General features: G+C 51.6%; 51 protein-coding genes, 1 tRNA gene and 1 pseudogene (2 of these 53 cut by a window edge). 23 read left to right on the top strand and 30 right to left on the bottom strand.

Translation table 11 applies throughout. The features are described from left to right. Positions 1–1,116, bottom strand: the 5' portion of a protein-coding gene (locus V9K92_RS14980) for a hypothetical protein (protein ID WP_337354329.1). 528 nt of this gene lie to the left of the window's left edge; only the first 1,116 of its 1,644 coding nucleotides appear in the window; the start codon lies at positions 1,114–1,116; its stop codon lies beyond the left edge, outside the window. A gap of 617 nt (positions 1,117–1,733) precedes the next feature. Here V9K92_RS14980 and V9K92_RS14975 point away from each other — a divergent pair. Both V9K92_RS14975 and V9K92_RS14970 read left to right on the top strand, forming a co-directional pair. After that, complete coding sequence (locus tag V9K92_RS14975) at positions 1,734–2,480, top strand: hypothetical protein (protein ID WP_337354328.1); 747 nt, start codon at positions 1,734–1,736, stop codon at positions 2,478–2,480. A 57-nt stretch (positions 2,481–2,537) separates the two neighbouring features. Continuing rightward, positions 2,538–2,723 carry a hypothetical protein gene (locus V9K92_RS14970; protein ID WP_337354327.1) on the top strand — a complete coding sequence of 62 codons (186 nt, stop codon included), beginning with the start codon at positions 2,538–2,540 and terminating at the stop codon, positions 2,721–2,723. Positions 2,724–2,777: 54 nt separating this feature from the next. On the opposite strand, the gene V9K92_RS14965 is transcribed toward V9K92_RS14970, so the two are convergent. Both V9K92_RS14965 and V9K92_RS14960 read right to left on the bottom strand, forming a co-directional pair. Further along, on the bottom strand, positions 2,778–6,272 hold the full coding sequence (locus V9K92_RS14965) for a P-loop NTPase fold protein (RefSeq protein ID WP_337354326.1): 3,495 nt from the start codon (positions 6,270–6,272) through the stop codon (positions 2,778–2,780). 262 nt (positions 6,273–6,534) lie between these two features. Further along, entirely contained in the window at positions 6,535–6,792 is a 258-nt protein-coding gene (locus V9K92_RS14960) for a hypothetical protein (protein WP_337354325.1), read from the bottom strand. 975 nt (positions 6,793–7,767) lie between these two features. On the opposite strand from V9K92_RS14960, the gene V9K92_RS14955 reads away from it, so the two are divergent. Beyond that, entirely contained in the window at positions 7,768–8,700 is a 933-nt protein-coding gene (locus V9K92_RS14955) for a DUF4238 domain-containing protein (RefSeq protein ID WP_337354386.1), read from the top strand. 7 nt (positions 8,701–8,707) lie between these two features. Continuing rightward, positions 8,708–9,652, top strand: coding sequence for a DUF2971 domain-containing protein (locus V9K92_RS14950; protein ID WP_337354324.1), 945 nt, complete (start codon positions 8,708–8,710; stop codon positions 9,650–9,652). A 42-nt stretch (positions 9,653–9,694) separates the two neighbouring features. On the opposite strand, the pseudogene V9K92_RS14945 reads toward V9K92_RS14950, so the two are convergent. Further along, positions 9,695–9,813, bottom strand: a pseudogene (locus V9K92_RS14945) (agmatinase); the annotation flags it as partial. Between the two features lie 109 nt (positions 9,814–9,922). Between V9K92_RS14945 and V9K92_RS14940 the strand changes: the two are divergent. The 4 genes from V9K92_RS14940 (at position 9,923) to V9K92_RS14925 (ending at position 14,685) form a co-directional block, all read left to right on the top strand. Next, positions 9,923–10,207, top strand: a complete 285-nt coding sequence (locus V9K92_RS14940) for a hypothetical protein (protein ID WP_337354323.1) — start codon at positions 9,923–9,925, stop codon at positions 10,205–10,207. A gap of 1,299 nt (positions 10,208–11,506) precedes the next feature. Beyond that, positions 11,507–11,884, top strand: coding sequence for a hypothetical protein (locus V9K92_RS14935; protein WP_337354322.1), 378 nt, complete (start codon positions 11,507–11,509; stop codon positions 11,882–11,884). Between the two features lie 63 nt (positions 11,885–11,947). Further along, on the top strand, positions 11,948–12,889 hold the full coding sequence (locus V9K92_RS14930) for a GIY-YIG nuclease family protein (protein ID WP_337354321.1): 942 nt from the start codon (positions 11,948–11,950) through the stop codon (positions 12,887–12,889). Between the two features lie 86 nt (positions 12,890–12,975). Continuing rightward, on the top strand, positions 12,976–14,685 hold the full coding sequence (locus V9K92_RS14925) for an RNA-directed DNA polymerase (protein WP_337354320.1): 1,710 nt from the start codon (positions 12,976–12,978) through the stop codon (positions 14,683–14,685). Between the two features lie 177 nt (positions 14,686–14,862). Here V9K92_RS14925 and V9K92_RS14920 read toward each other — a convergent pair whose 3' ends face one another. The 6 genes from V9K92_RS14920 to V9K92_RS14895 form a co-directional block, all read right to left on the bottom strand. Continuing rightward, positions 14,863–16,590: an ATP-binding protein gene (locus V9K92_RS14920; protein ID WP_337354319.1), complete on the bottom strand. Its 1,728-nt coding sequence runs from the start codon at positions 16,588–16,590 to the stop codon at positions 14,863–14,865. Next, positions 16,587–17,870 (bottom strand): SIR2 family protein, encoded by a 1,284-nt coding sequence (locus V9K92_RS14915; RefSeq protein WP_337354318.1) that lies wholly within the window; start codon positions 17,868–17,870, stop codon positions 16,587–16,589. Before V9K92_RS14915 ends, V9K92_RS14920 begins: the two co-directional genes overlap by 4 nt. Before the next feature lie 292 nt (positions 17,871–18,162). Further along, entirely contained in the window at positions 18,163–20,700 is a 2,538-nt protein-coding gene (locus V9K92_RS14910) for an Hsp70 family protein (RefSeq protein WP_337354317.1), read from the bottom strand. 3 nt (positions 20,701–20,703) lie between these two features. Continuing rightward, positions 20,704–21,054 carry a hypothetical protein gene (locus V9K92_RS14905; protein WP_337354316.1) on the bottom strand — a complete coding sequence of 117 codons (351 nt, stop codon included), beginning with the start codon at positions 21,052–21,054 and terminating at the stop codon, positions 20,704–20,706. Between the two features lie 18 nt (positions 21,055–21,072). Further along, entirely contained in the window at positions 21,073–23,610 is a 2,538-nt protein-coding gene (locus V9K92_RS14900) for a peptidoglycan-binding domain-containing protein (protein ID WP_337354315.1), read from the bottom strand. Between the two features lie 832 nt (positions 23,611–24,442). Next, entirely contained in the window at positions 24,443–24,727 is a 285-nt protein-coding gene (locus V9K92_RS14895) for a helix-turn-helix domain-containing protein (RefSeq protein WP_337354314.1), read from the bottom strand. Between the two features lie 161 nt (positions 24,728–24,888). Here V9K92_RS14895 and V9K92_RS14890 point away from each other — a divergent pair, with 161 nt between their 5' ends. The 3 genes from V9K92_RS14890 to V9K92_RS14880 are packed head-to-tail and all read left to right on the top strand — an operon-like array spanning position 24,889 to position 27,813. After that, entirely contained in the window at positions 24,889–25,209 is a 321-nt protein-coding gene (locus tag V9K92_RS14890) for a DUF6634 family protein (RefSeq protein ID WP_337354313.1), read from the top strand. A gap of 1 nt (position 25,210) precedes the next feature. Continuing rightward, positions 25,211–27,067 carry an ATP-binding protein gene (locus tag V9K92_RS14885; RefSeq protein ID WP_337354312.1) on the top strand — a complete coding sequence of 619 codons (1,857 nt, stop codon included), beginning with the start codon at positions 25,211–25,213 and terminating at the stop codon, positions 27,065–27,067. Next, positions 27,067–27,813 carry an ATP-dependent Zn protease gene (locus V9K92_RS14880; protein ID WP_337354311.1) on the top strand — a complete coding sequence of 249 codons (747 nt, stop codon included), beginning with the start codon at positions 27,067–27,069 and terminating at the stop codon, positions 27,811–27,813. The genes V9K92_RS14885 and V9K92_RS14880 overlap by 1 nt, the downstream gene beginning before the upstream one ends. A gap of 83 nt (positions 27,814–27,896) precedes the next feature. Here the strand turns inward: V9K92_RS14880 and V9K92_RS14875 are convergent, their stop codons facing one another. The 3 genes from V9K92_RS14875 to V9K92_RS14865 all read right to left on the bottom strand — a co-directional run bounded on the left by V9K92_RS14875 (position 27,897) and on the right by V9K92_RS14865 (position 31,830). Continuing rightward, complete coding sequence (locus tag V9K92_RS14875) at positions 27,897–28,244, bottom strand: hypothetical protein (RefSeq protein WP_337354310.1); 348 nt, start codon at positions 28,242–28,244, stop codon at positions 27,897–27,899. A 405-nt stretch (positions 28,245–28,649) separates the two neighbouring features. Further along, positions 28,650–30,317 (bottom strand): GGDEF domain-containing protein, encoded by a 1,668-nt coding sequence (locus tag V9K92_RS14870; RefSeq protein WP_337354309.1) that lies wholly within the window; start codon positions 30,315–30,317, stop codon positions 28,650–28,652. 448 nt (positions 30,318–30,765) lie between these two features. Beyond that, positions 30,766–31,830, bottom strand: a complete 1,065-nt coding sequence (locus tag V9K92_RS14865; RefSeq protein WP_337354308.1) for a YeiH family protein — start codon at positions 31,828–31,830, stop codon at positions 30,766–30,768. 111 nt (positions 31,831–31,941) lie between these two features. Here V9K92_RS14865 and V9K92_RS14860 point away from each other — a divergent pair, with 111 nt between their 5' ends. Then, complete coding sequence (locus tag V9K92_RS14860) at positions 31,942–32,820, top strand: LysR substrate-binding domain-containing protein (RefSeq protein ID WP_115054278.1); 879 nt, start codon at positions 31,942–31,944, stop codon at positions 32,818–32,820. A gap of 58 nt (positions 32,821–32,878) precedes the next feature. On the opposite strand, the gene V9K92_RS14855 is transcribed toward V9K92_RS14860, so the two are convergent. Both V9K92_RS14855 and V9K92_RS14850 read right to left on the bottom strand, forming a co-directional pair. Then, positions 32,879–33,307 carry a DUF6314 family protein gene (locus V9K92_RS14855; RefSeq protein ID WP_162802583.1) on the bottom strand — a complete coding sequence of 143 codons (429 nt, stop codon included), beginning with the start codon at positions 33,305–33,307 and terminating at the stop codon, positions 32,879–32,881. Between the two features lie 5 nt (positions 33,308–33,312). After that, positions 33,313–33,819, bottom strand: coding sequence for a GAF domain-containing protein (locus V9K92_RS14850; RefSeq protein WP_115054253.1), 507 nt, complete (start codon positions 33,817–33,819; stop codon positions 33,313–33,315). A 147-nt stretch (positions 33,820–33,966) separates the two neighbouring features. On the opposite strand from V9K92_RS14850, the gene V9K92_RS14845 reads away from it, so the two are divergent. Beyond that, positions 33,967–34,329: a winged helix-turn-helix domain-containing protein gene (locus tag V9K92_RS14845; protein ID WP_337354307.1), complete on the top strand. Its 363-nt coding sequence runs from the start codon at positions 33,967–33,969 to the stop codon at positions 34,327–34,329. On the opposite strand, the gene V9K92_RS14840 is transcribed toward V9K92_RS14845, so the two are convergent. After that, positions 34,326–34,775, bottom strand: a complete 450-nt coding sequence (locus V9K92_RS14840; protein ID WP_337354306.1) for a DUF3592 domain-containing protein — start codon at positions 34,773–34,775, stop codon at positions 34,326–34,328. The two genes, V9K92_RS14845 and V9K92_RS14840, sit on opposite strands and share 4 nt — an antisense overlap. Positions 34,776–34,799: 24 nt before the next feature. Between V9K92_RS14840 and V9K92_RS14835 the strand changes: the two genes are divergently transcribed. After that, complete coding sequence (locus V9K92_RS14835; protein ID WP_307280578.1) at positions 34,800–35,066, top strand: hypothetical protein; 267 nt, start codon at positions 34,800–34,802, stop codon at positions 35,064–35,066. Here the strand turns inward: V9K92_RS14835 and V9K92_RS14830 are convergent. Beyond that, positions 35,063–36,328, bottom strand: a complete 1,266-nt coding sequence (locus tag V9K92_RS14830) for a cation:proton antiporter (RefSeq protein WP_115054249.1) — start codon at positions 36,326–36,328, stop codon at positions 35,063–35,065. The genes V9K92_RS14835 and V9K92_RS14830 overlap by 4 nt on opposite strands. A 133-nt stretch (positions 36,329–36,461) precedes the next feature. Here V9K92_RS14830 and V9K92_RS14825 point away from each other — a divergent pair, with 133 nt between their 5' ends. Next, positions 36,462–37,352, top strand: coding sequence for a DMT family transporter (locus V9K92_RS14825; RefSeq protein ID WP_337354305.1), 891 nt, complete (start codon positions 36,462–36,464; stop codon positions 37,350–37,352). Here the strand turns inward: V9K92_RS14825 and surE are convergent, their stop codons facing one another. The 10 genes from surE to cbiE all read right to left on the bottom strand — a co-directional run bounded on the left by surE (position 37,353) and on the right by cbiE (position 48,678). Next, positions 37,353–38,090, bottom strand: coding sequence for a 5'/3'-nucleotidase SurE (gene surE, locus V9K92_RS14820; RefSeq protein WP_336442098.1), 738 nt, complete (start codon positions 38,088–38,090; stop codon positions 37,353–37,355). A gap of 12 nt (positions 38,091–38,102) precedes the next feature. Then, the gene (locus tag V9K92_RS14815) at positions 38,103–39,254 is read right to left on the bottom strand and encodes an MBL fold metallo-hydrolase (protein WP_337354304.1); all 1,152 of its coding nucleotides are present in this window, start codon (positions 39,252–39,254) and stop codon (positions 38,103–38,105) included. Then, positions 39,254–40,321, bottom strand: a complete 1,068-nt coding sequence (locus V9K92_RS14810) for an ABC transporter ATP-binding protein (protein ID WP_307280589.1) — start codon at positions 40,319–40,321, stop codon at positions 39,254–39,256. Before V9K92_RS14810 ends, V9K92_RS14815 begins: the two co-directional genes overlap by 1 nt. Beyond that, entirely contained in the window at positions 40,309–42,012 is a 1,704-nt protein-coding gene (locus V9K92_RS14805) for an ABC transporter permease (protein ID WP_307280592.1), read from the bottom strand. Before V9K92_RS14805 ends, V9K92_RS14810 begins: the two co-directional genes overlap by 13 nt. A 228-nt stretch (positions 42,013–42,240) precedes the next feature. After that, positions 42,241–43,227, bottom strand: coding sequence for an ABC transporter substrate-binding protein (locus V9K92_RS14800; RefSeq protein ID WP_337354303.1), 987 nt, complete (start codon positions 43,225–43,227; stop codon positions 42,241–42,243). A 349-nt stretch (positions 43,228–43,576) separates the two neighbouring features. After that, positions 43,577–43,942, bottom strand: coding sequence for a hypothetical protein (locus V9K92_RS14795; RefSeq protein ID WP_336442095.1), 366 nt, complete (start codon positions 43,940–43,942; stop codon positions 43,577–43,579). Between the two features lie 271 nt (positions 43,943–44,213). Further along, on the bottom strand, positions 44,214–45,221 hold the full coding sequence (locus V9K92_RS14790; protein ID WP_307280600.1) for an AI-2E family transporter: 1,008 nt from the start codon (positions 45,219–45,221) through the stop codon (positions 44,214–44,216). 185 nt (positions 45,222–45,406) lie between these two features. Then, the gene (locus V9K92_RS14785) at positions 45,407–46,204 is read right to left on the bottom strand and encodes a mechanosensitive ion channel family protein (protein WP_337354302.1); all 798 of its coding nucleotides are present in this window, start codon (positions 46,202–46,204) and stop codon (positions 45,407–45,409) included. Positions 46,205–46,269: 65 nt separating this feature from the next. Beyond that, the gene (locus V9K92_RS14780; protein WP_115054240.1) at positions 46,270–47,316 is read right to left on the bottom strand and encodes a DUF475 domain-containing protein; all 1,047 of its coding nucleotides are present in this window, start codon (positions 47,314–47,316) and stop codon (positions 46,270–46,272) included. 147 nt (positions 47,317–47,463) lie between these two features. Further along, positions 47,464–48,678 carry a precorrin-6y C5,15-methyltransferase (decarboxylating) subunit CbiE gene (gene cbiE, locus V9K92_RS14775; RefSeq protein WP_337354301.1) on the bottom strand — a complete coding sequence of 405 codons (1,215 nt, stop codon included), beginning with the start codon at positions 48,676–48,678 and terminating at the stop codon, positions 47,464–47,466. A 132-nt stretch (positions 48,679–48,810) separates the two neighbouring features. On the opposite strand from cbiE, the gene cobG reads away from it, so the two are divergent. The 5 genes from cobG to purU all read left to right on the top strand — a co-directional run bounded on the left by cobG (position 48,811) and on the right by purU (position 53,964). Beyond that, complete coding sequence (gene cobG, locus V9K92_RS14770; protein ID WP_337354300.1) at positions 48,811–50,181, top strand: precorrin-3B synthase; 1,371 nt, start codon at positions 48,811–48,813, stop codon at positions 50,179–50,181. After that, positions 50,174–50,800, top strand: a complete 627-nt coding sequence (locus tag V9K92_RS14765) for a precorrin-8X methylmutase (RefSeq protein WP_307280616.1) — start codon at positions 50,174–50,176, stop codon at positions 50,798–50,800. The genes cobG and V9K92_RS14765 overlap by 8 nt, the downstream gene beginning before the upstream one ends. After that, on the top strand, positions 50,800–51,540 hold the full coding sequence (locus tag V9K92_RS14760; RefSeq protein ID WP_337354299.1) for a precorrin-2 C(20)-methyltransferase: 741 nt from the start codon (positions 50,800–50,802) through the stop codon (positions 51,538–51,540). Before V9K92_RS14765 ends, V9K92_RS14760 begins: the two co-directional genes overlap by 1 nt. Next, the gene (cobJ, locus tag V9K92_RS14755) at positions 51,537–52,952 is read left to right on the top strand and encodes a precorrin-3B C(17)-methyltransferase (RefSeq protein WP_337354298.1); all 1,416 of its coding nucleotides are present in this window, start codon (positions 51,537–51,539) and stop codon (positions 52,950–52,952) included. Before V9K92_RS14760 ends, cobJ begins: the two co-directional genes overlap by 4 nt. A 157-nt stretch (positions 52,953–53,109) precedes the next feature. Then, complete coding sequence (gene purU / locus V9K92_RS14750) at positions 53,110–53,964, top strand: formyltetrahydrofolate deformylase (RefSeq protein ID WP_115054234.1); 855 nt, start codon at positions 53,110–53,112, stop codon at positions 53,962–53,964. A 33-nt stretch (positions 53,965–53,997) separates the two neighbouring features. Here the strand turns inward: purU and V9K92_RS14745 are convergent, their stop codons facing one another. Further along, positions 53,998–54,921 carry a 2-hydroxyacid dehydrogenase gene (locus tag V9K92_RS14745; protein ID WP_337354297.1) on the bottom strand — a complete coding sequence of 308 codons (924 nt, stop codon included), beginning with the start codon at positions 54,919–54,921 and terminating at the stop codon, positions 53,998–54,000. 173 nt (positions 54,922–55,094) lie between these two features. Here V9K92_RS14745 and V9K92_RS14740 point away from each other — a divergent pair, with 173 nt between their 5' ends. Continuing rightward, a complete protein-coding gene (locus V9K92_RS14740) occupies positions 55,095–56,285 on the top strand; it encodes an alpha-hydroxy acid oxidase (RefSeq protein ID WP_337354296.1) in 1,191 nt (396 codons plus the stop codon). A 4-nt stretch (positions 56,286–56,289) separates the two neighbouring features. Further along, positions 56,290–56,925 carry a glycosyltransferase family 29 protein gene (locus V9K92_RS14735; protein WP_115054231.1) on the top strand — a complete coding sequence of 212 codons (636 nt, stop codon included), beginning with the start codon at positions 56,290–56,292 and terminating at the stop codon, positions 56,923–56,925. 22 nt (positions 56,926–56,947) lie between these two features. Here the strand turns inward: V9K92_RS14735 and V9K92_RS14730 are convergent. Next, positions 56,948–57,022: transfer RNA gene (locus tag V9K92_RS14730), tRNA-Glu, on the bottom strand. 76 nt (positions 57,023–57,098) lie between these two features. After that, complete coding sequence (locus V9K92_RS14725; RefSeq protein WP_115054230.1) at positions 57,099–57,497, bottom strand: fimbrial protein; 399 nt, start codon at positions 57,495–57,497, stop codon at positions 57,099–57,101. 92 nt (positions 57,498–57,589) lie between these two features. Between V9K92_RS14725 and V9K92_RS14720 the strand changes: the two genes are divergently transcribed. After that, on the top strand, positions 57,590–57,671 hold the 5' end (the start) of the coding sequence (locus V9K92_RS14720; RefSeq protein WP_115054229.1) for an RluA family pseudouridine synthase. 920 nt of this gene lie beyond the right edge of the window; 82 of the gene's 1,002 nt are visible here — the first part of the coding sequence; the start codon lies at positions 57,590–57,592; the stop codon falls past the right edge of the window.

Genomic DNA, 57,671 nt, shown 5'->3' with positions numbered 1-57,671 from the left:
CAGCGGCATCCACTGGATTTCAGCAAACTGCTCCTCTCCCAAGGCCAAGCCTTTCCACCCAGCCTGAAATCTGCCGGAACGCATATTCCGCGGTAAGAGACCGTAATCCTCCAACAGGATGGTTTGACGGTTACGACGCTTACCACCGTCCCGAAAAAAAACCGGGTGTCGTAAAAATCCAATTAGTCGGTCGTCTACTATTTGCAAGTCGTTGACCCAAAGATGGAGTGGCTCCGAGCCTCTGAGCCCGCCGGTACCAAGGGCGGCATGCATCCGTCCGGTAGCGTCTTCCCGTTCTGACGGTTTGCCGGGATCAATTACAAATCCTTCAGTTAACATTGGAACTAGAAGGTGCTGAGGAAATCTCTTAACAGGAGTGGCATTGTAGTTACGACTATCTTTGCCGATTATCAGGGAATAGATCCATTTGTTTTGGCGTTGAGGAAGTTCGTCACGGTCGCGCAAATGTTCAAGAATGCTAAACCCGCTATTTGCTCTCGCCATTCTAACTAGACTGATTGTATCAAGGGCGGACTTCGGTAACAACGATTTCACTTCGTCGTACTGGGCTCCAACGGTCCGACTACCAAAGTTGTCGAGAAATCTATCAAGCGCGACAGCATAACCAGCTAAAAGTTCTATCGAGGGGCAGGGTTTCCAATACAGACCAGTTTCATCATGTGGCCCATGAGGTCCTGGAATAACTGTCCCATTCTTCAAATGATTGATAAATTCGTTTATCAAGACTGAAGAGGCATTTTCACCCAGTTCTGCCTGACGTGCTTCAAAATACTCCCTTCTCTGATGCAGGTAGTCCCATAACCAGCCGATCATCTTGGAGGATTTTATGTGGGTTGCATAAGCCTGACTGCTGCGCCCGACGAAATAATCAATGAGTGGAACAAACAACATTGGGGGGCCAGTATCGCTTTCCTTTGGATTTAACAGCCACAACGTTGGGAGTGGAATGGCGTGCACTGGATGATGCATTCTAACGATGCAATGATGTAGCGATCCTGCGAAGCCTTCGTTATTGAGGCGTGGCATTCGCTTAGCCTCCCCCGCCTGATAGGGTTTAAATACAGTGAGGTTAGTCTGAACGTTGGTGGCGGTCATGCGTGCGTTCCAAGGCAACGTTTTAGTCTCATAGTGAGACGTGGGCTCGCGGGATAAACCATTGTAGCCTTCGCGTTTCCCTTGTCCGGAGCGATCGAACGGGCGGGTGTCATGTCATTCTCCTCGCAGCAACTTCGTGCTAAGAATCTTCCTGCAAGTCCGACCAAATTGTCAAATTCAGCTCAACCACCTGTTTTCATTGGATTTTTCGCAGTTGAAAAGGACTCGTTATGCATGCGTCAAATTGTCGCGCTCGATTTAAAGGATTCGTATAAAAAGGAATCCTTGTAGTCTGTCTGTCGCCGAACAAGCCAACCGATGAAAGCGATCTAAAACCCTGCTCCCTCTTGTCCCTTTATGCTTCCGCGCAGTTAAAAAGCCGGCAAAGTCTGAAAGTAGGGAGTGGACAGCTGCGAAATGGGAAGCAAATTCCTCACTTTAGCTCGCTGTACCGATGATATAGACAATCAGACGTGCTGTCTGGATCCTTCGACAGATGCGTCGCATGGTTTGGTAATGTCCCCGGCGAAGCCATGGAGGAAAGTAGTTAATCCGAAGGATTCGACTGCTTAAATCGCCTCACTCAGAAGTAGAGAAAACCGTGAAAGAGAGCACTTGTGAGCGCCCTAGAGTTACAGCCAATTCAAAAAATACAGCGCGCAATCCAACTCGCCGGTTTCCATTACATTGCAAGCCTTAAGTCGCATCCTACGAGGGCTGACCATGAGATCACCTACATTGACAAGACCTACAGCTTCGAGGCAATCAAATCTTCCAATGACCAGCAACTACAAGTTGATTTTCAAAGTTGGGCAGTGGCGTCAGTCGTTAGAGACCTTATTGAAAGTTTTTCCATCTTCCTTTGGGATGTCTATTCTCATGCTGTAGCAAACAATCCAGATGGAGTTTTTTCATCAACCCCTACTAAGTTTGAACAGCGTGGGATCGAAGACCAACTTAAAATCCTCACGGTAGATTTCGGCATCGACAGCGCCTGGACCTCCATATTAAACGGATACAATAAAGCGCGAAACTGTTTGGCCCACCGTAGTGGTATCGTTGCCGCTAAAGACGCTACCGATGGAAATGAATTGGTTATTAGGTGGCTTGTCCTCTCAATTCAGACTCATGACGGCGCTACTACTCAAACTATCCCCTCGCAGGGCCTCATGGAAAATCTCATTCAGGGCAGTCACATTTCGGGAATTGGTAGTCATCTCTTTATAAATGATCGTGAAAAACGAGTGGCCATTGGCAACGAACTACAGTTTTTCCCAGACGAGTTTTTTGGGATCTGCCAGACCTTTCAACTCGCGACGGCGGCGATTGCAGGACTTTCGAAGCCACTATCAGATAAAGTATGAGCCGCTCAAATTGCAGGTAAACCGATCAACACTGCAACCGAAGCGTCGCTATGGCAAATGAAGCTTAAGCGCGGCAAAGTGCATTTTGCCGAGACTGTCGTTCCGTCATCAAATGCCAAAGACTTCATCGAGTTCGAAAAACTCTTTGCGGCCATTGAGCAGTTGATTGCACAATATGCTGTTGTTGATGAAGAAAATATCGGCAAGACAGCAAGTGCAGAAGTTCCCGAGGTCTTTGGTTGAGGAAAATTGTCTTGGAGTTTCTTGGACAGACAATCCCTGTCGCCTCACCTGCTCTCAGCCTGCTTCCTCACCGTCGTCTTTTGTAGGAAACAGAATATCCAGCCAAGTTTTGGCTTTTTTTCCTTGCAATAACTCTGTTACTTTCCGAACGTACTCGTAATCACATGTTTTGCTGAGTAGCCTCAAAGCAGGATCAAGAGTGTCTTTTGTGCTTTGATCAGCAGATCGAATGAAATCTGCGACGGTCTTGCGTCCGAGAGCGAGGAAATGATCAACAACACTGGCCACTCCGCCTTCCAAGGATGGCCGCAGGATAAAGCGTACAAGTTTGTCCTTTTCCTGCCGCGATTTATCTCCGGTCTTAACACAGTTCAAAATCACGACCGGGAATAATCTGGCCGCTAGCGCAATAGTTCCAGCCGTCACTCCATTGATTTCTTCACGTATCTGCTTGAAAAACTCCAGACGATATCCCTTATCAATGGCATCCATCACGATGTCGTAATCTGTGGATTCGAGCGTCGGGGTGATCGATCCATCTAATACTCCCAAGACGAATCGGAGAAACGCACTCTTCAATGCGGTCGACTCGGGGCTGTAGCTTGATGATTTTATCATTTCACACAGTAAGCGTAAGTAGTCATCGCCCATGGAGAGGTGAATGAGCCAGTCGTCTTCAGAAACATTATCTAAAATTTCTCTCGCGCGGTCGTGGACAGCCTTCCATTCACTTTCAGAAAACTCTCTGGTATCCATCAGGATTCCGACTGGATAGGAGGCGGCGTCAAATTCCGCCAAAGTGTCAGCTTCGATCTCTGCTCCTAATTTTGGTAGGACTCCCGCAAAGTCGTCTGCAAGGACAGCCTTCAAATACGAATAATTTTGAAACAGACTTCTATCGCTCATCCACGGGACCTGCTCCCGAGCAAACGCTGCACGTATGACAGAGACGGCCAACTTGTTATCTGGATTGGCCTTACCAAATACGACCCAATCAGGTACGTTTAGGTGTGCCACCGCTTCGTCAGCAATTAAATGATATTGGTGAAGAGAAAGAGGAGCTGAGCCTTCAAGAATCTGACCGAACCAGGCGAACTCCTCTTGTGCGGCGGGTTGCCTAATATTATTGGCAACGACGCGCGTCGGCGAAGATAGATTACCTTCAAGATATGGAATCGACGCCAACGAAACGGCATGGGCTAGCCCGATATCCTCCAAATTATTCGAAAATGCCTTCGAAAGGCTCTCGTAAAACGCCGAGCTACCGAGCAGTTGGGATAAGTCGATTTCCTCCAACTTCTTATATGATAGAAATGACCTCACCGTGCCCAACAACGTCAACCGTTCGGCATAACCCTGATGATTCTCCGAACTACCGTCGACAAGCGACCTTACTAGATGGTTTGAAATTGCGATCCAAGCTGGATCACTGACAAGACGAACGCTCCGAAAACTAGCGAAAGCTGCCAAACAATCCGCAGTTTGGCTCAAAGCAACCGTTTCGAGGAAGGTGACATCCGAGGATAAATCAATTGTCGGTTTGGTCACATCCGTCATTTTTATCGCAGCGGCGACATGAGCTTCGACCGCGAAGCCAAACAGAAAATCTGGATCCTGCGGCAGGATCACCTTTTTCAAAGCCAGACCCGTCGATAAACCATCGTCAATTTCGAGTGATGTTTTTGTAAACTCCGACAAGAATCGGACAAATTCACGCCCCTTCGATTGATTTAGGCCGTCAGACTTTTTCAGACTGGCAGAGGCGGTCAACACCATGTGGTCAAAAACACGTTGGCGGTCCGATGTATGGCATATATGGATTAGCCTCTCATAACGTTCGGCTTCTTGTCCCAAAGTGAATGCTGGAACCTCGCAAAACCCTTCGACAACGGAGGTTTTCAATTGAGCGGCTGCTTCACCTGAATAGGTTTCGAGAAGATCGCAGACGTTCTGAACCGCTAAAGCAAATCTGCCACCACTGGTCCATTCACCAACGTTGACCGAGAACACCTCATTTACGCGAACGTCAAATCCCGGTGCGGCAGACAATTCAGTCAGCCGGTTCGAATTTTCGGCGTTTATCGCACTCTTAATTTCATTATCAAGTAGAATCTGGAAGGCTAGTTCTGGCTCTACATTGAATAGTATCGCCGCCAAGTTTTTCTCTAGATTTCGATCATTGGCCAATGATTTTAGGTGGTCGTCAACAATCTTTTCTTTTGCGAGTGCAGCTGGCCGACTCTCAAGTCTGTCCTTAACGGCCAGATAGACTGCAACGGTGGGCAATCCGATTCTTCCGTCGTGAAGAACGTAAAGTCCCGTTAGCTCGTTCACATATGATATGACCTGACGAGGCGTAGCACGTCCGCCATCGCTGTCTGTGATCCAATTGAACACCAGATACACTCGAAAGAGAGCATCGCCATCCTCAAAAACGGGAAGAGCTTCTTTGATTTTCTCGTGGAAGAAATCACGCGTGTTCGACATTACAGGAGGAGCGACAGTCAAGACTTCATCAAAGGTTTTGGCAAAGAGTCCCCGTGCTCTAAGAGTCGACTTGCCACTGACCTCCGAGGGCTCCAAGGTTTTAGTTTCAATTAGACGGCGATCGTATGGCACGACAGCGGTAATATGGTTGTTATCAGTGGCGATGTTATCAGAATGTGTTCTGGAAAAAATCGAGCGGACAAGCGCCCAATAGCCGCTTATCTCGTCGGCCGGCAGCCGATCAATGTTATCCAAAACAATCACTACCTTGTTGTGCTTATCTTGGATGGTCGCCAAAATTTCTCGGAGAACTGACTGAAATTCAAAATCGTTAGGATCGGTCTCCCGAATGTACTGAGTAACCTTTTGGTGTTCGTATTGTTTTGCACCTATCAGGAGAGTCCTGGACAGCGCAAATTGGAAATGCCGCCAGCGACCAACACCAGCAGAGGATTTACTGATGGCGTCGCCCGTTGAGTATTTCCATAGAGCCACAGCAAATGTGCCGATAAGAAAGCAATAAACAAGCCACATTGGTAACGAGAATAAGAATTCGCTCTCTGAGCCGGCGGTAGCCAATTTATCGAATGTCGATTTGCTCCAGAGAACGTATATCGGCAGGAACGGTACGGCGAGCAAAATTATGATTCCATACCAATCCAGGATAAGGTGATTGTCGGTGTCTACCTCGCGAACCTTGCCTTTTATTTTGTTGTCGATACCAGCGAGTTTTTTGGATTTCTTTGGAAATTGGGTTATCGACCAAGAGACGAGATGTCCCAAAAAGGAGCGCCGGAATGCAGAGCCTTGTGATTTCCAAATATCAAAGGTAAAAAAGTGAAACCTGATGTCGTCGCCCATGGACACTTGAAGTTTACGTTCGGCAATTCCCACGACACTTGACTTCCCGCTACCCCAAGGGCCATCAAGTCCTATTGCCCTATCAGCGTTACTGAAGTTCCGTATGGCGGACGCCAGAGCCGCGGCGGTTCTATCGTGTCCTTTTCCGTGAAATAAGTCTTCTTGGGAGGGTTCATCTAGAAGTATCTTACGACCCAACATTGCACTATCCATTTGAAGAGCTTTACAAATACATTTCTGTCGGAATCTATTGTAACGCCTGTGATGCAACAAGTGGCGAAGAACAAATGAGTTGGTTCTCCACATTATGCATCAGCCCGGGACTTGCAAATGCTCCGTACCATTCCCATCTCGGCTGTCCACCCGTAGAGATTATTGAGCAGCCAGCAATGACGCTCGCTTTTCTCCGGGTAATACGGCGCTCCTCGGAAACGAGTTGAGCGCCGTCTTGTTTTATGTCGATTTATCGGTTCTCCACCCATCGGTAAAACTCGCCTTCACAGTCATCGACGTCGTGTGTGAGAGCGAACGTAAGTCCCATTCCGACGATAGTATCCGCGCACCAAAGTAGTTCCGCCTGATGTCGCACGATAGCTTGACCGGTAGGACGGTGTCCAAGATCCGTATCCGTCATAACCGCCTGACCGGGAGGCGGCGCTTCTACCACCACATCGCCTGCCAGCAGCGTCATAGCTATCGGGAGTAGGACAGTTTCCGGCATACGCTCGCGACGGTGTCGACGGGTAATTAGGTGTTGATGCGGCATAAGCAGGGGAATAAGTCGTCGGATAAGCTGGCGTAGAGCCATAGACTGGTGCAGTCGGGATTGATGAAATCGACGACCCTACGAAAACAGGGCTGGTGGTGTTTGGTTGAGCAACGGAGGGTTGGGTCAGGATTGAGCCCGCACTGTTCCCAAACGCAACAACACCACGTTGCCCATCTGAAGTTGTGACGTATCCGCTGCCGCTCAATCCGTCGCGCGAACGAGTAACAACAGCCGTCCCATACCTTCCGTCGCTACATGAAACAGGAATGGAGATTGTGGGTCTTGTATCGAGTGCGTTGTAGTTACCACTGCATGTAAGTGGACTGTTTGGTGACGATAGTTGGAAAGTCCCGCCCGAAACCGCCGCTGTGGTCGTGCCGATTAAGGCCGTGCCGTCATCAAGCCTAACGGCAGCAGGCGCTGTGTACGTGCCACAACCAGCGAGCGCCGAAAGTGCCAGCAACCAATACGTTTTCAAAGTAGCCCCCAAATTCCCCAATTTATGAAAGCAAATTAACTGTCATGAGTCGAGCGGAGTTTTGGGCTATCCTTCCACCACCAATACATGCATGTTTCTGTGTCGTTCTAAGCCAATCCCTCCTAGATACTGACAGCTAGAGTATATTGCGCTTCGAATATTCTTGGTCTGCTGACCTTCGCAGGCATCAACAAGGCGCGGTCTAGATCTTTAGAGCATCTCTTTCCACAAAGGCGGTTCAAGGGATATTGCCGTTTCCAACGGCAAATCACCGGAACCGCGATAGCGTCCGGAGAACAGGTAACGGTCCATGCACAGCAACTGAAATAGAGACACTCCCAATCCGAATGCGTCGTGATCGGAGCTGCGGATAACGTTGCTTAAGAATTTTACTTGGAGAGCTTGCTTTATGATTATGGCTTCGATCTCATGACAGTTTAGATCGGCGTATTTACGAATCTTGGGAGGCCACTATAGCGATAGACTTCAGCAAGCATCCGAAATTCGAAAAACAAAACCAACACTACGTCCCAAGGTTTTGGCAGAAGCACTTCCGTGATCCCAATGGTCATCTCTTCAAGACTGAACGTGGTCATTATGTACAGGCTTCCGTGGCTGACACCATGACTTCTGACTGGACTTATCTAGATTTCGATGAGGGCTGGCGGCCGACTGATGGAGTAGAAAACCAGCTCTCGCAATGGGAAGGGCATGCCTCAAAGTTAATCAAGCGATCTCTACCCACCAACACTGTTCTAAACGATAGCGACTGGGACTCACTCTGTGCTTGGCTAGGCATTTCGACCAGCCGCCATCCCAACGTCTTGAAGCGACACAGGCTTCTGACTTCGGCTTTCACATTGGAGCTCGCCACAGCTCACGATTATCAAGACCTCAACGCCTTCAACAATCATCTACAGCAAAAGTCCGGAGCTAGAATCGATGAGGAAGAGTTTCGATATCTCCTGACATTAACACAAGAAGCCATTCTCGCCACTGCCGAGCACGTAGAAGCGATGTCACCATACGACCCTCTGATGCCCCAGACAGACGCTCTTCTGGCACGGTTCCCAGTAGCTCAAACCATCCGCAAAATGGATCTTCGTTTGATCGACATTCCTTCTGGCAGCGATTTCGTCCTCGGCTCCAACCCGTTACCAAATAAGGATCTTTCCCACGGGTTCAGCGTACCATTGAGTAAAGACGTTGCGCTTTTATGTACCCCTCCTAAGAACGCAGATGCCCCTGCGCGGCTTAGAAGTAGCGCCACGCCGCAGGAAGTGCAGCAGGTCAACCTGGAACAGATAGCGCGATCAGAAGAGGCCATTGCGTCTTCGATGGCGACCCTGAAATACTGGGTGGAGAAATTTGATTCCTTGTGAGCGGTAGATGCCCGACAAAAAGCCCACCATTCCAGATATGTTCAAGCCAGAAGACTTCACGCTGTCCGAACCTCCGCCACCCGTTCTCTATAAGTATATGGTAGCGGATCGTGTTAAAGACGTGCTCGACGGTGGTATGGTGCGATTTACGCATCTTCTCGACACGAACGACTCTTTTGAAGTTCGCAAGACGTTTAGGCAGTTTGCGGGACCAAGATTCATGGAGATAATGAAGAGTGCGGCTCTGGCAAAAATGACGCCTGACTATATCGAACAGCAGATCCAAAAAAAATTGGCTGAGGCTGGGTTGAATATTCCGAGCACTCTCGTCAGGGAATTGCTGCAGCAAAAACACGGGATGTCCATAGAAGAGTTCATGCGATCACAAATGGGCAGCCTGATTGAAATGTTTTCTGGTGGTCTTAATTTGGCTAAGTCACCGGAAGAGTTCCTGACGGAGATTGGGTCAATACTGTTGTGTTTCTCGCTTTCAGAGCGGTACGACATACCCGCGATGTGGGCGCATTACGGTGGAAATCATACGGGGTTTGTGGTCGCATTCGACACAGACCATGCTTGGTTTGAGAGCGACAAGAATCCCGCCGAGTCAAAACTACAGAAGATCAAGTATCTGGACGACCAAAATGATGAGCTCTTTGATGATTTACAAGCGGCGTTCTCATCAAAAGCAACAGATTGGGCATACGAACGGGAATGGCGCATAAACTGTGCCATGAAACAGGTAGAAAAGACCATTAATCTAGGTGCCAATAAGATCCACTTGCGATCTTTCCCACCTGAAACTGTGACCTCGGTGATCGTGGGAGCTAAGGCATCAAACGAAACGGTCGAGCGTATTCGTGATGTTCTCAAGAGAAAGTACCGTCATGCGCGGCTTCAGCGAACAATACCGCAGCGAATGACAGGTACCTTTGTATTGAAGGATATATAGTTATTCATTAGGTAGCGAAACCCATCAAGTCGATCGTCATGGTCAGGCCTGCCGAACGATCGTGCCAATCGCGTTAACGAGAAGGCGCGCGGCGGGGCCGACAGGCCGTCAATGTCGGCCGGAGGATAAAGCTCGACAAGGTCAAATCCTGCGATCCTGGCCTAATTTCTGCACCGTCGCTTTTCCCCTTGCGCCTTCATGGCGTAGCACGGATACCTGAACAGATAAGAGCTCTTGCTCTTTCCAAGTCTGCATTGCGAGGAAATCGTCATGACTGAATCGGTAGAACGCTTTGCAGATGCAACGCTTGTGTTCGTCAAACGGCTCTGTTCTCATTTATCTACCAGTGTTGAAAACACGAGAGACGCTGATGAGATACTAATCAGTGTAGTATCAATCTTGATGCAATCGCCGCGTGATCTGGCGACGCTTATCACGGCGGATGCCACTGAGATTCATGTTGGAAAGCCCGAGCGGCCTGAAGATGGCGACGAATCTTTCGTGACATTGTATCTCAGAATTATGATGACGCGTGATCGAAGGCGTTGCGATTAGAATGCGGCAGAAAGTCAAACCACAAACTTTCACGCTCGCTCGGCTGGAAGTCTATCTGGACTGGCTTGCGGTTGGAGCGGGAAATTGCCGATCGCAAAAAGTCTGTCGACAATATGACATTGATCCGCGAGCGTGTCAGACAATCGAGGGATCAAAGGACAGCTCCGTAGCTTCGCTACGCGAAGATTTGGCAGGCAACCCCTATGTTCAAGTTTCGTCTGTCTCGATTGTCATCCCTTGGGGCGTATCAGTAGACTTCTCGTTTCCAGCACCTGACAAATGACAAACCTTGATAAGCAGTCGGGGAGAACCGGCTTGAATAAGTATTCAAAGCGCTGCGTGATTTGTGGAGAAGAGCCCACCGTAAAATCCCACATAATGCCCCGCGCTCTATCGTTTGATTTAAAGCAGAATGACAAACACCTAATTCACGCTGCGCCGCGAGAAGGGACGGTAAAGTTCTACCAAAACGGGCGATGGGACAACATACTCTGTCACAACCACGAGCAAGCCTTATCCTTTGTCGATGACTATGGGGTCAGTTTTGTTCGGCGAATAGGATCAACAATTGCAACCCAGGACTTCCTGGTTCCCAATCCAAACCCGAAGCTTCTGAAGCAATTCGCGTTAAGTATCATATGGAGGGCAGACGTTTCCCATCAACTTCGCACTGGATTTTCGCGACTTGGGCCGTACGCTCAGCGTATCCAAAACGTCTTGTTTCTCAATAACGATTTCGATGCGCAGCTTTTTCTGGTTCAACCTAACTTTACTGCGAATGGCAAAGACTATCGATCGCTCTAGAACCCACAATGCTACGACAGCACGGAAAGATTCTATGGAAGTTCGGTTTTGGAAACGTGGATTTTCTGTTGCAGTTCCATCGGCAAATACCTGTTGGTCAACTTGCGGAGTACGACGCTGGAAACTGTGACCCCGTACGCGTGTTGGCAGCTTCAACTATGGAGATTTCATCTGTTCCTGCTTTTCGACCTTTGCTCCAGCAAGTAAAGAGCCGAAAGCTACCACATTCACGATAGCTTAATCAGAAAGACAGAGGCTGAGCCAAAAGATTTGAGAAGCCGAGCCAAAAGTCGTTCCCCTGGCGTCTATCTTCCCTTTACGGTTCCTCCCCAGCAAGGTTAAGTTAAAGCGCGCATAGAATACGACTGCGCTACTCTTGCCCAAAGATTTTTTTAGACATAAGCCGTAGTAATTATTCGACTATTTTAGGATGGAGGTTTGTGTGACATCGCATTGAGATAATATCGAAAACTTGGGAGGGTGATGGTGTCCACAATGTTCTGGTTTATTGGCGCGGTCGTATTAGTCGCTATTCTGTGGTTTTGCCTCAAGCTTTTGGCTGCAGTTGTCTTCAGTCCAGAATATTCTGGACGCGCCCTTCTAAAGCAGAGTTTGAAGAAACACGGAGTGGACATCTCCCGCATACCTGACGCTGCTATCAACGACATTGTTAAAATCTCTATCAACGGTGCGCGCGGGATCGCTAACTATAGCGACCATGCTGACGACAAGAACTGGCGCGCAAATTTCGTCCGGCAGATTGAAGGCCAAGCAATGATTATCGGTACCATCATGAATAGCCAGCCCAGTTCCAGCATTGCTGGCCCCACAAAAGAAATCCTGGCGCGATATGGCGTCATAAATACCCTCTAAGGCCTTATAGAAAGGTTTCCTGCAAATGATCGAGTCCTCAAGCTTACCGCCAAGAAAATTATCATGAGTTCTCATGTAGCAAGATCAGTAAGGCTTCATCTCACGGAAGGTACACCCCAGGGTATCTTGACTGCCGAGGTCGTAAATTGGACGGGGCACGTTTTAAGCGCCCCGCGTTCAAAGTTGGCCGGACTCCTGCAACGACCGGAGGTGGCCAAATCTGGTGTCTATTTCCTTGTCGGTCCTGACGCTGATGGCAGTGGTCGCAACTCAGCCTACATCGGTCAAAGCGAGAACGTTGGCAAGCGACTTGCTCAGCACAGCAGGGATGAACGAAAGGTGTTTTGGGAACAGACCTGCATTGTCACGAGCAAAGATCCCAACCTGACCAGTGGGCACATCAAATATATCGAAAGCCGCCTGATTTCGATTTCGGCGCGATCCGGTTTGGTGGCACTTACGAATGACACCGCACCTGAAGCGTCCAATCTTCCCGAGGCCGATATAGCTGATATGGAATATTTCATCAGCCAACTGAGATTGGTTCTACCCCTTCTCGGATTGGGCTTCTTGCGTGAAGCGGCAACAATTACTTCACCTCCCTCAACGATCTCTGCGGTAAGCGAGGCTCTAGAAAACAGATCGCCTGTCTTTGAGATCAGCAGCAAAACTCATAGCCTTCTCGCCCTTGGTCAGGAGGTCGACGGTCAATTCATTGTCCAAGCAGGCTCAGCATGCCGATCTGCTTGGGAGGGTTCCCCACATCACAATTATCGCAATCTCAGGAACACGCTGGCAGAACAGGGCAAGATCGGTCAGGGACCGACCACCGGGAGAATGGTATTTCTAGAAGATGTCTCGTTCACCAGTCCCAGTGCCGCGGCTGCAATGATCTTCGGTCGGGCATCGAATGGGCGAACAGCTTGGAAAGTGAGAGGCCAACCCACAACGTATCACGACTGGCAGATTAATTCATTGCCTCGAACCGATACATTGGAACAGTAGTCCCTCTCGATGGCATTTTCTGCATATTTCTTAAATTAGGCTCGGGCAATCTGACATGATGCATATGTGTGAAATCGGGGGCAAAAATGGGTGAACCAAGCGTGGAACTCTTCGTGAAGAAGGGGCTTTTACCCGAAAATCTACCACCTGTTTTCAGCTCCAACCAACTTTGGGCGCAATTCGAAAATTATGGCACCACCTACATTGTCTCGAGCAAATGCGTAGGTGAAGCGGCACTGTTCAATGCGAGCAAACGAGGCGGTCAACGGAGAATTTTCTCTATACAGCATCCAGCGTTTGTTAGAGACCAAGCACTGTTTTTTGAAAAAAATTGGGAAAATATCTTGCCTCTTATTGAGTCATCAAAGGGATCGGCATCTAAACCAATATTTTCTCAGACCGGGAATCGTCACGTTAGGATCACACCTCACACGGCCCTTCCTAAAATTCGGCTGAAAGCATTTTCCCGTTTCAAATTTTGTCTTGTAACAGATGTGGCGAGGTTCTTTCCATCAATCTACACGCACAGTATTCCTTGGGCGTTAAACGGAAAAATGTCGTCGAAGGAGGACAACAAAGCAAACTCTGCACAAATCTGGGGAAACAGGCTGGACTTTATACTTCGACAATCTCAATCAAGGCAAACTATTGGTATCGCGGTAGGTCCTGACACATCCAAAATTGTCTCGGAGATTCTACTAGCCTCCGTTGACCAGTCATTCATTAACAGAAGTGGGAAGAACATCCCCATTTTTATTCGCCACGTCGACGATTATTGGGTCGGTGGCAATACGCAAGAGGAGTGCGAGAAACATCTTCAACACTTAAGAATGGCACTTCGAGAATTCGAACTAGACATAAACGAGTCAAAAACAAGGATTATCTCGACGAAGCTGGTGTTCGGCGATGACTGGCCATTCGAACTTACGCGGGAAGTTGTGCGTAGCCTTGCGGAGAAATCGGAACGAAGCGAACCATTATCCATTTTGAGCAGCATCGTTGATAGGGCAACAATCGATAATGACGAAGGCATCATTCGTCACACAATAAGGGCAATCGATCGAAAGAAGCTTTGGTCAAAGGACTGGGAAATGCTCGAACACTTCTTAGCTCAGTGTGCAGTCCAATTCCCCCATTCTATAGATTATGTAGCGAGAGTCATCGCTTGGCGACATCGCGTATGGAGCGACGTCGACCTCTCATTATGGCAAGATGTTGCATTACTCACGATAAATCAAAATGCTGCCACGGGCAGGGATTCGGAAGTCATTTGGTCTTTGTGGTTGATGAAAGAGCTCAATATCAAAGTGTCAAGAAAAGCGACAGACGTCATCCTTGCCAACAGCGGTCCGTTGCCGCTTGCACTACTCAGTCACTTCAGCGCTAACAAACTGACTTTGGATCGGAAGCTCCGGCAAAAGCTGTGGGCTACGGTAGCGGGAAATCCCTATTCTGGTCCGTCATGGCCTTTAACGCTTGAGATGGTACACCTCGGGATCTCCAATCCAGCCTGGGAACAAACGCCGGCGTCAGACAGTCTGATGGGATTGCACAATGCTAAAGTCAGCATCATTAATTGGAACGCGCAGCCGCGAGTTTTTGAAGAAGAAGAACCAGATGGAGACGGTGACGCCCAAGGCGACGACGATCCCGATTATGCCATCGAAGATTACGGCTCCGACTATGGCGACGAGGACGAGGACGAGGACGAAAACTTGCAGATGGAAGAAACGCTAAAGGGAATGGGGTTTTTACCCCCCGTTGTGGCAAGCGATGAGGACGATATCCCAATCTGAAATCGCATTTCTCAATAGTCTGACAAGATTCTCAGTCTTGCCGTAGTTGAGGGTCGAGAAATGTACGGGCGTTCCGGTCAAATTTTTACCGTGGAATCAATGCTCCATGCAGCTATCGTTCTCAGTCTCACGACCCTGAGGATGCACATAAAGTTGTTGCTGATAACTCCAGGACGGTTAAATCGCAGTTTTGGCAAAGACCTTCTCCTTTTTCAAGTTTCGATCTTTCCAGTACTTGTTGTAGTCTGGGCCTTTTGAATTAGGTGCTACTTTTGGCTCATGAATTTGTACGGGCATCGGGGCCGGAAGATCCGGACCTACGATGATGGCCTCACCTGGTGCCAAAGTGGGAATGAACATCGCCGCATTTTTATCCAAGTCGCCACACGCGCGCTCAACTGCTTGACGGTCTTCATCGTTGGTAAGGCGATGAACAATCAATGTTCCAAGCTGGCTAAGAACGTCGTGCGGGATATCCCTGGGCCGTTGGGTTGCCAACAGGGCAGTAAGCCCATATTTGCGGCCCTCTTTGGCAACGATCCCAAAAGCCTCTAATCGAACGCTTGCATATTCATCTCCGATGGTTCGTCCGAGAAATTGATGAGCCTCATCAAGCGCAACTATAATGGGCCGGGTTCGGAACAGGCCATCTCTTGCTTTGCTAAGCAAATATCGACCAATAACATTCAGAAGAATTTCGCGCGTATTGTGCTCGAAATGAACCGAACGAAATGAAATGCGGACTATGTCGTCGTCATTTTTATCATCAAAGAAGTCCGTTAACACCTCAACGAGTGACAGACCAGAGGTCCCGAAAAGGCACGCCAACTGATGAGAATTTACTAGCGTTCTTATTCTAGCAACAAGAGTCTCACAATGTGCAACGGAGCTGTCTGGACCACCCCAGTTCTCTGGAGGGGTCCCGCTTGACCATACGCATTCAGCAATAACCTGATCCGCCAATCCTCCGATCCTGAAATTGCATAATGGAGAGTTGATGGCTTCTTGATGAGCATCCACCGCCTCAAAAAATGGGGCCCGTGGCCTATTCGCCTTTTCGACTGTGCCGCGTTGAGTTATAGAGACGCCATCTGGAGCCTTTCCTTTGCAGGCCCTCACCAGTTTCAAACTTCGGATGGCTTCTCTCAGTTTCGGACCTTGAGATTGTCCGGATGGTCGAAACAGCGCGAATAAGTCTTCCTCGGTTGTCTGGATATACGGAAAATGAACGCGCTCCGTTCCATCTTCGCCTGCGTTGAATGCATAGTGTTTGGAGATCGATGGAAGGCCGGAAAACTCGCCTGTTGGATCAAAAAGAATACATTTTCCCCCACTCAACTTAATCTGGTCAAGTATGGCGGCGATGGTCCAGCTTTTACCGCCTCCGGTTGCTCCGAAAACTCCGCAATGTCTTCCGAAAAGTTTTTCCGGGGGCAGGCGAAGATGTATTCCACCCCCCGTACTCAACAGGCCCAAATCGATCGAAAGTTGATCGTCTTTTGCAAGTGCATTTGCTGCGAGCTCTCCAAATAGTTCCGGCTCCGCCAGATAAACAGCGTCTCCCACACGTGGATGGGCGCGGAGCCCGCGAACCAGCCGTTTCTGGCGTTGATCGACCGACGCCAAAAGTTGAATTTTTCCGATTGGATGGGATACAGGCGGCGTACCCATAGACGGTTCAACCGTGAGCCGCTCGTTATCCGGAAGACTAACCTCGATAATGCGCCCAAGCAATTTTACGCTATCGCAGTCTATGAAGATGAAATCGCCTACAACGCCCCGAGCCAGTGAACGATGTTCTGGCCGTGCAATTGCCTGAGGCAAGTTTGCTTGCGCGGTGGAAGCTCCGACAGCGGTAATCGTTCCAACATATCGAATCGGATCGACAAGACTTTTCATGATCATGGGAACACACTTGCGGGCAGTTCATATAAAACCTTGACGCGCTCAGCGTGACGTTCCCGTTCAGTTTGCGCAACCAGGTCGGGTATCGCATGAGCTAAATCCTCGAAGCGCCCGTTCAAAAGTGAAATCCGCTGATCCCCGATGTCCACGAGTTTCTTGAGCTTTGCGTGAAACAGGCTCGCGTACTCTTGCGTACTACTGTCTTGGGATAGTGTGTGCTCGCCTTTCTCAAGTTCTGCATCGGCAAGGAAGGCAGGATCGCATACGACCACCCGGAGAGTCATGTTCGCTTCAATCGCAGCCATAATCGGCTTGCTGATATGATCGTCATTAAAGCCAAAGCCAGACACAATCAATGCGGTGTCAGGCTCTCGCAGGGCCGTTTGGAATGCGGACATCATATCCAGATAAGGAGACTCAAAAGCCTCCTGATACTTGCTGTCCCGCGGATAGATCAGTGTCGCTGTGCCGTCTTCGTCGCTTCGTGACCGCAATAATTCGGAACCCTTACGCCGCCAATCAACCGAGCCATGCAATTTGTATAGATGGAATACATTTTCTATGTAGTCAGGGCTGTCCTTCCCTCCGTCCCGCCGGACGATATCGTGTGCGAAATGACCCCGGTCATAGATTTGCGGGATCGAATGAGAGAAACCGTCGATAACCGTAAACCGCAAACTCTGTGCGGCATATTCGAAGCAGAGATCGTAGTTGGTCGTAAACATGCGAACGCGCGTCTTACGCACGCCTCGCCTTGCTATTTTCCGAACGATCGCTTGGTGAGCAGTCAGGTCGGTCTTCTCAGTTACAAAATCGACGGATGCTGCGATCGTTTTTTCAGCGAGGATGGTGAATGCCGAAATGTCTTTGGCATTTTCGATTCCAAACAACTCGAGGTAAAGCTTGCAGTGAGTAAGAAATTTTTCGATATTTTTGGCATCGGCGATTGCTTTCGCATTTGGTATTTTTGCAGCTATTGCATTAATGACAGGCTGTGTAGCGGCATTCGCAACGGAATCCCAAAGATCTCGCATTCCAGGAGCTTGCTTTGCGTTGCTAACTTCATTTCTGGCGCAAAAGGAAGATCCCGCTCCCGTTAACAGAACAAGATTTGAAGCGTTGAGTGCCAGAGTTAATACTTCTTCAATTGAACGCGCACTTCCGCGATCTAGAGTTTCGTCCTTGTCGTTCTTTCTATCTTCGCTAGCAAGCCAACCTTCGCCGCGTCGATATTGTCTGATGTTGGCAGGTGTTGCTGCTTTATTGTCCCAATAGCCCATATAATCCCCCCAAAGTACAATGAATATCCTCGAATTCGTGTAGCGCGCCAGGGATAAAATCTTTGACGAAAGTCCGAAGCTGTATCGGCCGATGGATTTCCCAAAGCATCACGATTCCAACCGGGTAACGGCGAAAAAGTGAATTGAGCAACGTTGTGACTAACTCCATTTTCCAAACGAACTTCCGTTGAATTTGCTGGAAGTACTATTTTGCCGTTTTCAATCTCCTGAGTCAGTTGCGCGAATGACATACAGAGCTCCGATGGGCCGCCGATATGGAAAAGCTAGCCCGTCATGTCATTAGGCCCGAAAGGACACTGCTGCCAGTTTTTGCCTCTTTGATAGCGTTATGGCGCATTTCTCCGATGACTGATCGAAGGGTGTCGACATCTTGGTCTGCTATAGCTTTTTGGCCCCTTGTCACCAAGGCATCATGTTTGTTCTTGTCGACTGCGTTGGTTCTGTCTTCAGCGATGTCTTCAAAGAACCCTACCCAGAAACCCGGATGCTTCGTAATAGCACCGTATGCAAGCGCCTGCAGTTCTCGCAATGATTTTCGACTTTCGTCCACTGCCACTGTGACAGTGCTATTTCCATCCAGAACGGTGCGCGCGTGTGCCGCAAGTCGTCCGATCTTCGCGGTCGTCTGCTCATCAAAAATATTGCTGTTGTAACTCGATAGATCAGAAACGAAGTCTTCGATCTCGTTTCTGAGGACCTGCTTTGCGTTCTCTGGACGGTCCTTGATTTTGCTGATTTCCTGACGAAGTGAACGGCAATCCTCCACTACAGACCTCCTGACATCAGGATCGTTGGTCAAGGAAAGCTGTCCCTTATGCCTGTCCAGCCTCTGCCGGAATGAATTTACGTCTTCGGCAACCTTTGATCCAAGGGCTTGATCCAAGGTGTCGATATCGGATTGAGCATGATTCATTGCCGCCTGAGCGTAGGCATTACCCTCGGATCCGTCGAAATTCTTATGGCCCGCGGTGGATAAGTATCCAATTTCATAGACCTGCGATATCGTTGGGAATTCGACACTGCAGTCCATCAATCCACTGCCGTCGATCGTCCAATGCAAAAGAACATCCTCACCACGCCGGATAATTTCGCCTTGTTGAAGACTTTCAGATGTCAGAACGAAAAGTCCTATTGGCAGGCTAAGTTCTGGGTCTTTGATATCATCCACATGTTCGTAGAGTTCGACTTCCAATGTCATGCCGTCCCCGGCGCGCAATGTCTTGGCCGCTCTTAGCTTGTAACTGCCGCGAACGGGGGTCGGCGTTCCCTTTTCCACAAGGGTTTTCACCCTGTTGATTTCCAGGCCCTGACCGCCTTCGGCAATTTTTACACCAATATTGTGCATCAGGGGCATGCCGTCGGATGTTGCCTCAAGCCGAGAGATTACGATCTCCGGAGATGATTCCGGCACTGATCCTCCTGAAGCGTCGAATATGGTGGCCTTGATTACGTTGCGCCCCAACTGAAGAGGAATCCCCTTAACGTCCGTGGTCGCTGTCAGTGCAATCTTCCCCGATGTCCAACCGCCATCTGTGTCGATTTTGACGTTATACCCCTTTACCGAGGACGATCCCTGGCACTTGACGCGAATTCTGGCCTTCTCGTCGGCTGTCCGTTCGACATATTCGTAGCTGATATCGAGCTTAGAGTTTCCGGCCGTATCGGATTTATCCGTTTTGACCGCCTTGGTTGTTGGTGCAATACCCGTCCAGTCCCTGCTCTCGGCATAGATCGCAGCACCCATAGCAACCGCGGTCATTGGGTCCACTGACAAATCGAGTTCAATTCCAAGTTCGAAAGACACCCTGTCTCGAATATAAGGCATTCGGCTTGGACCGCCGATCATGATGACCTTGTCGATATCGGCTGACTCATATCCGTTATCGGCGAGCAGGCTTCTGCAGAGCGCTATGGATTTGTCCACCTGTGTGGAGACCAATGCGACCAAATCGTCGCGAGTGATCTCGACATCGATAAAAATTTCCTGATCGGCGCGATCTTTCAACCCGATCTGGTTCTCGTCGGCAAATATTCGGTCTGTCTGATGGGTGGACAGCGCGATCTTGGCGAGTTCCGAGCGATAGGTCGCAATGCGGATCAATCTTTCATAGCCCGCCGAGGTCTGGAAATCGTCCGGCAAGTCGAAGTTCGCCAGAAGCCAGGGCCTGACGATGTTGTTGACAATTTCCCGATCAAAGTCACTGCCACCGAGCATGTTGATGCCGGCATGTGCAATGACTGTCACGTTGCCCGATATGCTCTGTACGATAGCGGCATCGAATGTCCCGCCTCCAAGATCGTAGATCAGATATTGTGCGGATTTGTTCGTAGAAGCAGCGATGGCGGCCATCGCAGCGGCGATGGGTTCTTGAAGCAGAGCCACCTTATCCAGTCCGGCGAGGCTGGCCGCCCGCATGGTCGCTTCGGATTGCATCTGATTGAATGCGGCGGGGACAGTTACAACGGTTCCGAATACCTCGACATCTCCGGCCGCCATTTTCGCCTGTGAAATGAGTTCTTTCAGAACTTCAGCACTGGCTTCCTCGGGCGTTATGGTTTTATCCAGCGACTTGAACGTAAGCTCGCTCGACGTTCCCATCATGCGTTTGAAACGCATTTTTACGTTTTCAGGCGAGAATGCCGCGTGATCATAGGCTTTGCGTCCGACAAACATGCCTCCCCGGCGATCGAACATGATTGCACTGGGCATGACATCCATGCCTTCAGGGGTTTTGAAATAGCGGAAACGGCCGTCTTCATTGCCGACAATGGCCGAGTTGGATGTTCCAAGATCGATACCGAAATACATGTGTTACCCCTGCTTTTCAGTGTTTTTGACAAGAAACACTTTGCCAATTTTCAAGATATCCATGCCTCTCATAACGGTCGGCTCGATCGTCTTTTCGATGAGCACGATATCGGTGTCCGCGAACCCGTCGTCATTGATTGCGGTTACAGGAAGGTTGGGTTCGAAAACATTTCCTTCATAGGTGACCATTCGCATGTTTTCGGCCTCGAGTATTGCGCTAAGGCGCGCTGCTCCAAAACGGGATTGAGCCGCCAGTCTGGCTTGTGCGCTCTCAGGGACGACCGAGATAAAGCGGTCATAGTTCTGAAGCAGCTTCCAAAATTCAACTGCAAGATCAGCTAAAGGCTGTGACAAGGGCGACGCTCCTTTGTTTTAAGGGTTTCCAGCCAAAAGTAGCTGCTCAACCCGCCAGTCCCATACTGCGTTGTCGGGCAGTCCATTGCTGATTTTGAACTTCGTCAGCGCATCACGCGAAAGTCCACTCCAAACGTCGCGTTGCTTCCCTTTGTAAATGCCAAAGGCTGCAAGTGCGTTGTTGATCCGTATCGCATCGCTTGGGTTTAGCGGATTTAATCTTGCACCCGGCGGTGGTGGGTAGGTGTATGACGAAGTGGTGAAGTCGGAGTAGTCACCTGCTTCTGACCTGATGGCATCTCCGAACAACTTTGCCTCGGTCTCGGCATCAAATCCGTCATTGTCGGCCAATCCATTTGCCCTTTTGAATCGACCGAGAGCGCGGCGGGATTTTTGACCCCACGTACCGTTCGTCGGGCCATCGAAATAGCCAAGATCCGACAAAACGGATTGTACGATTGAGGCATCTTCGAGTTTCAGCAGATCGAGGCTCGCAGGTTCCGAAACCGGGTGGGCGATCTCGGGCTGTGTTGGCTCGAAATAAGGTTCAGCCGGCTTTGAAGGCACGGGTGCAGATGGATTTTTAATTGCCCTCCAAACTGCAAGCCTTTGTTCCGCATCTTTCCGTAGAATAGATCGAATGGCCGGCATTTCTGCCTTCACCTTGTCCATGTCAGCAGGGAGATAGCTGTAATTCGAGCATCTGGAGTTCAGGTCGTTGATGTCGAAATTGAAAGCGTCGACGATTTCGTTCACGGAATTGAGACCAGTCACCATTGAACGGATGATTTCAAGTCTTTCCGACTCTCGCATGCAATACCGGATGTTCTCCACTGTTGCTCGTGAATTAATGCCGACATTGGGTTGGACCTCCCGCCCGCTGTCCCTTGAAGCCTGAGGCAATGGTTTTGAGATCGGATCATTGCTTCTGGTCGTTGGCGCTGACGTTGATGCCGGCCGATAGGAAGAGTTCGGTTTCTCATTGAATACATTTACGGCGATGATGACCGCGACCACTGCGATCACGATGTAAGCGAATTTTCTGCTCTTTGGTCGGTTCTTTTCACTCAGGTTCCGATGAATGATGGCGTATTGCGCCCTCGTCTTTGGGTCCGCGGCGACGCGGCTCAGTCGTTCGGCTGCCTGTTCTGCCTTTTTCAGATCATTTGATTTTATTGCTGTGTTCAGTTCGAGTTCGAGAACGTTTTCTCTAACGGCTACTTCATCGGCAGTTATTCGGTTTCTGGTTTCATTGGATACAGAGGCGAATTTGGGATGATCGACCATCCCTTCGATGATCGCCAAACTCGACACCGGATCATTGTGTTCGTTATTGAAAACAAGGGCCAGATTTCGAAGCATGGTCCAAGGAAGGTCGGACACTTTTGTATCATGGGTCTTGCTTAGAGCCGATTGGAATGCCGCGTAAAGTTGGCCGGAAACACCTTTGGCTGCCGCATCGAAGCCCGATCTTTTGAGTTCGAAAGCAAGGGCGCGGTGATCTTTACCCAGTTTCTCTACTAGGTTTGCAAGTGGGCTGGCTGCCGATTCCAGCACTCTGGAATCAAGGATTTCAAGGTCCCCTTGCACTTGGGCAACTGCACGCGGCAACTCGGCAAAAACCTTCAGGCACAATCGAGAAATTGCCTGTGCCGCCTCAAATGCCTCGCTATTGTTGGCCAGATCAATTGCCGCTCCCCTGACCTGCTCAAACATTCGCCGAGATTCGGGCTCATCCCGGTCAAGACTTTGTTCAAAGAGCTGAAGCGGTTGGCTGAGACGGTCCCAATTTTTAAGTGCCTCCTGCAATTGAGCGAAAGCAGCGGTGTCATCTGGCCTCTTTTTTATCGCGTCGAGGGATGCTTCTATTTCGGCGGCATATTTTGACTGATCAGGAACGACGATGGAGCTATATGCTTTCAACACCCATGCAAGGCTGTCGACGTCCCCACTGGAACGAGTTCGGAGTGAATGCTCCACACATTTCAGAACATCGTCGGCGGCAGTGGCGGCAGAACTGTACCTGCCAAAGATAGATTTACAGTGCCGCTCCACCAGTGTGAGTACCGTTCGTTCAACGGCATCTTCTGCTGGAGGCGACATACCGGCATCTGCTCGAAATTTACCGCATCTCTTGACGACTGCTGCGGTATCGATCCCTGCTTGCGCTTCGACAAAGGCGATCAGCAACTCGCAACTGCTTGAAATCGACCCGATGTGGCCAAGAACGTTCAAACGCGACAGCGGAGGCAACGTCAGCGCCTGTGTCATCAGATCGGTGGTGTCAGCATTCTTACGGATGCGTTCAATCGTGAGCCGCGCAGACTTCACTGGCGTATCGATCAAATAGGACAGTTCGGCAATCAGGCGCTGGTTCGGAATGAGCAACACCCTGCGCGCATCTCGAAGAGCCTGTTCGCTGACCAGCCCGTCCGCAAGACGTTCGTCGAAGGCTTCGGCGACCTGCTCTTTGGAAGCCGATGGTGTTATCGACAGAAGTACGAACGGGTTCGATAGAAGGTCCGAACTCCCTTTCCCGGCGACATCCGACACCACGATTTCTAAAACTCCTGAGCTGGTACGCGGTGAAACCAACTATTCCAAGTTTGGCTCAACTGGGATACCCAATGCGCTCGCATATCGCATCCGGGCTGTCGACTACGCTGAGTTGGGCGTTTATCTAAATTATTGTGACGTCCTGTAGTAACGTGCCAATCGGCTGTAAATACTCGAATTTTTGCTGCCCACACCAAGAGCGCAAGCACAGCAACGACGAGCGCGCTGACAACGGATTTTCTCAAGACTTCCCCCAATCCCCTGCATGATTTTACAGACACACATCCCTTCGTCAATCGTTGCAAAAAATCAATTTGATATTGTCCTTAAAATCGAACTAATTTGCATCTCGATTCGATGGATGGAATTTATTCACGGTGGAACTATTGGCCTTGCACAATTGGCTTTTAAAGTCCTTACCACTGCCTGTGCATCCATCGGCATTTTGGAGAAGTGCGCTTGTACGTCTGGCATCAGTAGGCTCACGAATGCCAAACCTTCCGTTTTGCTGAATTCAAGCAGGTATCAGCAAGTGATATGATTTGTGGCTCAGTCCGGCCGTCGATTACACTTTGCAAGTTTTGGTGCGATCGATATCCACCATGTTTTTCCCCCAATATCTAGAAACATTGTGTTTAGTTCCGTTGCTGATTGTGTGGCACAAAGTGCGCTAGTAGACCCTCTTAGTTGTCGTTTGAGAGCTGCCGAAGACCAGCCCTCAACCCTTATCTCATATGCGAGGCCAGAACACTGCGATGTAACTTGGTGTCGCAAGCAATAGTGAATTCGCGATGTGGAGCCGAGATAGCTTCCGCGAAAGTCACAAAACACGTTACTTTTTAATTATCGGCAACCTGAATCCTGGGCCAAACACATCAGATTCGGTCAGGAACTGAATACCTTCACGCTCAAGGGCGGCTTCAACCTTCTCGATTGATCGCGTCCCAACGTTTGCATCAGAACGCTCAATCGTCGTCAACGTCGGGCGACTTACCCCAGCCAATGCAGCCATCTCTTCATGGTTGATGTCCAGCGCGATTCGAGCTGCGCGAAGAAGGTTTCGTTTTACGTACTTGGCCATTTTTCGCAGTAGTGGTGAGGGTAAAAAAGTTGTCAATTTTTTAGCTTAACGCCAATCTTTTTTAGCATTATGCTAAAATTTCTTAGCTTTTAATCCGGATTATGGTACTCAGCTCTTAAGAAGTGATTCGGTAGGCCTGCGTTTGTCAACATTTTATAACGCAACCAGACAAAACAGCTTTCCTTAGGATTCAAGCCATGACCATAGAATTCGATGTCAACAATTTAACTTGCAAAAACGTGAAGGACGAACTCTTGCGTTTAGAGGCTTTGAAGAGCGATCTTACGTCGGTGTTGATAGGTGTTGAGCCCGCATCTCTTTTAAGCGCACCCAAATTAAACCATTGGCTCTACTCGGAACGTTTTGTTCACACGATAATTGGGTTTGTTGACGAGCATCCTGAGTTTCCAGACGAAAAGATGCACATGACATCCCAAATAATCTGTATCAACCAAGATGCTGGCTGGGCCCGATCCACTTCACGTTTATACCGCCTTGGTGAAAGAATGGACGATTGATATGGCCAAGCCAGATATGACTAATCGCAATAATCCAAGCCCCCTTGTTCATCTTCTATTGAAACGGCTTCGGCGCGAAGCCGTTTCAATAGCCACTGGGAAAGCGATCGCTGTTGACGTGCTTTCGGCAAAAACCAAAAGGATCGGTGAGCATCGTGTCACCGTATATAAGGCTGGCATTATCGCTGTGTTATCGGACGAAGCAGGAATTCGGCATAGGCTGGAGATCGCGCGCCGAACCGTAAGCCATCAATCCATTCGTTACGAACTTGACAGCGACGAGCTTATGACGGTTTTCGAAGACGCTGTTCCGGATATTGGGACTAACGAGAAGACTGTCGGGACGCCAGTTCCCCCAGACCAGGTCTCTAGGTTCGACGTTCTCCGGTTGATCGGCATGGTCAGGGATAGCGCTGATCCGCCCTATGCCGCCGATGTCGCAACGCTGCTCATGCTCGCCGACGCGGTGAACCAGTACCCTCCCAGACTCCAAGGGATTCTAGAAGTTCTTCGCCGCTCTCGACCGATCATCGTAATCATCGGTGAGGTGCCTGGTTTTGTGAACACCTTTCTATCTCTGATGAAACGAGGACTGTTAACGTTCGGCGCAATTACCAAGGCCAACGGATATGCCAACTGGAAAAAAAAAGACCTTCAGTTCGATTATGTCCGAGCGCCACGTAGCAAGGTGATATGTTTTGCCGAACAGGACTATGAGAAATCCCATTTAACCGACCGGGTCGGCTATGCAGCAAACAGCCCGCATCCAATAGTAGCGATTGCGACGACCGACGAGAAAGTACCCTCGACTTTGATTGAGGCGGCACAGCTGCACTTGACCTGCGGCCCGCTGACTGCCGAGATCGTTAGTAAAACAATTGAGACCGTTCTTGGGGCACCCCCGGTACTTGAGCTGAGTGACGCCGACTGTAGCCTGCTCGGTCTCGCGGAACTTGAGCTAGCCATTCGCCCGGGCGTTTCCCCCACCCGGGCTATCGAAATTCTGGCGGAGTTCATCGCTGAAAAAAGAAAAGGGGGGCCAGGCAACGACTCTCAACAAACATCACGCGACAACTCCAACGTCGGTCAAGCAACAACGACTTCTTCCAGCAGAAACAACGTGAAAAGCACTGGCAGCGAGATCATCCAGCCAGTCAAACCCGAACATGGCAAAAGCAGCAAGCTGCTTCCCTTGGTCGAAACGCTGTCCGGATATGGTGATGCCAAAGAATGGGCAGTGGATTTGAAGGACGACCTGGCACTCTGGCGATCCGGCGAGGTGGAATGGTCTGATATGTCGACCAAACTCTTGCTCTCGGGACCGCCGGGGACGGGCAAAACGTTCTTCGCCCGTGCCCTTTGCAACAGCTTAGAAATCCCTCTCGTTGCAACATCGGTCGCAACGTGGCTCGAGGGTGGACATCTTGGCGACGATCTCCGGCGCATGGGGGATACCTTCAAGGAAGCGTCGGCACATCGTCCATGCATCCTCTTTGTCGATGAAATCGATGGCATTGGAACACGAGGCAACGACAGAGGCCGGTACAGCGACTACTGGAACACGCTGGTGAACAGGGCTCTGGAACTTTTCGACGGCGTTTCCAAGACAGACGGGGTCATCATTCTCACGGCAACCAATCTCCCTTCGCTTATTGATCCGGCATTGCTGAGGTCAGGAAGACTCGAGCGCCATATTCCGATCCCGCCGCCCGATATCGATACTCTCTGCGGCATTCTCAAACATCAGGTCGGGGCCGACCTTGCACGCATCGTTCCAAGTGGGTTGGAAGCTTTGAAGATATCGCGCGAGAACAATCGCTCGCCATTTCGCCAAGGAACCTCCGGATTGGATTTGTGATGAGCGACCAAACCAATTCTGTTGATATCGATGCTGTCGTTCGCTCTCTGGCGCTGAAATCCGTTGGCCTTACAGGAGCCGATGTCGAACGAATTGTCCGCGAAGCTCGTCGGACGGCTCGCCGTGAAAAACGGGACCTCGTTTATAACGACATCGCGGCTCGGCTGGAGAGTGGGAAGCCAAAACGATCAGACGCATCCAGATGGCGAAGAGCTGTACATGAAGCTGGACATGCCGTGGCGCGATATCATCTCCGGCAAGGTAGCATCGACACGATAACCATCAACGGGCCCAATGGGCGGTCCTACGTGGACGGACACATGGAACTTGATTCCATTGAATTGGAAGAGCCCTATGCTGCGATGATGATTTCTATTCTTGCCGGTAGAGCTGCTGAAGAAGTCATCCTTGGAACACCAAGTCTCGGCAGCGGCGGTTCCGATCAGTCAGATCTTGCAAAAGCAACCGAAATTGCGCTTGCGTTGGAAACTGTCTTTGGGACGAGCGCTATCAACCCCCTCTTACACGTAGCAACAGTGATTCCACTAGATCGAACGATAACGGCTAACATTGGGGATGCCGTCAATAGAAGGTTGGAAGCTGCTTATGCTACAGCTCTCGAGTTAGTGGAACGCTCACGGCTTCCGTTGTTAGCCATCGCGCGAAGGCTTTTAGAGGCCGAGGCGCTAGCGCCCCACGATTTGAACCAGTATCTTCCTGCGTTGAAAACACACTGCCTCGATTAAGGCCGCCACAATACCATTCATGCACCAAGGGCACGCCGCCAAAACTAGCATCCCGCGGTCTGACACGATGTCTGGCTACAAAACTAATTCAACATAGGATCATGACCAGCAGGCCATTGAGAAACAAGTACATAAATCAGTAAGCTTGAATCTGCCGGATCCTCTATTTGAACAACGAAACCAGGCCAAGCTTTGACTGACTCTATCCCTACAAGCACACCATTCATCCATGCTTCGCCGTGCTCAACTGCACCGAAGTCGCTAACGCGACGGCATATTTCGTTGTATGCACCGTTCAATAGGTTATGACCAAACGCGAGCCTCTCTTCAAAAAGGGAAAAGCTTCTACTCCGAACAGTTATCGCGGTTTCTCCCGCAGCAACTCCGTCCTTTCTGCCCACCTCAAACCAATAATCAAGCGACTGAACCATAGACGTGTTGTCCTCAACAAATCAAAACAGAAAAATTGAATCCGCCTCCGGCGGATAAGTTTATCCTTAGTGCCACTCCCGGCTGACCGCCTCAAGGCACACTGCGCTTACGCTTGTTCTACGGCCTTGACCCGGTCTTCCGCTCGTAGCGTTGGCTTTGGAACAGCAATGCCACTTTGTGGCACTGCTGCCCTGGCCAAAACCCGCGAAACCACAACGCTCCGACAGCGGCATATGGCTGTTTAATCTAGCCCTAAGGAACCGCCTTATGATACTGGTAACCTATGGTAACAATCCGTACACTCCTAAAAGAGCGACAGATTCCTAATCTGTAGGCCACTGGTTCGAATCCAGTCGGGATCACCAAAAAATTTAAAGCTCGCGCAGACAGATAGCGGAACAACGCTAGGAATGCCTCACCGCCTCGATTTCGGCCCCACTATACTGCTCCAAGGCGTCGGCAACCTGATCGGCAAAACGCACGCGATTACGCCCAGCCTTTTTAGCCTGATAAAGCGCCAGATCAGCCTGATTGACTGTTTCACTCCAGGACTGATCTCCGACTTGCGCAACGCCGAAGCTCGCCGTGATTTTCAAAACGCTCCCATCCGAAGTCGTCATGGCAAGGCGCTCGACCGCCAGCCGCAATTTCTGGGCAATGATGGCTGCATCCATGCACGAACTGTCATTCAGCAATATTGCAAATTCCTCCCCGCCAAAACGGGCCACGTAATCGCTGTCGCAAATATTGTTTTGCATCAGCTGTGCGATTTCTCTCAAGACCTCATCCCCCACAACGTGCCCATATTTGTCATTGATGGTTTTGAAATTATCGATATCCACAAGCATCAGGAAAGGTATCGACTCCAGATCGGTGTAGTTTTCTGTTGCTGAATTGCCCAAAATATCCAGCGCCCGCCGGTTGAGAAGCCCCGTGAGCCCATCCGTATGTGCCAGATGTTCAAGCCGGGCGACCAGAAAAGATCGTTCTTTCAGCTTGATGGCAATGACCTCAAGCGCAGAATAAAGCGTCTGGATTTCGGCAACATGCCTCGTCTCCCGGTGCAGATCCGTCGGCAGGTCATCGGCAAGCGACACGATTGCTTCGGCTCCGCGGAAAAGCGGCTTGAATATATAATTCTGCACCACCACCACCAGACCGACGACCAGCCCGAGGATCACAAACGCCATCGCACTTGTATAATAGAGCGCTTGGCGCGCAATCCGTTCGCGCTTTTCAAATTTGGCGACGGATGCAGCAAAATAAATATCCCGCAATTCTGCCAATGGCTTCATTGCAGCGGAATATTGCTTAGTAAACGTAACCGCATCAAGAGCCGGAACTCCATTCTGCTGAGCAGTGCGAATCTGATGATCAATCAGCGCAAGCCCTCCAATCATGTAGCGTGAATTTGCTTCTTCGTGTTTTTGATCATCTGATGAGGCTTCAACGTCGGGTTTTCTGCCGAGTTCCAGCAAATGCCAGATTTCACGGATCCGCCCCCCGATAATCCGCATATGGATCACATTCTCGGCAGGAATTGGTTTTCTTACGGCCATTGGCGCAATCAAATATGATCCCAACCTACCAGCATATTTCCGCAAATTGCTGAGCATCGTCACCCTGAATACAACGGCGGCCAAATCCTCATCATGGCGTAGCAGCTCGGTTCCTTGCTGCTGAACAATTTTGTCGTAACTCTCTCGGGCCTGGAACAGGTGAACAATGGCCTCATGGATCTCGCCATAGCGTAATGTGCCTGGATTTGTGAATTGTGCCGCCTCGACTTTCATGCGTCCAAGCCGCAACTGCTCGCGCACATCCTTGAGGAGATTTCTGGGAACACTGCTTGTGTCCAGTTTGCTGAGCGCAGCGTCAGTCTTTTGCAGGGCGATCTGCCAGTTTTCATAGGCTTGGTCGCGGGAAGCATCGTCCACGCTCATCAAAATATTGGCAGGGCCGCGTTCCGCTGAAATAAAACTTGCAGCCATGAAAACAAAGGAAAAACCCTGTATATCCGCCAGATTAGTCACGGCTCTGTTAAATGCCTGAATAGAATTATAAATAGACATGCCTGCCATTATCAAAGTGAATATCATAACAAGCAGAGCCATGCACCAAAGGTGCACTTTCAAGCGGCCTCTTGTCGATTTTCTTGACCGCAAGCCTGCGTATAGAATATCTGGCTTGTTCACGTTTATGGCTTTCTGAAAAGATATGTACCTATATAATTAAAATACTACTGAAAAACAAAACAATCGTATAAAATACTTATTATTATTACAGAACAATACTTTCGATCAGCTCGACTGCATGATTTGGCTTCGTACAAAATAAGTCTATCAACCCGAAACCGGGGAAGCGTAAATATAGTATAATCTTCGAAGGTTACAACCATACCAATGGATTACAAGGAATGTTATTTCAGGCCTCCTATTACATCCTCACACTACTTAAAGTAGTTTCAATATATTAAATTTCTGCGCCATCATTTAAAAGTAACGAACGTAAAAACCATTGTTACAACTGCAGCAAAGCTATTAGCCCGAAGCTGATTGTAACAAGCGATGCAAGGGAGAGGGTTGCCACCGCCATCACTCGCCCGCCAGCATGAGCAACGGAGCGAATATCAACCGATAATCCAAGCGCGGCCATGGCAATAATCGTCAGCACGCTGGAAAGCTGCCCCATTGGCGCAATTGCCGCCTCAGGTATCAGTCCGGTCGAGCGCAGCATCATCATTATGCCAAATCCGCTGATGAACCACGGCACCAGGGCAATCCGCTTCCCGCTTGGATTGGCGTAAAAGCGGAAATCATCTTGCGGGACTTCGCGCCCTCCAATGGTTTCATGGCGCAAATCGGCCTTCATGATCGCACCAAGTACGAGAAGCACAGGGCCAAGCATAAGCACGCGCACCAGCTTGACCAAAGTTCCGGTTTGTACACCCAGCAATCCTGCGGGAGCCGTCGCAGCAATGACCTGCGGCACGGCATAGACGGTCAGGCCCGCCAGCGTCCCATATTGCGGTACGCTCATTCCGGTGCGGAAATAGAGCAGCGGCAGGAAGAACACGGCTGCTATGCCCAGCACCGCCGTAAAGGTCAGCGCGGCGGCAATTTCCTTGCGGTCTGCCTCTATCACTGGCGCGACCGCAACAATGGCGGAGTTTCCGCAAATTGAATTGCCGCAGGCAATCAAGGTCGCAAGTTTTGGTGGCAATCCGAAGAGCCTGCCAATGCCGTAGCTGATGCTGATCGACAAAATGACAACGCCCGCTATTCCGGCAATCAGTGTGGCGCCTGCTCCTTTCATCGCTGTCAGGCTGATCGATGCGCCAAGCAAAACGATTGCCAATTCCAGCAGGAGTTTCGCGCTGAAATCAATACCAACGAGCAGCGATTGGCCCGGTTGACGCAATGATCGGATGGCAATGCCAATTGCTATGGCCAAAACCAGGCTTTCCACCCATCTCACGCCAAAAACCGCGCTCTGGATATATTCGCCAGCCACCGCTGCAAAAGCAACGGCGCAGCAAAGGGCAAGCCCAGGGAGAACAGGAAGGAGGCGATGAGGAATGGTCATAAGCTTGCCATTTTAGAAATTTCAATCATGGCAGACTTATCTCATGCAATATTATCGACTTCTATCGAATATTCTGTCATATTTTGTTCGGTAAAATCGAATGGTTTTCTGATGACCTTTGAACAACTCTCCATTTTCGTTGCCGTGGCAGAACGCGAGCATCTCACTCAAGCCGCGGCAGCAATTAACCTCACGCCGTCGGCGGTCAGCAGCGCCATTAAAAACCTCGAGGTTTTTTACGGCGTCGAGCTGTTCCACCGTGTTGGACGACGTATCGAACTGACGCAGATTGGCCGCGTTTTTCTTGGTGAGGCCAAGGCAACTTTGGCGCGGGTACGCTCATCTGAGTTGATGCTATCAGAGCTTGGCGGTCTGCGGCGCGGCAAGCTTAGCCTTTATGCCAGCCAGACAATCGCCAGCTATTGGCTGCCGCCTTTCCTGATGCGCTTTAAACAAGATTATCCCGGCATTGAGATTGACCTGACCATCGGCAATACAAGGACGGTGGCCGAAGCGGTCACGGAAGGCGGGGCAGAGCTCGGCTTTGTCGAGGGGGAGATTGATGCACCGCTTCTCGTCTCGAAAGTCGTGGCGGAAGATGCTCTAATTATCGTTGTCGCGCCATGCCATCCTTGGGCGGATAAACGTCCGTTGAAGGCTGGGGATATCGTCGGCGGCACTTCATGGGTCATGCGGGAACAGGGTTCGGGCACGCGTTCGGAGTTTGAACATGCCATCGATAATCTCAAAGTCTCCCATGACGATCTGAAGATCGCGCTGGTTCTCCCCTCCAACGAGGCGGTTCTTTCCGCTGTTTGCGCCGGAAATTGTGCCGCCGTCATTTCCAGCGCTGCTGCCCGCGCCTATTTACGCGAAGGGCTTGTCGTCGAGGCCGCCTTCAAGCTGCCGGTCCGCCGCTTTCGCATGTTGCGGCACAAACAACGGCACAGCAGCAAAGCATCGGAAATATTGGAGGGGCTGTGTGGGTAACTCATTCTCTTTGATTGCCATGTCGTTGTGCGTGGTTCGACGGCATGGCAAAACAACCTCAAACCGCACGCACATACCAGCTCATGCTTGAATATCGCTTTTGCGGGCCATGAACACGCCACGCCTCCACCCAAGCATTGCTATTCTCAAACAAAAACCGTCCATTATAGAGATCACTGCCGCATAGATGCGACACACGTTGTGATGGGCCATATCGCAGGCCGACAAATTCATTGCCGCTCGGGTAGAGCACCCGCACTGCCCCATCTTCAAAGGCAAGCCGATAGGTCCGGACTGCCTGCAGCACATTTGCTCCGACAGACATTTCGCCGCGCTCTTCAAAAAGCTCGGTGGTTATGATGGCGCGCCCGGTAAATCCATATATCGCTCCGGCGCGATGATCGATCACCTTGCGTTTTACCTGCCATGCGCCGCAGATTATTTTTGCGTCAAATTTTTCGATCGCCTGGCTTGATCGATCAAGCATGGAAATCAATCCGCCTGTTCTTCCCAGACGCATGCGGCCGTGTAGATTGCTGCCAATCTTTCCACCCCTGCCTGATCATCCTTGTCAAAACGCGATGGTATAGGACTATCGAGATCAAGCACGCCAAAAACCCGTCCATCATGGATCAAGGGCACCACCAGCTCGGAGCGGGAGGCCGCATCACAGGCAATATGGCCCGGAAAATCGTGCACATCGTCAACGAGGATAGAGGATGCTTGCAGAACTGCGCTTCCACACACGCCGCGCCCCACGGGAATGCGCACGCATGCCGGTTTGCCTTGAAATGGCCCGACCACAAGCTCACTTTGTGAGCGCAGGAAATAGAACCCGGCCCAGTTGATGTCCGGCAGCATCTGGAAGATCAGCGCCGAACTATTGGCCGCATTGGCAGTCGGATCATTCTCGCCCGCAAGCAGCGCTTCCAGTTGATCGCCGAGTTCCCTGTAGAACTGTGGCTTGTCGCCTTCTGTGATCGCTTTTGCAGCAAACATGAAAAATCCTTCCCTTATAGCCTGCGTAACATGGCCACATTTCTGCCGATGCACCTGCCTTGTCAAGCAAACGAAACCCGATCCGGCAATGTACACTCCCTCGCGCCCTGCTATAGATAGGAACCGATTTCCACAGGTGCAATTACAATGAGTTCAAACGCCAAAGGCGACCTGCAAACTTATGTGCGCATCGACTTTCCTGACAAGGAACGGTTGGGGCCGGGGAAAATGCAGCTGCTTGAACATATTCGCGAAACCGGCTCCATTTCTGCGGCAGGCCGCGCCATGGATATGTCCTATCGCCGCGCATGGTTGCTGGTCAGCGCCATGAACACAATGTTCGCAACGCCAGTGGTCGATTCGCAGCGCGGCGGCGCGCAGGGCGGCGGCGCTGTCGTCACGGAATTCGGCGAAGAGCTTTTGCGCCGCTATCGAAACATGCAAGCAAAAGTCGATACGGCCCTTGAGTCTGATTTTGAATGGATCAACCGCAATCGCAGCAGCCACTAAACGTTCGCAGAGTTGTGCTGTTTGCGTGGTTTTGCAAAGCTGACACGGAAGTACATCATATAGGCTATCACAGCGAAAATCATTGTCAGACCGCCAAGGATGGCAGAGCCGCCCCAGAGCGAAAGCCAGTCATTGATAATCGCTGATTGCGGATTGCGCGGATCGTAATACACGCTCACGCTTTCCCCCACGCTAAAGCGCGGCGGCGATGTGCCCAGCCACGAAGTAAACTCGACAGTGGCACCCTCAACTGTTTGAAACTCAACAACCGGCTTATAGACATTGGACTTAGTTGAGTGGCTCTTGACCAGATTTGTCACATGGCCTTTACCTTCCATTGCATTGTTTACGAAGTGACGGACATACAATACGGACCAGCCGAAACTAAAAAACAAAACAAAGCATATGGTGCACAGTAGCACTTTGTGGATGACGCGTTTTTCCATTCCAGCAATCCGGATCAGCGACTCATGCGTAAGCCAGTTTTCGCAATTTTTATCATTTGCACAATTCTCTGCGTTCTCTCTTTTCCGCCGGCCATGATGTCATTGGCCTTCACTGGTGCCTTTCCAAAGAAGTATTTTTACATTCTCAGCGTCTGGCCGGTCAGTGCAGTTCTGGGCCCGATTCTCGCCTGGAATACGCGCCGCCGTTTCGGCACATGGGCTTTGCTCTGGTTTGTCCCATGTCTTGCCTATGCGCTGTTTTTCCTGACAGGACATGACCTGGGGACTTAGTCCGGCATTTTACCCGCTTCCATCTCATCATTCTTCCGCTCCAGCCAACGCATGACTGGCGTAACCGTGATGCCATGCAACACGACAGATATAAGCACGACGAGTGACACTGTTACCCATAGAATATTGGCATTTGAAAACGGCGCGTGACCAAGCGCATAGGCCAAATAATAGAATGAGCCGAGGCCGCGAATACCGAAAACAGCGATAACGGCCTTTTCCCTTTTTTCGATGGGGCTTCCCAGCAGCCCCACCCAACCGGCAATCGGGCGGATAAGAAGAAGGATGATCAGCGATGCCACCACGATCCGCCAGTCCAGCGGATGAAATACGCTGCCTTCCGCAATGGCGGCGCCAAAGCAGACAAGCACGACCATCATCATCAGACGTTCGATCTGTTCGGCAAAACTATGCAGATTTTCGTGATAGCCACTGTTGCGCTCCGCATGGCGAAGCGTCAGCGCAGTGACAAACACTCCGACAAACCCATAGCCATGCGCCATCTCTATAAGCCCATAGCTCAGGCATGTGATCCCCAGCACCACGAAACCGTCGCCCGTATGGGCAAGCCCCGCCCTGTTCGGGAGCCGGAAGGTCAGATAGCCAAGCAGCTTGCCGGTAGCCCAGCCAAGCCCCGTGCCCGCAGCAAGCCGCCATATGACATCGGTCGTTAGCCAGTCGAAAAACCACGGAGCACCCGTTGTATTTGAAGCCGCGAGCGCGATTGCCAGATGCACGAATGGAAAACTCAGCCCGTCATTCAGCCCCGCCTCGGAAGTCAGGGCAAAACGTACCTCGCTCTTCTCCCCCGATTGCGGCGGCCCCACCTGAACATCGCTGGCAAGCACGGGATCTGTGGGCGCCAGCGCTGACCCGAGCAGCAAGGCCGAAGCAACTCCAAGCCCGAGAAAACTCCAGCCGAGCAATGCGATGGCACCGATAGTCAGGGGCATCGATATGGCCAGCAGCCGCCACGTTGTCATCCAGCTACGCCAGCCCAATATCCGGTCGATCTTCAGACCGGCACCCATGAGGGCAATGATGACGACAAACTCGGTTATTTTTTCCGTTAGAAAGCGGCTGTCGAGGGGATTATCGCCGATCATTGCCGACAGCGGCGTCCAGACAAACAGGGTGCCGAAAGCAATGCAGACAATGGGCAGGGAAAGCGGAAATCCCTTCAATAACATGGGCAACCAGGAGGTCATCAAGACGACCAGCCCGAACAAAGCGATCAGAACGAGATAGCTGTTTATTCCCATACTTCACTTCAAACCATCGGCCGGCGCTTTGGTTCCGTGAACATGAAGTTCCCTTCACTGTAAACGTCAATCATTCGAATTTGCTCTATGGGCGATTTCGTATAGACACATCGCAAACACCGGAAATCCTTTCATGACCGCCCAGAGCATACAGACCGTCAACGCCAATCGATTAGCGCTTGCTGCGTTGCTGCTTGGAGGTATTGCCATCGGCGGCTCACCGATTTTCGTGCGCCTGTCCGAGGTCGGTCCCATGACAACCGCTTTCTGGCGCGTTGCGCTGGCTTTCATTCCGCTTCTGGTCTGGTCGAAAGCCATGCCGGATGTCAAACGCAATGCCCGCCCCGAAAGCCTTGCCGATTATTTCTGGCTCTCCATGCCCGGCATCTTTCTGGCCGCTGATCTTGCTGCCTGGCACCTCGCGCTGCATATGACATCCGTTGCCAATGCAACACTTCTGGCCAATCTCGCGCCGATCTTTGTTACGCTCGGCAGTTGGGCAATTTTCCGCGCCCATGTCAGCAGGATTTTTCTCATCGGCCTTGCGACCGCGCTCATCGGCGTTGTGGTGCTGAAAGGTGGTCCGGCAGCGCTGGGCGATGGCAAGCTTGCAGGCGATGCAACGGCGGCTGTCGCGGCCATTTTCTATGCGGGCTATATTCTCGTCATCGGCCGTCTTCGGGTGCGTTTCTCCACCCGCACGATCATGATCTGGAGCACAGCGTCCGCGGCAATCTGCATGCTGCCCGTAGCGCTGATCTTTGAAACAAACCTCATACCGCTGACGCTGTTTGCCTGGGCAGTGCTGGCAGGTCTGGCCTTCATTTCTCATGCGGCGGGCCAGGGGATGATCACCTATGCGCTCGCCTTCCTGCCTCCCGCCTTCTCATCGCTGACCCTGCTCCTGCAGCCGGTCGTTGCCGCAGCATTGGCCTGGTTCCTGCTCAACGAGCCTATAGGTCTGATGCAGGCCATAGGCGGCGTTATCGTGATCCTCGGTATCCTTGTCGCCCGCCGCGGCTGACTACAATTCCCCGAGCAGACCTGCATCAAGCTGCGCCTCGCCGAACCAGTTCAGCCGGTTAATGCAGACATAGCCACGATCGATCAGATCGTTGTCGTCGCCCTCTTCGCTGGTGTGAGCGCGGCCGCGCGGGACAATCAGCGTGGTCAATTCACCCTCCGCGCTCACCACCTCCGAGCGTAGCGCGATCTTGTCGCGGCCTATGCGCGGCTGGCGAATGTCCGCTGGCAACAGGGTCGGCAGATTGACACTCAGCCAATGCCCTTCCAGCACCCATTCATCACGCTCGTTCCAAAGGGTGCGAACAAAATCTGCCAGCCACTTAACGTCATTCTCCGTCTGCTCCGGCTTCTTCACCCGCGAAAAGCCGATTGCGGCAATGCCCCAAAATGAGGCTTCCCGGGCAATGCCCAGTGTACCGGAATAGGCCAGATCCTCGCCTACGTTCCGCCCATCATTAATGCCCGAAAGCACCAGATCGGGCCGGTCCTCATCCTTGAACAGCCAGCTCATCGCGGTGACGACACAATCGGCAGGCGTGCCAGAACAGGAATAGCGTTTGGGTGCGAGCTCCCGCATTATCAAAGGTTTGCCAACGGTGATCGAAGCGCCTGCGGCAGTGCGCTTGCCATCCGGCGCGACTACCCAGACATCATCCGTTATCAGCTTGGCCGCCTCTGCCAGTACTGCCAGTCCCGGCGCGTCAATCCCGTCATCGTTGCAAACCAGAATTCTCATCGTATTCGCCTTCTATACGTCGATATGGTCGCCGGTGCGCACCGTATCGTTTAGCGCAGGCAGATATTGTTTCAATGCACTTAGCGAAGCGAGCGAGCAGGAATGCCCTAGCGTTGCAGGACGCCCTGCCCCTTCCCATATCGCCACATTGCCTTGCCGGGTCGGATGGGTCGGCAGCCTTATCCACTCTGCCCGCTTTGCCTCAAATAAAGCAGAAGCAGGTGTATTGGGTGGAATATGCCCCGTAAGCAGAATAGGATATCCTTGATCTGCCGCGCGTTTGATTGCCTCCACCGATGGGCCGGCGCTTCCCATGCCATCGAAACTCATGAGCGGGCAGTCCGGCAAAGCATCCAATTCCGACCAGTCCAGCGCCTTGGCCAGCCGCTGTGTCAGCTCTGCTCCAATGCCTGGATGGAAAGCATCTCTTGCAGCGATCTGCGCCGCCACAGCATCGCGCATGCTTGCATGAATCGCAAAGCGCTGAGGCAGGATAGCCATCAGTTCCAGCGGCTTACCGGAAAGCGGCACGGGCAGCAGGCAACCATTCGGTTGCATCTCGATCCATTGCCGGATCGCGGAAACGCGCTCATCGCTCGATATGGCATCATCGCCATAGGAGGCATCAAGCACCAGCAGATCGCAGCGCGGAATTGCATCCATTGCGAAAACCGCGCTGTCCGGCACCACATCGGCGGTGTAAACAGCGGACTTGGCTCCATCACTTGCCGCAAACCATACACCGCCTGCCACATGGCCGGACCGTCCGGTCGAAACGCTCAGCTCTCCAAGCTCAATGATATCACCCGCCGTAAAAACTTCAGCAGAATGAGCGGCAATCTCGAAGGCCTGCATGTGACCCTGCTCGCCATATTGCCCGAGCATAGCAGACGCTTCCAATGACGTTTCCGCCGTCATGAAAATTCGGCCACGAAATCCGCGTGAAAGCAGCCATGCGAGCCCGCCAATATGATCCTCATGCGCATGGGAAACAAAGACGGCATCAAGCTTGGCAATCGCTGCATCGTCAATTGCCGGATAATAGTCGCGGCCCGTCGCCCCAACCTTGATGCCAACATCCAGAAGTATGCGCTTGCCGCCGCCCGAAATGCCGACACTGGTCCGGCCTTTTTCGCCAAAACCGCCATGTAGATCAATCCGCATCAGACATTTGCCTCCGGTATGACCCAGCCCGAGGCGATGGCAATGCGTGTCGTTTCTCCTTCGGCAAGCCGCTTCGGATCAGCCAGATCGAAATGCAGTTCCTGTGTTTCATTGCCAGCAACTGCCTCGATGCGGGAGCCTCCCCCGCGATAGATGCTGCGCTTCACGGAAACTTCGATTCCGTCCTTGGCTGCCGGGATGATATCGGCGGCACGAATGCACACCTTTGCATCGCCTGTCACGCCTTGGCCGGGACGGCAGCGGAAAACAGCCTCCTGTCCGAGCACTTCCACCTTGCATTGCCCGTTTTCTTCGACAGTCAGAACTTTGGCCGGAAACACCATACCCTGGGCAATAAACGAAGCCACCATGGGCGTCGCCGGTTGTTCATAAAGTTCGCGCGGCGTTGCAAACTGCACGAGATGCCCCTTGTCCATGACAGCAATACGATCCGCCAGAGCCATGGCTTCGGCCTGATCATGGGTAATGTAAATAATCGTCGTGCCCGTGCGTTTATGGAACGAGGCAAACTCATCTTCCATCGAGGCGCGCAAATGCACATCCAGATTGGCAAGCGGCTCATCAAACAATACCAGCGATGGCGCTGACACAAGGCACCGGGCCAAAGCCACGCGCTGTCTTTGCCCGCCGGAAAGATTGGCCGGGCGGCGATCGCCATATCCTTGCAGATCGACCAGTTCGAGCGCTTCCAAAATGCGCCGGTCCCGCTCTGCCTTGTCGACCTTTGCCACTTTCAGACTATAGCCAACATTTTCTGAAACGCTCATATGCGGCCATAAGGCATAATTCTGGAAAACGATACCGACACGTCTTTGCTCAGGCGGGACGTTCAATTTCGGGTTGGACATCTCCTTCCCGCCAACGGTGATTGTGCCCTGATTGACCTGTTCAAAACCGGCAACAAGGCGCAAGAGCGTCGTCTTCCCGCAGCCGGAAGGTCCGAGCACGGCGACAAATTCGCCATTGGCGACATCCAGCGAGACATTCGACAAGGCGTCATAGTCGCCAAATGTCTTGGTCACATTTTCAATTTTCAATCCCGCCATGGCAGAACTCCGTTTGGAAGGCTGCGTGCAAACAGATTGGTCAACAGCATCAGCGCAAAAATCACGACAATTGTCAGGGTTGATATGGCGGCGGCGTAGTTGGAATCGCCGCCCTGCTCAAAGGAGAAGATCACCACACCGATCGTCTCCGAGCCGGAAGCCCATAGCAGGGCTGAAACGGTCAATTCGCTGAAGGCCGTCATGAAGATCAACACGCCGCCGGCAAGCGTCGCGGGCGCGACGAGCGGAAATACGATGGTTCGCATGCGCCTTATAAGTCCGGCACCGGCGACTTGCGCCGCCTCTTCAAGCGAGCGGTCAATCTGATGCAGGCCGCTGATTGTGGGCCTCAATGCCAATACGAGAAACCGCGCAAGATAGGCGTAGAGAATGATCCAGATTGTATTGTAGATCTGCAAGCCGATGATCGGCAGTGGCTTCAGGAACAAGAGCAGCGAGGCAATAGCCAGAACCACGCCGGGCAGTGCATAGGGCAATTCTGCGGAGAGATTCAGGAACTTCGTCCACCACCTTTTGCGCCAGGTGATGAGATAGCCAAGCGGGACTGCGACGAGCACTGCGAAGGCCGCTGCGGCAAGGGAAAGACCGAAACTGTTGAAAAATGCGCGTTTCGCCGCCGCGTGGTCAAACAGCACAAAAGCGTAATTGGCAAGCGTGACTGTCTTCATGCTTAGCGGCACGCCATATGCCGCGACAAGCGAGGTCAAAAACAATCCGACAATCGGCAGAACCAGCACAATGACAATCAATAGCCACATGGCGAATTCCGCCAAAGCGCGCCAGCGCCCAAGCTCGAAGGGCGCGGCAGGCAGGGAGGTGGAAGCGATACGATAATCGCGGCGGCGGGAGGCATAATCCTGCGCAAGGATTCCGGCCATGGCGATGAGCCCGATGAGCATGGAAAGAACAGCAACTTCGGAAAGAACAGCGGGACCACCGCCAGCCAGCCGCTGATAGATCAATGTCGGCAAGACGAGATAGCCTGCCGGGATGCCAAGAAATGCCGGGATGCCGAAATTGCCCACACAGGAAACAAAAGCCAATGCGGTGGCACCAATGATGGATGGCGTCATCAGTGGCAGGATGATTGTACGAAGTACCGTTAGACGGCTTGCACCACTGCTTAAGGCGGCTTCCACCAGTTCACGCGGCAGCTTGCGCAAACCGGCCCGAACCATCAGGAAAACCAGGGGGCCATATTGCACGCCAAGCAGTGCAATTATGCCGGTCGTCGAATAGAGCGGATTTTTGCTGCCCAGCGCTGGCGCCATGCCAATCAGCTTGAGGAACGGGCTGGCAGGCCCGAACAATTGCAGCCAGGCCAGTGCCGTGACTTGCGGGGCGATGAGAAGTGGAACGACATAGAGCAGAACGAAAGTGCTGCGACCGCGCACATTGGTCAGGCTCACCAGAAGGGCAACGGCAGTGCCAAGAATAACTGCCAGCAATGTGCCGCCTATGCCCACCTGCAATGAGTGCCACGTGGCGGTCCAGGTGGCCGAACCGGAAAGTGCCGTGCGAAGCGGTGCCGCAGAAAGGCTGCCTTGCGGCATGACGATCTCGAAAGCAAGACGCAGCATTGGTACGATGGAAAGCATCGCGACAATGACCGCCACCCCTGCAATCAGGGCTGTATCAGTACCCTGACGCTTTTCAGCAAATATAGTCATTCACAGTCCCATATTGCATTTTTGCCGTGCGTGGTTCGACAAGCTCACCATGAAGAGGGTGGATAGTTGCAAAACCTATCTGCAACGTCTCAGAACAATGCCCTTTGCAAACCACCACTTTCTCATGGTGAGCTATCCTGAGCTAGTCGAAGGACGAACCACGCACAGCGCGATTGCCAAACTGGAAACGGCAAGAGAACTCAATTGAACTCTCTTGCCGGAATAGTTTTAGCCGCCGAACATTCCGGAGAATTTCGCCTTGTCAGCGTCAGTCGCTTCGAGAACCTTCAGAGTCTCGATTGGCATTACCTTGATTTCAACACCTTCAGGCAGCCAGGAAGGACGGCCAATCGATGGTTTGGCAGGCAGATAGCCCTGTGCAAGCGCCAGTTTCTGTCCATCATCCGAAAGGATGAAGTCTACGAATTTCTGCGCGGCAGGAAGGTTCTTCGTGCCAGACATGATCGCGACTGGTTCCGTCACCGCAGGAACACCTTCCGAGGGGAAAACGAATTCAACCGGAGAGCCTTTGGCCTTTGCATTCAGCGCCATGAAATCGACAAGGATGCCATAAGGCTTCTCGCCGCTGGCTACAGATTTCAGCACAGCACCATTGCCGCGTACGGCTACTGTTTCATTGGCCTTGAGCTTGTCGAAATAGTCCCAGCCAAGTTCGGGATTGCCGACGAAACCGCTCAGCAGATAGGCTGCGGCACCAGAATAAAGCGGGCTTGGCATCACGATCATGCCCTTATATTCCGGCTTGGCAAGGTCTGCCCAATGTTCGGGCTTGGCCGTTGCAGCTGAATTATAGGCGATGCCTGTAGTGATCAGCTTACTACCGAAATAGGTCTTGTCCTTATCAAAAGAGTCTTTGCTGAAACCTTCGACATTGGCCTTCTCATAGGCCTGCAATTTACCCTGTTTCTTCAGGCCTTCCATGCTCACCGCATCGGCGATCAGCAATACGTCGGCCTGTGTGGCACCGGCAGAAAACTCGGCCGCGAGCTTGCTCAAAATATCGCTTGTACCGGACCGGTACACCTGCACCTCGATATCTGGATTAACCTTGCGGAAGGCCTCGACGGTTTTCGCTGCATCAGCATCGGGCTGTGATGTGTAAAGGCTAAGCGTTTCAGCATTGGCCGCACCAAAAGCCAGCGACACAGCAAAAAGAGCTGGCACGCCGAGTGTCATTTTAAGAAACTTATTCATTTTTTCTCCTCCCAAAGGGGATTCGGTTTAATCGGGGGGACATGTGCCCACGAAAAATCCTCCTCCGTGCATTCCAGGTTCTTTTCGACCTGTCATGCCGGAGGAGTGTCCATGTTCAATTGTCTTTTGTCAAATACATTTGAACAATGAAACTTATGTGACAAACAAAACTGAATTCATAAAAAATCGCTGGAGACCCGGTGACGGTTAGAAAACTTAGCCGACAGATTTTAGTGTTCGCATCTCATCTTGATCAGGGTCTTAGAACCGAAAGGCCCGGTCCGGAACCCATAACGGGGCTGATCGTCAAGCTTATGACAAGACATTCGATAGATCGGCTCGACTTATTTTAAAGCACACCTCGGCTGCGTAAAAAATCCATCAGGCCGACATGGGTAATGGCTTCAAACTCGGCCGCGGCAGCGGCAAACTTTTTACGCTGATTAAGCAGCATGCCGAAAACCTGTTTCATCTCTGATGATACGCCAAAACGCTCCCAGCGCTCTGCCACATGAGGCGGCAAATCGAGATCACGGCAAAAATCTGAAATCGTGGCATAGCCCAGCAGCGCGAGATTTGTTTTCACCTCGTCAACGGGCATACGCTCTTCAACGGCATGGTCATGCAGACGCTGGGCAACCAGACGAAGGTCAGCCGGAGAAGATCCAATGACTCGATTGAGGATGGAACGAACCTCATTTGGAAATGACGACATGTGCAACTCCAGATTTCAAATTACATGTAACTTATAATGATGGTGCCGGTCGGGCCAGTGGAATTTATAGGACTGCCCCAACGGCCTCTCAAATATGTGAAAAAGTGGCAGAGAAAATCGGGACCCGCCTCTCTTTTCCCGGAAAGATCCGAAGATTTGCTGAAAAACCTTCGATTCTTGCCCAAAATTTACAATCCAAGGATGTGTTTTAGTTGTGCTTGGTTGAATGGGCGCGCTTCGCGACATTGGCCAACAGACATATCGCCGCCATTTAAATCAAGCCGCGCAGCTTCAGCTCGTCCTTGAGATAAGCATAGTAGATAGGCGCAGCGACAAGTCCAGCAATGCCGTACCAGGCTTCAAAAACAATCATTGCAAGCAACAATTCCCAGGCGGCAGCCTTGATGCGCGACCCAATAATCTTCGCATTCATAAAATACTCAAGCTTATGAATAATAATCAGAAATGCGAGAGATCCGACCGCGGCCCCGAAGGAAACGCTGAGCGCAACAATGACGATTACAGTGTTTGATATCAAATTGCCTATGACTGGAAGCAAACCGACAAAAAATGTTACTGCAATCATGGTCTTGACCAATGGCAAGTGAATGCCAAACGCTGGCAATACTACGGCCAGGAAAATTCCGGTAAAAAATGTGTTTAACGCAGAAATACGCAACTGCGAAAAGACGATATTGCGAAATGCATTGCTTAACAATGCTGCGCGCTCTGTCAGGGCTACAGCCAGAGGGCCGGGCTTTTTGGTCGGCGATACAGATGTCAGCGCGATCAATCCACCAATGACCATGCCAAGGATGATCCGTATGAGCAGGACACCAATATCGCGACCGACGAGCTGTAATTGCCCGGCATGATTGCGTAACCATGCGGCGGCAAAGCTTTCCAGCTCTTCAAGGTTGGATGGAAAATAGTCACGCGCCCAAGTCGGCAGATGAAGCTGCGCTGTATCAATGATCTCAGCCATTTTTTGGAACAGTGAAACTATGCCTTCCGACCCATCGGTCAGCAGCACCATGCCCCGCATCACACCAATAACGACGAGAAGTATAAAAATTAGCGCAAGTATCGCCAGCGCTAATGTTCTTGTTAAACCATTGGAAACGCCCATTCTTCCAAGTAAAGGGGCGGCCATATGCACCAGACTATAGACCAGAAGTCCAGCCAGAAGCGCGGAAAGCAATCCAAGTTGAAGGGCGCCTACAAGTGCGACAAGTGCCAATATATACGAAGCTATTTGAGGCTTTGAGATCGTCTGCAAGAGGTCACCAAACAAGGAGAAAATGGATGGAACGTTCCTAGACTTGAAACCTCTTGCTGCGCAAGGCCAATTACAAGAATTGATGCTCCGCTATGGCAATAGTGGCCTGGCACAGATTATTTTTTGGTATTTCATCCATGAAAACCGATCACTTACCGACGCCATGCAAATGATTTGATTATCCGCTATTCTTTGACATTCAACGCTTTTCTTACGCTCTTGTTCAGCTCGATTTTTGCGGACAGAAAATCCGGGACGGTAGTCCAATATCGTAGCGTTACACTCATCGTCGTTTCGCCCAACTCAGCAATGAATGTATCCGGGGCGGGGGTTTCTTTCACATAAGGACTGTTTACGGCAAGAGCGGTCAGCGTTGCTTGTATCTCGTCGAAGTCGTCAGCATTATCAATAGTAACCGTGATGTCATTTCGTCTTGCACCATTGCGCGTGAAATTCTTCACCGGCTGAGTCCAAAGAGTTGAATTTGGCGCAAGCAAATATATACCATCGGCAGAGCGCAAACGTGTTGCGAATAGTCCGATTTCCTCGACCGTGCCGGAAATACTGCCGACCTCTACATATTCGCCAATACGCAGAGGACGAAGCGCAAGCAACATGATCCCCGCAGCAATATTCTGCAAGGTTCCCTGCAGCGCCAAGCCAATGGCCAGACCGACTGCACCAATGGCAGCTATCATCGACGCGGTTTGAATTCCGAACTGACCAAGAACCATAACGATTACAAGGCCTAAGACCATATAGCGCGCAATCTTTGAGAAGAACCGGCGCAGCGTCATGTCAAACCCGCTCACCTGCCCAAGTCCAGCATAGACCCAGCGCTCTACCAAACGAGCGGCAAGAAAGCCGACGACCAGCAACAAGATCGCGCCTATGACAGAGAATGAATAGGTGACGATCAGCACTCTGGCTTGATCAATCGCTGCCTGAATGGCGGAAAGGGAGTTCTGGGGATCAAGTTCCATAGGCGTGGTCTCCTTTTGGCAAGAAGGTTCAACCCCTATGGCGCTCGGATAGTTCCGTCAAACGGCTAAGCTTCGATAGCTTCCGGATTACGGCGACGATAAATGATCGACGAAACCAGCGAGAATACTATCAGCGTTGCACCAATCAGACCGGTGATTACTTCCGGAATGTGGAACAGTGTCTGGCAATACATGATGACTGCTAGAACGAGGATCGCATAAAATGCGCCGTGCTCCAGATATCGATACTGACCGAGCGTTTCCTTTTCGACCAGCATGATGGTGAGCGACCTTACATAGAACGCACCGATACCAAGGCCGATGGCGATGACAAAAAGGTTGGTTGAAAGGGCAAAAGCGCCAATGACACCGTCGAAAGAGAAACTCGCATCCAGCACTTCGAGGTACAGGAATGCGCCCAATCCACCCTTGTGAACAGTATCCATCTGCTCCTGAGTGGCGTCCAGTACGGCACCAATACCTTCGACAACAAGGAATGTAAGCAGCCCGTAAATGGCCGATGTCAGGAACGTTACCGAGTCTTCTCCAACGAGTTGGCGGGAGAAGAAAATGATCAGGACAAGAACAACGCCGACTTCAATGCCCTGAATTGATGCAAAGCGGGATGCACGGCTTTCGATGAGCTTGATCCAATGAACGTCTTTCTCATGATCGAAGAAGAATTTAAGCCCCACCATCAGGAGGAAAGTACCGCCAAAAGCAGCAATTCCGACATGCGCCTCCTTCATTATGCGCGCATATTCTTCAGGATTGGAGATGGCCAGTTTCATCGCGGAAATCGGATCAATCCAGGCGGCAACTGCCACAATGGCAAGCGGGAAAACAATGCGCATGCCGAAAACGGCTATGATGATGCCCCATGTCAGGAAGCGATGCTGCCAGACCGGGTCCATGTCCTTGAGTATTTTGGCATTTACGATGGCGTTGTCGAATGACAGCGATATTTCCAATACACCAAGCACAGCGCAGATAAACAGCACCGACAATGCGCCCTGTATATTTCCGGAGTAGATGAAGCCTATCCAGGCCCCGGCCGCCAATCCGAAAATTGTGAAAAGAATTGGCCAGATGAAATATTTATAAGTTGCCATGCGTGTTTCCTGCTCCTGACTCCCTGATTGCCATCAGGACGGGACTTCAACGTTTTTTATTACGTTAAGAATATGAATTTCCACCCGAATGCAATCTCCCACTACCCTTAGAAAGCATAATCCTGTCTTAATCCTGTCGCGAACTCCTTACACCTGCTTGCGAACGGTATAAATAGTAACGGGCAAGGCTGATCGCCAACTATCAAAGCTTCCAAGCGGCTGCGCATGCGACACGCTTAGCTTGATGAGATCTCCACCATGCACTTCCCGCCAACCGACCAGCGCCATTTCGCTTTGAATGGTAACAGCATTTGCGACAAGCCTGCCACCCGGCTTCAATGCAAGCCAGCATGCATCCAAAACCCCGGGATCAGTCACGCCACCGCCGATGAAAATCGCATCGGGAGTGTTGAGCTCCGCCAGTGCATCCGGCGCTTGCCCCCGCACAAGTTCGAGGCCGGGCACGCCAAGCGTTTTACTATTCTGGATAATCAGAGCCTGCCGCTTCTCGTCGGCCTCGATCGCAATCGTCTTGCATGTCGGGTGCGAGCGCATCCACTCAATGCCGATCGAGCCGCATCCTGCTCCGACATCCCAAAGCAATTCGCGCGGCAAGGGTGCCAGATGCGCCAAGGTTACTGCTCGCACATCCCGCTTCGTCAACTGCCCGTCATGTTGGTAAGCCTCGTCTGACAGACCCGCCATAAGGGGATATGAGAGCGAGAATTGATCAGGCTGCCCACAATCCACTGCAAGAACATTGAGGTCTGCACAACGCAATTGGTTCCAGCTTTGTGCAACACCATCAATGCGCCGTTGATTCTCGCCTCCTAAATGCTCGAGCACAGTCAGACGAGCCGTAGTAAAGCCCGACTCGATCAAAAGCCGTGCCACATGGGTAGGCGTTTCACCATCATTGCTGAGAATAAGTAGCTTTGCATCAGGCACAAAGGACTTCGCCAACGTTTCGAGCGCTCGTCCATGAACACTGAGCAACTCTATGTCTTGTATAGGCCAACCCATGGCAGCAGCAGCAAGCGAGAATGATGAAGGCGAAGGCAAAACCAGCATTTCGTCCGCGCTCAGGTACCGCGTGAGCGTTGCCCCCATGCCGTAATGCATCGGATCGCCGCTTGCCAGAACGACAACTGCGTTTCCACGCAAGGCAAGCAGCATCGCATAGGCGTCTGAAAACGGTGTCGGCCATGCTATACGCTTCGCGCCAAATTCTTCGGGCAGGAGATCAAGGTGACGCTTGCCGCCGAATATGGTGCCCGCAGCCTTCAGGGCGGCCCGTGCATTCTGCCCAAGCCCCTCATATCCGTCTTCACCAATCCCGATTATCGTAAGCCACTGCGCCATCATCTATCCCGTTGAAAGTTCAATGCCATGCATGCCCGAAAGCGCAAGATGGGTCAACGAAGGTTACAGCGATGAGGATGGTTGGCACACCCTGCGCCATCCTGTAAAACCGTCAAAGCCATGAGCCTGATAATGAAACCCGTCCGCAAAACTTTAGTCCATGACCGGCGCTCCGCCTGTCCGGGGTTGTTTCGTATGGCACAAGCGCTGGATGGCGGAATATGCCGGGTAAAACTGACGTTCGGCAACCTCACTTCCGATCAGGCAAAAGGGATAGCCCGGGCCGCTGAAGAGTTTGGTAATGGAATCATCGACATTACCAATCGGGCAAATGTGCAAATCCGCGGCGTTCGCCCGGACAGCGAAGACGCGCTTGTCGACAGTTTGCTCGCGCTCGGGTTGGGGCCTCTGACTGACAAGGGGGATGACATACGCAATGTCATGATCAGCCCGCTTGTCGGACAAGACGATAAAAAAAGCGACATCAGGCCTCTGGCTACGCGCATTCTGACAGAATTGCAGACAAACCCTCGCTATCAGACGCTCTCACCCAAATTCTGTATACTCATCGATGGAGGTGAGGATGTTGCTATGGTCACTCATCCGCATGATCTTTGGCTAAGCCCGATCAACCCGGAAAATCCGGCTTCTGCCTACGCCCTTGGTGTCGCTGGCACTCCCCCTGTTCTTGCAGGGGATCAATCCGCTCTGGGACTAGTCAGCACAGAGAAATCCTTCGAACTGGTAACCGCCATTCTCGATCTTTTCATCGAATGGAACATTGCCAATCCAGATGCATCGCGTTTACGCCATATGCTTGCGGATTTGGGCCGGGATCACTTTATTGGTCGTGTTGAGGGGCGATTAGACGAGTCTCTCCGCAATGCAGATCTCGGTCAGTGGCGCAGGACCCCACCGCAGACAAATGGTCATCTGGGTATCGTGAAAACCTCCAATGCGAATTTCCAGATGGTCGGTGCAATGCCACCACTTGGTCGCTTAAATCCCGATATACTGCGTAATCTGGCCGCGATTGCCGATCGTTACTGCTCAGGGGCGCTGCAATTTACGCCATGGCAAAGTGTGCTTTTATCCGGAGTCGCGAAGGATCATGCCGAAGATGCGCTCGAAGCACTGCGTGCACTTGGGCTTACCAGTGATCCTCTGGAGCCCATTGCAACGATGATCAGCTGCTCCGGATCGGCTGGCTGCAAATCCGCGCTGGCAGCGACGCGATCGGATGGCATCCGCCTCGCCGCCCTGCTTGCCGGCAAATCCGAGATGCCGCAAATACACCTTACCGGATGCAGCAAGTCCTGCGCCTCACCTATGGCAAAACCCGTAACGCTCGTAGCAACCTCATCGGGTCGCTATGATATCTTTCTGCAAGCGACCAATGGACCGTCGCGATTTGGCAAGCTATTGGCTAGCAACCGCACTATCGAGGAATCGGCCGAACTGATCGGCGCTAATTTCGGCTCCGGGGGGCCATCACATGCTTGACTACATTCGCGATGGCCAAGCGATCTATGATCGCTCCTTCGCTATTATTCGCTCTGAGGCTGACCTAAGCCGCATTCCTGCCGATCTGGAAAAACTTGCCGTGCGCGTTGCCCATGCCTGCGGGATGGTTGATGTGATTGAGGATCTGGCATTTTCGGATGGCGCTGCGACAGCAGGACGAAACGCCTTGCTTGCAGGCGCACCGATCTTGTGTGATGCGCGCATGGTTGCGGAGGGCGTCACACGCGCCCGCTTGCCTCGTGATAATCAAGTCATCTGCACATTGAACGACCCCTCCGTGCCAGCACTGGCAATGGAGATGGGTAACACACGCTCTGCTGCGGCTCTTGAACTCTGGCATCCTCATCTGGAGGGGGCTGTCGTTGCCTTTGGCAATGCTCCAACCGCGCTTTTTCGGCTTCTCGAAATGATTGAGGAAGGCGCTCCGCGTCCCGCACTGGTGCTTGGCTTTCCAGTTGGCTTTGTCGGTGCAATGGAATCAAAAGCTGCGCTTGCCGAAAATACCCATGGCATTCCTTTTGTCGTTGTTCATGGGCGTCGTGGTGGCAGCGCCATGGCTGCAGCCGCCATTAATGCGCTTGCGTCGGAGAAAGAATAATGGCGGCGCAGGGAAGACTGTTCGGACTGGGCGTCGGTCCCGGCGATCCGGAGCTCATCACATTGAAGGCGTTGCGGCTACTTCAGTCTGCGCCGGTCGTAGCCTACCATGCCGCAAAGGGCAAAAAGGGTAATGCTCTGACCATTGTTGAAAAATACCTCAGCGACAGCCAGTTGCTGGTGCCGCTGATTTATCCGGTTACAACCGAGATATTGCCAGCCCACATGAATTATGAGGCGATTGTCAGCGATTTTTACAGCGAAATCACCGGCGTTTTGCGCACTCATCTGGATGCGGGATCAGATGTGGCAGTCATCGCTGAAGGCGATCCCTTCTTCTACGGCTCATTCATGTATATCCATGATCGCCTGGCCGAAGACTATCAGACAGAGGTCGTGCCCGGTGTGTGTTCGATCCTGGGTGGCGCGGCAGTTCTTGGCGCACCGCTTGTCTACCGCAATCAAACCCTGACGGTTCTCTCCGGAGTGCTTTCGGCGGAAGAATTGAAGACAAGACTTGCCGCCACGGAAGCCGCAGCGATTATGAAGCTTGGCAAAAACCTCGCAAAGGTGCGTGATGTTATTGCTGAGCTCGGCCTGATGGACCGCGCACTTTACGTTGAACGGGCGACTATGGACGCCCAGAAAATCGTACCGCTCAGCGAAGTGGATCCGGCGTCATCCCCCTACTTCTCGCTGATTCTGGTTCCCGGAGAAAAGTGGCAAGGCAACGGCGAATGATGGCCTCCCCCATTATTTTGGTTCTCTCCGCCTTAGGTTTGCAAACAGCATTGCAAATTAAGTCGGCCTTGGATGGAAGCACCATCTACGGGCTTGATACGCGCGTCGAAGGGGCTGACGAAAGCTTCGAAAATTTTGGTGACACTGTCCGCCAGCTTTATCAGGCAGGCCATCCCATTATCGCACTTTGCTCGGCAGGAATTATCATTCGTTCGCTCGCATCCATCTTGGAGAACAAGGGCGGGGAGCCGCCTGTACTTGCCGTCGCGGATGATGGTAGCACAGTGGTCCCGCTGCTCGGCGGAACGACTGGCGTCAATATTCTGGCGCGCCAGATTGCTACGATTCTCAATGTTCCAGCTGCTATCACTACCTCCGGCGAGCTTCGTTTCGGGACATGCCTGCTAAATCCACCGCCCGAATTCCAGCTGAAGAATCCCGGAAATGCCAAGAAGTTCATTGCCGATATGCTTGCCGGAAAGACCGTGCGCATAGAAGGAAGTGCGCCCTGGCTTGCCGATGCACGTCTGCCGCTGAATGATGAGGGCGAATTGCTTATCCGGGTGACACCCGATGACGTGGTCGCAGGCGAAAATGAATTGGTATTTCAATCAACAGCGCAGGTCGATCAGACTCGTCCACGAGGAAAACTCAGTGTTATAGGTCTTGGCCCGGGCAATCCCGATTTTATGGTTCCCGCCGTCAAACATGCACTGCAACAGGCTCAAGACATTCTTGGCTATGAAACCTATATTCGCATGGCTGGAACCTTTCGGCCCAACCAGACCATCCATGCGACCGATAATCGCGAAGAGATGCAGCGTGCCCGCCATGCTTTTGAACTTGCTGCAACAGGCCGGTCCGTGGTCATGGTTTCTTCCGGTGACCCCGGCGTTTTCGCCATGGCTGCAGCGGTGATCGAAGCTTTGCACGACTCCGACAATCCTGCATGGCATAGTGTAGAGCTGGAAATATTGCCGGGTGTCTCTGCTGCACTTGCTGCAGCGAGCAAAAGCGGTGCGCCCCTTGGTCATGATTTTTGCATCATTTCATTGTCGGATAATCTGAAGCCTTGGGAGATTATCGAAAAACGCATTTCACTGGCCGCCGAAGCAGATTTTGCTTTTGCCTTTTACAATCCGATTTCCAAGCCGCGGCCCTGGCAATTGCCCCGGGCAATAGAGTTGCTGCGCCAGCATCGCAATCCCGATACGCCGGTTGTCCTGGGCCGTGATATTGGCCGCCCGGCGGAGACCCTGCGGACGATACGGCTGGAAGACTTAACGCCAGAACAGGTCGACATGCGCACGGTCATCATTGTCGGCTCGTCATTAACGCGCAGTTTTCCCAAAACGGATGGCGGGGAATGGACTTACACACCCCGATGGTATGGTATCAAGCCTGACTCCTGATGCAATCCATCATCTAATCGACAAAAGATAATCGCCTCGGTCAAGGATGCCGGAAAAAGGACTGAGCACTTCGTTTTTGTGTCGACGCATTTCAACGGTGCCCCCTATGATCCCGCACAATTGCCAAGATCACTGAATGACGACAGACGGAGTTCCCATGCCAGACCAGAATTATGTCCTGACGCTTACCTGTGAAGACCGGCCAGGAATTGTTGCCTCGGTAACCACAGAACTGGCAGGCATGGATGCCAATATTGCTGAAAGCAATCAGTTCTGGGATCGCCAAACCAACCGCTTCTTCATGCGCATTGCGTTTACGGCTGCCGAAGGAACATCGAAAGACGATGTAGAGCGAGCGCTCAAACCTGCTGTTACTCGCTTCGATATGAAGACAAGCCTCATCGATCAATCAAAGAAGCCAAGAATCATTATCATGGTCTCGCGTTTCGACCACGCTTTGCTGCACTTGATTTATCAGATCAAGGTAGGCTGGCTCGATGCGGAAGTCGCAGCGATCGTCTCCAATCATGAAGACAGCCGACGTTTTGCCGACCACGAAGGCATCCCATATCACGTGCTTCCCGTGTCAAAAGACAACAAGAAAGAGCAAGAAGATGCGCTGCTCAAAATTGTCAAAGACACTGGTGCTGATCTTGTGATTCTTGCCCGCTACATGCAGGTCCTTTCCGACAATCTCTCGAAGCGGCTGTTTGGCAAGGTTATCAATATTCACCACTCCTTCCTGCCAAGCTTCAAAGGTGCAAAGCCTTATCACCAGGCTTTCGAGCGCGGCGTGAAGCTGATTGGTGCAACGGCTCATTACGTGACGCCCGACCTTGATGAAGGTCCCATTATCGAACAGGAAACTGAACGCGTAACCCACGCCATGAGCGCAGAAGATTTTGTAGCCACGGGCCGTGACATCGAAAGCCGAGTGTTGGCCCGCGCGGTCAAGAAGCATCTTGAATCGCGCGTTATGCTCAATGGCCACAAGACAGTCGTCTTCGGCTAAAGCTTTCTTGCCTGAACGGAAGTTGCTCGCGGCCTACTTGGCCGCGAAATAATTATCCAGATTGGAGACGACACGATCAGCCATGGCCTTGCGGGTTTCAACCGTGGCGCTGCCCATATGCGGCTGTAGAACTACATTATCCAATGCGAACAAGTCCGCAGGCACGTTGGGCTCGTCAACAAAAACGTCAAGACCGGCCCGGCCGAGTTCCTTTGACTTCAACAATTCGACCAGTGCAATTTCATCAACGACGGTTCCGCGAGCAACATTGATGAATGTTCCCTGGGGCCCAAGTGCCTGCAAAACTTCGCGAGAAATGATACCCTGCGTTGCCTCGCCGCCCGGCAGGATAGCAATCAATGCTGCGCAGTCGCCGGCCATCTCAACCAGATTGTCATAATGCTTAAATGAGATGTCGGGCTTCTTGTTACGCGTGTGGTAGACAACATCGCAGCCAAAAGCCAAGAGCTTGGTCGCGATTACGCTCCCAATCCGCCCCAGCCCGACAAGCCCGACTTTCTTTCCCTCAATACCGAGCGCCAGAGGAGCGGCTTCGCCCTTCGCCCACCGGCCTTCCCGTACAAACCGGTCATTGGCAACGATGTCTCTCGTTGAGGCAAGCAAAAGTGTTATTGCCATGTTTGCTGTGTCTTCGTTAAGAACATCCGGCGTATTGGCAATTTTTATGCCCTTCTTATTGGCATAGGCCACGTCAAGAGAGTCGGTGCCGACGCCAAATGACGAAACAATTTTCACGGCGGTTAGAAGGTCAATCATGTCTGCCTTCAGCCCCGTGAAAGTGCTCGTCACAGCCGCCTCAAAGCGTGGCGCATGGGCTTGCAGAAAACCCAGGGCATCCTTCTCCTCATATAGCTTCTCGATCTCGTACTTTTTACCCAACTCTTCAATGAGATAGGGCATAAGCGGTCCGAGAATGAGAAGTGGTTGCTTTGACATGAGAATGAGTCCTATGGATCATGCGTGAAGAATATGCTGAACATAACGATGTTTCGATCACAATGACAAACCATTTACTCGTGAAGCGCTCACTCGTATATGATTATCGCGTACAAAGTGCTTGCCTCACCGAGCCACTCATATGAAAAACAGATATTTAAAGCGGGAAGAATATGGCCAAGAATCTGGAAATAGGTGACCTGAAAAGAATCGCGCAGCGTCGCGTTCCAAAAATGTTCTTTGATTATGCTGATTCAGGCGCCTGGACCGAAAGCACCTATCGCGCCAATGAGGAGGATTTCGCCAAGATTCAATTACGTCAGCGTGTTGCTGTCGACATGGCAGAGCGGACCTTGGAGTCAACAATGGTTGGCCAGCCGGTTTCAATGCCAGTCGCATTGGCACCGACAGGCCTGACCGGCATGCAGCATGCGGATGGCGAGATGCTCGCAGCTCAAGCCGCAGAAGATTTCGGTGTTCCGTTTACCCTGTCCACCATGAGCATCTGCTCTATCGAGGACGTTGCATCAGTTACGAAAAAACCATTCTGGTTTCAGCTTTATGTCATGCGTGACCGCGACTTTATCAATAATCTGATTGATCGTGCCAAAGCGGCCAAATGCTCAGCTCTTGTCCTAACGCTGGATCTTCAAATTCTCGGCCAGCGCCATAAGGATATTCGCAATGGCCTGTCCGCCCCACCCAAAATAACACCATCCTTTCTCTGGCAGATGATGACCCGTCCACAATGGTGCATGGGCATGCTGAAAACGAAACGCCGTGGGTTCGGCAACATCATCGGTCACGTCAAGGGTGTAGAGAGTATGGCGTCGCTGGGTGTCTGGACCGCTGAACAGTTCGATCCGCGCCTCTCCTGGAGTGACGTGGCATGGATCAAGGAAAGATGGGGCGGCAAGCTCATCATCAAGGGTATTCTTGACGTTGAAGATGCCAAAATTGCTGCGGCCACGGGCGCTGACGCAATCATCGTGTCCAATCATGGAGGACGGCAGCTGGATGGCGCTCCCTCTTCCATTTCCGTGCTTGCCGAAATCGTCGACGCCGTCGGTGACAAGATTGAAGTTCTGTTTGATGGCGGTATTCGTTCTGGGCAGGACGTTCTGAAAGCACTTGCCATTGGCGCCAAAGGAACCTTCATTGGCCGGGCTTTTCTCTATGGTCTGGGCGCTGGCGGTAAGGCCGGTGTGACGGAAGCGTTGGAGATTATCCGCAAGGAGCTCGATATTACGATGGCTTTGTGCGGCGAACGGGATGTGAAGGTCCTTGATCGCAACAATCTCTATAAGAGCGGTCTTGAAACCAAACCGCGCATGGCTCAGGTCAAGAAAAAGAAAACTGGCTGATAAAATGACGCGTTCGCTCTCAGGTCTGTTCAAAAGGATTGTCATCGTTGGCAATGGACCTGTAGGGCCGGGCGTGGCTCACGCCATAGATAGCGCTGACATCGTTATCCGGTTCAATGAAGCTGTTATCATTCCTGAATTGACCGGCAGCAAGACTGATATTCTCTTCCTGATGAACTCCGGCAAATCAATGCAGGCACGTTTGGAAACGCCCTCTTATTGGCAAGAGCCGTTTGTGCGAGATGCGAAGGAGATTATTCTCCCCTACCACCCGTCAATCGTCAGACAGTATCATCCGCGGCCAAACCTCCTGTCCCGTTTAAAGGGTCGCAAGGCAGATTGGACGGCAGAAACATTGAAAAAGGTCCAGGCACTGGGCAAAAAGACGACCGTCCTCTCCGCCGAATTCTACTACGAAACCTGCCGGATACTTGATATCTCTACCAGCGATTTCAGTAAGGTTTTTCCAAGCTCCGGAGTACTGGCTATCCGCTATGTGATTGAAACTCTCGGAACGGATTCAACCCGTGTTGAGTTCTGCGGCTTCAGCTGGCAAGGCTGGAAAAGGCATTCTTGGGGAAATGAACAGCATTGGGTCGACGAACAGATCCAACAGGGACGTATTTTCCCGCTGGTTTAAAGACCTGACAATAAAGATGAATTGGTACGCCCAAGGGGAATCGAACCCCTGTTTGCGCCGTGAGAGGGCGCCGTCCTAACCGCTAGACGATGGGCGCATCGCAGTCGATGTCGCGGGTATAATCAAGGCAGGCGAAAAGTGCAATGGTCATTTGCAACCACCACACTCTTTGCCTAATTACCGGTCGCTTCGGCAATACGGGCTACGACGCGCTTGGTCGCTATGTCATAAATAAGGATTTGCCGAGTGCCGTTGGCCAATCTGGTTTCCAGTGAAAGCGTGTTATCGGAAAGGTTGTGCGACAATATTCGGGTGCCGGGATCTAGGACAATCGATTCTCCCGTCAGCGCTGCACCAAGAGCCTGGCCGGGCGAAACGACGCTAGGCGCAACTGGTACATCCGCTACAGGCTGGTTAATCTTGTAGACAATCGCCGCAAGCACCGCCATAAGACCAATGACCATAATACCGATGGACACAGCTAGCAGCCGGATCATCTTGCGGCGAACCCGCTCCATTGCCGGGTCCAGAGGCTGTTCTTCGCCATCCAGGTCTGGATTTATATTTGCCATGCACGGCATCTCCGAGTTTTAACTCGCACTCGCATCTCGCTTAGGCTAGCGGACGCAGCGCGGTAGGCCTCTGTAACGAAGGGACTAGGTTTTTGAAAGCGCTAATTACCGATATCGATGCTGCGGGCAAGCGTCTCGACGCTTGGTTGTCTGCTCAACTGGCGCCTGACCTGT

Origin of the sequence: Phyllobacterium sp. CCNWLW109 (assembly GCF_037203905.1) — a bacterium.
Classification (GTDB): Bacteria; Pseudomonadota; Alphaproteobacteria; order Rhizobiales; family Rhizobiaceae; genus Phyllobacterium; species Phyllobacterium ifriqiyense.
The sequence above is the reverse complement of the archived record's forward strand: the minus strand, read 5'-3'. Positions and strand labels throughout refer to the sequence as shown.

Coding starts and splice junctions, on each gene's coding strand:
- V9K92_RS14970 (WP_337354327.1), top strand. CDS start 2,538: ATGAAGCTTAAGCGCGGCAAAGTGCATTTTGCCGAGACTGTCGTTCCG.
- V9K92_RS14965 (WP_337354326.1), bottom strand. CDS start 6,272: ATGTTGGGTCGTAAGATACTTCTAGATGAACCCTCCCAAGAAGACTTA.
- V9K92_RS14960 (WP_337354325.1), bottom strand. CDS start 6,792: ATGCCGGAAACTGTCCTACTCCCGATAGCTATGACGCTGCTGGCAGGC.
- V9K92_RS14950 (WP_337354324.1), top strand. CDS start 8,708: ATGCCCGACAAAAAGCCCACCATTCCAGATATGTTCAAGCCAGAAGAC.
- V9K92_RS14940 (WP_337354323.1), top strand. CDS start 9,923: ATGACTGAATCGGTAGAACGCTTTGCAGATGCAACGCTTGTGTTCGTC.
- V9K92_RS14935 (WP_337354322.1), top strand. CDS start 11,507: ATGTTCTGGTTTATTGGCGCGGTCGTATTAGTCGCTATTCTGTGGTTT.
- V9K92_RS14930 (WP_337354321.1), top strand. CDS start 11,948: ATGAGTTCTCATGTAGCAAGATCAGTAAGGCTTCATCTCACGGAAGGT.
- V9K92_RS14925 (WP_337354320.1), top strand. CDS start 12,976: ATGGGTGAACCAAGCGTGGAACTCTTCGTGAAGAAGGGGCTTTTACCC.
- V9K92_RS14920 (WP_337354319.1), bottom strand. CDS start 16,590: ATGATCATGAAAAGTCTTGTCGATCCGATTCGATATGTTGGAACGATT.
- V9K92_RS14915 (WP_337354318.1), bottom strand. CDS start 17,870: ATGGGCTATTGGGACAATAAAGCAGCAACACCTGCCAACATCAGACAA.
- V9K92_RS14910 (WP_337354317.1), bottom strand. CDS start 20,700: ATGTATTTCGGTATCGATCTTGGAACATCCAACTCGGCCATTGTCGGC.
- V9K92_RS14890 (WP_337354313.1), top strand. CDS start 24,889: ATGACCATAGAATTCGATGTCAACAATTTAACTTGCAAAAACGTGAAG.
- V9K92_RS14885 (WP_337354312.1), top strand. CDS start 25,211: ATGGCCAAGCCAGATATGACTAATCGCAATAATCCAAGCCCCCTTGTT.
- V9K92_RS14880 (WP_337354311.1), top strand. CDS start 27,067: ATGAGCGACCAAACCAATTCTGTTGATATCGATGCTGTCGTTCGCTCT.
- V9K92_RS14875 (WP_337354310.1), bottom strand. CDS start 28,244: ATGGTTCAGTCGCTTGATTATTGGTTTGAGGTGGGCAGAAAGGACGGA.
- V9K92_RS14870 (WP_337354309.1), bottom strand. CDS start 30,317: ATGTCTATTTATAATTCTATTCAGGCATTTAACAGAGCCGTGACTAAT.
- V9K92_RS14865 (WP_337354308.1), bottom strand. CDS start 31,830: ATGACCATTCCTCATCGCCTCCTTCCTGTTCTCCCTGGGCTTGCCCTT.
- V9K92_RS14860 (WP_115054278.1), top strand. CDS start 31,942: ATGACCTTTGAACAACTCTCCATTTTCGTTGCCGTGGCAGAACGCGAG.
- V9K92_RS14855 (WP_162802583.1), bottom strand. CDS start 33,307: ATGCTTGATCGATCAAGCCAGGCGATCGAAAAATTTGACGCAAAAATA.
- V9K92_RS14850 (WP_115054253.1), bottom strand. CDS start 33,819: ATGTTTGCTGCAAAAGCGATCACAGAAGGCGACAAGCCACAGTTCTAC.
- V9K92_RS14845 (WP_337354307.1), top strand. CDS start 33,967: ATGAGTTCAAACGCCAAAGGCGACCTGCAAACTTATGTGCGCATCGAC.
- V9K92_RS14840 (WP_337354306.1), bottom strand. CDS start 34,775: ATGGAAAAACGCGTCATCCACAAAGTGCTACTGTGCACCATATGCTTT.
- V9K92_RS14835 (WP_307280578.1), top strand. CDS start 34,800: ATGCGTAAGCCAGTTTTCGCAATTTTTATCATTTGCACAATTCTCTGC.
- V9K92_RS14830 (WP_115054249.1), bottom strand. CDS start 36,328: ATGGGAATAAACAGCTATCTCGTTCTGATCGCTTTGTTCGGGCTGGTC.
- V9K92_RS14825 (WP_337354305.1), top strand. CDS start 36,462: ATGACCGCCCAGAGCATACAGACCGTCAACGCCAATCGATTAGCGCTT.
- surE (WP_336442098.1), bottom strand. CDS start 38,090: ATGAGAATTCTGGTTTGCAACGATGACGGGATTGACGCGCCGGGACTG.
- V9K92_RS14815 (WP_337354304.1), bottom strand. CDS start 39,254: ATGCGGATTGATCTACATGGCGGTTTTGGCGAAAAAGGCCGGACCAGT.
- V9K92_RS14810 (WP_307280589.1), bottom strand. CDS start 40,321: ATGGCGGGATTGAAAATTGAAAATGTGACCAAGACATTTGGCGACTAT.
- V9K92_RS14805 (WP_307280592.1), bottom strand. CDS start 42,012: ATGACTATATTTGCTGAAAAGCGTCAGGGTACTGATACAGCCCTGATT.
- V9K92_RS14800 (WP_337354303.1), bottom strand. CDS start 43,227: ATGAATAAGTTTCTTAAAATGACACTCGGCGTGCCAGCTCTTTTTGCT.
- V9K92_RS14795 (WP_336442095.1), bottom strand. CDS start 43,942: ATGTCGTCATTTCCAAATGAGGTTCGTTCCATCCTCAATCGAGTCATT.
- V9K92_RS14785 (WP_337354302.1), bottom strand. CDS start 46,204: ATGGAACTTGATCCCCAGAACTCCCTTTCCGCCATTCAGGCAGCGATT.
- V9K92_RS14780 (WP_115054240.1), bottom strand. CDS start 47,316: ATGGCAACTTATAAATATTTCATCTGGCCAATTCTTTTCACAATTTTC.
- cbiE (WP_337354301.1), bottom strand. CDS start 48,678: ATGGCGCAGTGGCTTACGATAATCGGGATTGGTGAAGACGGATATGAG.
- cobG (WP_337354300.1), top strand. CDS start 48,811: ATGAAACCCGTCCGCAAAACTTTAGTCCATGACCGGCGCTCCGCCTGT.
- V9K92_RS14765 (WP_307280616.1), top strand. CDS start 50,174: ATGCTTGACTACATTCGCGATGGCCAAGCGATCTATGATCGCTCCTTC.
- V9K92_RS14760 (WP_337354299.1), top strand. CDS start 50,800: ATGGCGGCGCAGGGAAGACTGTTCGGACTGGGCGTCGGTCCCGGCGAT.
- cobJ (WP_337354298.1), top strand. CDS start 51,537: ATGATGGCCTCCCCCATTATTTTGGTTCTCTCCGCCTTAGGTTTGCAA.
- purU (WP_115054234.1), top strand. CDS start 53,110: ATGCCAGACCAGAATTATGTCCTGACGCTTACCTGTGAAGACCGGCCA.
- V9K92_RS14745 (WP_337354297.1), bottom strand. CDS start 54,921: ATGTCAAAGCAACCACTTCTCATTCTCGGACCGCTTATGCCCTATCTC.
- V9K92_RS14740 (WP_337354296.1), top strand. CDS start 55,095: ATGGCCAAGAATCTGGAAATAGGTGACCTGAAAAGAATCGCGCAGCGT.
- V9K92_RS14735 (WP_115054231.1), top strand. CDS start 56,290: ATGACGCGTTCGCTCTCAGGTCTGTTCAAAAGGATTGTCATCGTTGGC.
- V9K92_RS14725 (WP_115054230.1), bottom strand. CDS start 57,497: ATGGCAAATATAAATCCAGACCTGGATGGCGAAGAACAGCCTCTGGAC.